Here is a 55,667-nt window from a genome sequence, read left to right as displayed (position 1 = left end):
GGCCTGAAACTGGGTAAATTTTTCTATAGCGAGCTGGTGGCCTCCGGCATCTCCGTTGAATACGTAATATACGATTCCGGAAAAGATCATGGCGAGTGATATCCATACAAATGTCCAGATGGTGGCTTCTTTGGAGGTGACTATGTGGCTTTTTTTGTTAAATACGCCGAGGTCTAAGAGTAACATGATGATTACTGTGAGGGCAAATCCCCATACGAGACCGGGGTGGAGGTCTAAAATACTTGTTTCCATTTTTTTAGTTAATTAAGGTATGTTTTTATTGATTGGCGATGGATATGACGGCTACCCGACCTCCTTCTTCTGTGGAGAGGACGAGTTGTTTGCCATGGGTAATTTCTACCATTTCGCCTATTTTGATTTGTTTATTATCGGTTTTATCGGTCAGGTTTTTGAGTTTTTGGTTGACAAATACCCATTTTGCATTGTAGTAGGCAAAGTATCCTACGGGCTTTTTATCTGCGGTCGTGAGTTTTTCATTCCGGATGATATTGCGGTTACTGTGCCATTGGTGCAGGGTTGAATTGTCGTATATCACCAGCCGCTGATTTTCGGGTTTCCATACATTGGGTTTGAACTGGTAATAGAAATCCAGAACGGGTATGGTGTTTTTGTAACGCGTACCGCAAAACGGACAGCAGGTATTATTGCTGTTGTTGTAGATAAACCATTTTTGTTCGCAGGTGGTATTGCTGCATTCCAGTTTGAGGTCATTGGTTTTGATGAGTGCCTGTTCCCATGCTTCTGCGGGTGGACGTTCCATCGGATGATGCAGCCCTTTGATAAAGGCTTGCTCAAACAGTTCTTTGAGATAGGGTCCGGTGATGGTATAGGGTGTTTTTTGCAAATCGGTCCACGGGGCAAATTTTTGCATATTATGTCCGTATTCGCGTTTAAAATTGCGATTGCTGTTATCGGATGGGTGCTCTACAAAGAGGGCTTTCTCTCCCATGAGCAGGTCTTCTTCTTTTTCAGTATCTACAGGGCCAAAATAATTGCCGCCTCTAAGCGGGTGTCTGTACAGGAGGTACATGTATATGAGTACTGAGAGTGCATGCAGGTCTGTAAGACGGTTGGGCAGCTTTCTGTTCGGATCATTTTTGTCGAGATGTTTGGTGGCTAACACTTCGGGGGCAATAAAGTCTGCGGTACCGATGACATCGGGCGGAAACAGTCCCGGCACGACTAATCCGTCAATGTCTATAATGGCGGCGGTCTTGCTGACCGGATCAATGAGGACATTTTTGTAGGAAAGGTCTGAATGCGCGAGTCCTGCTGCATGGAGCCGCTTTACGCCTCTGGCGATGTTGACACAGACCTGAAAGTAGCTGAGCCAGTTACCGAGTTCGGACGGGTCTAATTTGGTACCGGACTGTGCGGCACGAAATTTGGCACTGGCAAACCATTTTCCTTCTTTTTCGCCTCCTTTCAGCAGGTTGTTATGGAGGTAGCCTTTTTTGAAAAAGAAATTTTTGCTGTAAAAGGGTACAATGATTCCGGTTCTGTTTCCTTCCTGCACCACGTCTGTGGGCCAGGAATAGAGTTCTTTGTAGAAAGCGCCACTGAGGGGTTCTCTGGTAAAGAAGCTGTCAAAATACTGGGTAGCGATGCGCTTGAGTCGTTCTCTGGCATTATAGTCTTGCGGAGTTCTGTAAAAGGCCACCACGTATTTTTTATCGGGACTGAAATACACGTCTTTCATTCCTCCCTGTTTGGGTTCGCCATTGTCTATATACTGATAGGTTTTGCCCTGTGTGATGATGGATTGTACGGTCTTGGTGATCATGGTTCAGGTATTAAAAGATGATGGCAAGTGTTCGGTCATCGTGATTGCCTGTACTCCAGAATTCCATCCAGCGGGACAGCTGTTGGGTTATTTCGCGATTCCGGGCAGAGAGTTCTACTGGTGTATTTTCTTCGTTTTGACCTTTGAGGTCTTCTAAAAATGTGATCCAGTTTTCATGTTTCTCCAGATTGGCTTCTACGACAAATTTGGGATCATAGATACCGTCTGTCATCATAAACAGGTAACTGAAATCGGGATATATCTTGAAATTGAACCGGCTGGCCATCGGGTGTTCTTTGGAATGAAAGATATCTGCCTGTGTAATAAAGCGTGTTCCGCCGCCAAATTCGCCTACATCCAGCCAGTTGAGTAAAGTGGTTTCGGTCTGTTCGGTATTCATAATGGCGATGGGGCAGTCTCCTACTCCAAAGCTGAGGACGACGTATCCGAATTCATATTTTTTAAACAGTGTAAAGATGAGGGTGGCATGGAAATAGTCGATGGGGTTTTTGATTCTCGGATTCTGGAATTGTGCAGGATCGGATTGCCGGGTTTGTTCGGCAGTCTCCTTTATTTTGTTGTGCACATATAGGACGGCTTTGTATAGGTTTTGTTTGGAAAGTACATCGATCTCTTTGAGGAGGTTGACATCGCGTGTACTGTTGTACTGGTTTATTTTGTTTTCAAATGCCTGAAAGGTTTCCTGATCGAGCTGGTTTTCAAAATAGTCTATGACGGAGGTGCAGGCTATTTGTGCTCCTTTGCGGGACATGGAGTAGCTGCCGGCTCCGTCAGAAACGGCTGCCACGGACCATCCGATGCTTTCGATGTGTTTGAATGCCATATCGTCATCCCGGAAAGATCCTGCGTTCTGATGAGACCGTCCTCTGTCTGATGAGGCGACTACGTGTTTTTCGCCCAGTTTTCCAAAATACTGTACATGGTCTTCTTTCCAGAAAATTCCTTCCCGGTCACTTGGCAGATTTTTCCACAGGGTTTTGGGATCGGGATTTACGACCAGTGAAATTATTTTTTCATGGGGTGCGGTATCTTTATCTTCTGCTGCTGTCTTGAAAAGCAGGGTAAACTTCAGTTCTCCGCTCTGCTCGGGTGTGCCTTCTATAGTGCGGTGTTCGGCATTAAAATGGAGTCCGATCTCCTGTAGTCCTTTCCATTCGGCAAAAATCATTTCGTCAAGATCCAGTTGTTCTGGCTTGATCTGTGCCTGATAAGATTTGCCACAGGTGGCGTTGGGGATGATCAGGGGTTTAGCGATGATATCCGCGATGTGATTTTTTAATTGCCATTTGTCCATAAGAGCGCTTTGTTGCTCAATGATCGTTTGTACTGCCTCCGTATTGAGGGCTTCCTGTACAAATTCATCGAATAATTTTTTCTTTGCTTCGGCTATTTTTACGCCCTTGATCGTAAAAAGCTGCTCGATATAGGTTTGTATTTCTATAGTCTTTTCCATGATTATCCTTGTGTTCGGTTTACATCAAATCCGCCTTCACCAAATCCGTACTGTGCCTGTGTGTGACACCAGGGGCAGGTACTGAGTGCTTCTTCTCCGACACAGTGTAGCTGTCCGCAGCTGCAGGCGGCAAAGGCATATTGATTGCCGCAGCACGGACAGGTGGGTGCTCCGATGAGTTCCTGTGTATGTATTTTATGTTGTTGCGCTGTACTTTCGGCCAGCTCCAGATAGCTGTTTTCTACGGGATAGGCTCCTACGAGCCGGTAATACCGGGTATGGAGTTCCATTCCTCCGAGCTGCTCTGACTGTATCATTTTTCTGTATTTCATAAGATAGAGTCGCTTTGTATGCTGGCATTTTGCCTGTATGACAACGTAATTATGGTCTGTCCAATCTGATGCTGTGCTTTTTGACAGGTCTATTTTTTCGATTATCGCCGGATCTGTGTGGCTGAGTTCAAAGCCTGCGGTATTCTTTTCTACGCTCTCGCTGCTGGTCTTGATGGATGCGGTGATCCATTTAAAAAATTCTTTGTAGGAAGCGGCTGTGGTATTTTTGAACAGAAGTACCTGATCGGTGAGTTGCCCCAGCACATGGCTGTCGGCTTCTTCTCCAAAGGATACGGCAACCATATTGGTGGCTGTTTGCCAGTTTTGTTTCCACTCGTCAATCGCTGTTTGTACAGGATCTGTGGGTACTCCGTCTGTAAATAAAAATACAATGGGCTTCCAGTCACCCTTTTGTTCGGCGGTGGTTTTGATCGTGTTTTTTCGCAACTCGTACATGAGGTGTCCCAGTCCTTTGCTGAGGGAGGTACCGCTTCCGATAGGGAATTTTGGCGGATAGAACTGAATTATTTCCTGTAAGGGTACAAGTGTTTTTGCTTGTCCGGCAAAGATGATAATGGAAATATATACGGTTTCCATAGCTACCGGATCGGTTTTCAATGCCTGAATAATGGTTGACAGTCCTTCTTCTACCTGCTGAATGGGTTCGCCCACCATGGATTCGGAGACGTCGATCAAAAAATAAACGGGTAATCTTCTGCTCATGATATTAAATGACTATGTGTACTTCTGATGGCGGTGGTGGCAGGGCAACTGTATCGGTGGTTCCTCTGCTTTTGTTGCCTTGTTCTATGGTATCAGATACCCATTTGAAAAACTGTTTCAGGGTACTGCTGTCGGCTGTATTGAGGTGTACAACATCGCTGGTCAGTTCCAGTAGTTTTTTATCGTCTGCCATATGCCCTGCAGCACAGCCTACGATGGTTCCGAAGTTCAGGGATCTGATCTTCGGAATCATCTGACTGTAGAGTTGCAGATCAGAGGGTTTGCCGTCGGTAAAAATGAAAAGTAAGGGCCGCCAGTCGCCTTTTTGTTCCGGCGATCCTTTGATCACTTCCCGGGTTGCGGTATCATACAATATTTCCAGTGCCTTGCCTGTAAAGGTGGGTCCGCTTTCGGGACAACTGATTTCGGGCAGCTGAAAAGATTCTAACGCGGTCAGCGGTACTATTTCTTTCACTTCCCGGTCAAATGTGATCATACTGATCCACAGGGTCTCGGCTGCCTGGGCATCTGTCCGCAGATTATTGATCATACCGCTCAGTGCATTATTCAGTGCCTGAATGGGTTCGCCGTGCATGGAGCCGGAAGTGTCTAATAAAAAATAAACGGGTAATCTTCTCATGGTTATTTTTTTCCGAATAGGGTTTTGAGCAACAGCTTGCCGATTTTTTGTTCTACACTTCTTTTTGTGGTCGGTATTCCTGTTTTCCTTGTAAAACTTTGTTTTGCCGCGGTCAGACCTGAGGCTCTTTTCCACGAAAAGGAAAATCCGTATTTATTAGGTGCCATAGTACGCTTGGATTAGGTTTTACACAACGATATTCAGTTCGGTAGGTGGCGGTGGCAGTTCATTCAGTCCTGTCGCTTCTTTTCCTGAATCTTCTACTTTGGTGGACGATACACCTATAGAGGCGGTCACCCATGCAAAGAATTTGGAGATGCTCTGGCTGTCTGCGGTATCCAGACTCACTACATTTTCTGTGATCTGTTTCAGCACACTGGTATCTGCTCCGCTACCTGCTGCACAGGCTATGGTATAGGCGGTTTTGCGTTTTTGAAATTCGCGCAGACCGCTTTGCCAGTCGTCTGTCGGGATTCCGTCGGTCATGATAAATACCAGCGGTTTCCAGTCTCCTTTTGATTCGGAAGTGGTTTTGGCGACTTCATTGTCTATGCAGTTGCTCACTACTTTGAGAGCTTCGCCAAGTGAAGTGGTGCCGGTGGCTCTGATATCTACCATCTGGAAGGCGCCCAGATCTGTAAGCGGTATCAGCTGTCTGGCACTGCTGTCAAAGGTGATCACACTCAGAAAAGCGGTTTCTATGGCCTGCGGATTTTGTCGCAGGGAACTGATCATGACCTGAACGCCGTTTTTCACAGCTTCTATGGGTTCTCCGCTCATGGAGCCGGAGGTATCGAGGACAAGGTATACGGGTAATCTTCTCATATTATAAATAATTTTGTGCTACTGTTTTGATGGTTTCTTCCAGTTTTCTGTCTTTGGTAGGTTCGCCTACTGCGTTGAATTTCCATTCGCCGTTGCGTTTGTAAAAGATGCCTAATACCATGGATACATGTCCTGCAAAGCCGGTTCCTTTGACAATGTCGTAGGTGGCAAATACTTCATTGACACGCGTAGGTGTACCTTCGTAAATACGGATGGAGGCAAACGGTATGGTTCCGAAATCGTGTCCTCTGAAACTGTTCAGGACAAATGCGACGTGATTGACGGCTGGATTGAGTCTGGTAAAATCCAACGTTATGATCTCATTGTCCAGGCCATCATCGCCATCCATATCGCCTGTGAGATCATCTCCGCTATGCAGGATGGCGCCGTCTTTGGATCTGAGGCTGCCAAAATACACGACATCGATAAGGTTTCTGGAGGTGTCGTAGAGGACACAGCTGGCATCGAGATCTACGGCTTCGCGTGTGACATTGCCCAGCCATCCTTTTTTCTCTATTGCGCCCCAGTTGACTCCTACACAGATATTTTGCAGGGTACTGCCGTTGTTTTTCTGCAGGTTTATTTTCTGCCCTTTCTGTAGATTAATGGCCATATCTATGCGGTGTACTTGTTAACATAATCCTGTAATCCGCCTTTCATGCCCATGCCTACGGCTTCAAACTTCCATTCGCCGTTTCTTTTATAAATACGGCCAAACTCTACTGCGGTCTCTATCGAGAAATCTTCGTCCAGTTCAAATTTGAGAATCTCTTCATTACTGGCGGCATCTACAATACGGATGAATGAATTTCTGACCTGTCCGAAATTCTGCCCTCTGTTTTCCGCATCATGAATGGTCACTACAATGCAGATTTCGGAAGCATTGTTTTCCATCTTTGATAAATCTACTTTGATTTGCTCATCATCTCCATCGCCGTCTCCTGTGAGGTTATCTCCGGTATGTTCGAGGGCTCCGTCGGGGCTTTTGAGATTATTGTAGAAAATGAAATGCTGGTCTGACAGTACTTTTTTGTCTTCGCCGAGAATAAAGGCAGACGCATCGAGATCGAAGTCTACGCCTGTGCTGGTGCTATTGGTATCCCAGCCTAAACCGATAATGAATTTTGGAGCGTGGATGCTCTCTCGTTGTCCTTTTTGCAGGTTGATTGCCATGGTGTTCTGTAATTTAATTTGTAAATATTGTGTTGGTACTCTTTGATCTGATGGTAATTATTGCTGATGGCCAGCTGGGACAATTCTTGTCTCAGGGCTTCCGGAATATTGCGGATAAGCATATCTAAATCCTCTTGCTGCATGGTCATGATGTATTTGACGATACGGGTATTGAACCGGAAGCTGTCTCTGTTCATGACGCTGATGATGTCTTGTACGGAGCGTACGGCGAAATAGTTGTAATGGTTTTCGATATTGGGGTGTATTTCTTTATTGATGAGCTCGGCATAGTAAATAAAGATAAAATCGCCCTTTACCTGATATTGGTCCAGTATTTTACTGACGGTACGTTCGTGGCTGCCTGTGATCTTGATATCATCGAGAAAGAGGCAGCATTTTCCGTTGAGAAATTGACGGTCTATGTAATAGGTGTCATTGGAGATAAGGCTGAGCCGCTGTTGGTAATCCAGATTGCCGTAGTCCTGGGTATAGGTTTGCTGCCGGTGTATCTTGGTTTCGATGCAGGCATTTTTGCCGTTTTCGAATAAGAACCGGTTGAGGTTTTTCTTGAAACCGGCACACAGGTAGTTGGATGCGGTCGGTATGGAATGATACGGACTCGGCAATAGCCGGATGTCTGTCTGGGATAAGATGATGCTGGCGTATTGGCTGATGAATCCGCTAAATAGTTCTTCTGCAAATTTTTCTGCATACTGTGTATCTCCGAATTTGAACCGGCTGTAGGCGGCTTCATCAAACGGGCAGTGTTCCTGATGCCTGATTTTATGCTGACTGTAGTGCTTTTTCATCGGATTTGTGTTGTATTAAAAGGGCTTGCATTCCGGCGCTGATCGCTCCGTCATAATCTGCTGTTTTGTTGTCTCCGATGTGTACAATCTGACCGGGACTGATGTGTGACTGATGTACTGCCTCTGCTTGTATAAGTACTTGCTCAAAGGCGGCTGGGTGTGGCTTGGCATGGCCTAACTCGTCTGAATAGAGCTGAAAGCTGAAGTATTGTCCCAGTTCATAATGTTCGAGCAGGCTGCGCAGGGTACTTCCTTTGATAAAGGCGGTATTGCTCAATATGCTGGCTGTCTTGCCTTCGGATTGAATGCGGTGTAACAGTTGGCTGATTTGGGGATCAATGAGAAGGGGCTTATACTGCATAAAGAGTTGCTCGGTCTCCTGATAAAAATTGTCCAGCTGTTGTGTATCGATCGCATCGATATTTACGCCTAACCGGCACAGGATCTGATAGTAGATTTGCTGTACGGTGATATGCATGCCGAGCTTTTCGCTGAGGCGGTTGCACAGCAGGTCGTAGTATCGGATGACTTGACTGACTTTTCCCGGATCGGTATCTATGGAAAAGTAGGCCTGCAGGAGCTGGTCTCTTTTTTTCTTGTACTGTGGATTTGATCTGATGAGCGTGAGCCACAGGTCAAATGAAAAGTGCCGGTAGGGTGTGGTATCGATTATCATTTCTCTTGTCTTTATTTTGATCCTGAGGTCCATTTCATTCCCCAGCGGTAGGCTTTGTCACAATCGCCATGGGAGTCGTGAAATGTGATTAGTTTTTTGACTTGCATGCTGTTGGGGTGAAAGTTTATTTCTGCAATAGCACAAAACTTGTGATAACTGTGCTGCTGCCCCATCTGTACTTCGATATCGGGATTGCCGGGTACTTTGATGGTGACTACGGCATTGGTTTCCTGCCATCTGGCTACGCCGTCATAGATGAAACAGTAGATGACTATTCTTTTGATATCTGCGACGCCTTTGGGGTTGATGAGGATGTTTTCACCTGATCCGGCACTTTGTCCTCTGTCGTCTCCGGCATGCCAGATCCATGGAGTGTCGGTGTATCTTCCCTGCAGGGTGTATCGGTCTCTGGCTCCGCCACGTCCCTGTGAAAACTGCAATCCGTCGATGACGGCTTTCTCTCCGTTATTTAATTCGTAGAAACAGCCCAGATCGAGATCGATGTCTTTGTTGAAGAGTCCTGAAAAGAATCCTTTTTTGCTTCCTTTGGACCAGTTGAGGTTGACCGTTATTTCTTTTGAAAGGGTATCTCCTCTTTTGCTGAGATCAATGGCGTGTGTGTCGCCTTTCTTTTCGAGCGTTATTTTTTGTAGGTTAATGGACATGGTTGTTTATTTTATGATTTGACCTTGATAGTATCTGGACAGGAAATAGGCGAGATCTTCTTTGTACCCGATGCCGGATGCTTCAAATTTCCATTGCCCGTTTCTTTTGTATAGTCTGCCGAATTCTACTGCGGTCTCGATAGAAAAATCTTCTCCCAGTTCGTATTTGGCGACTTCGGTGCCGTTGCTGTCGTCTACGATACGGATGTAGGAATTGCGTACCTGCCCGAAGTTTTGTCTGCGCTGTACAGCTTCATGGATAGTAACGACAAGGAGTATTTCCTGTATGCGACTGTCTACTGCTGTGAGGTTGACTTGTATGCTTTCATCGTCTCCGTCTGCACTGTTTCCTCCGGTCGGATCATCGCCGGTGTGGTGCAAGGCACCGTCGGGTGAATCGGTATTGCCGTAGAAAATGAAAAAGGGTTCGGCCGGTATTTTTCGGGTGGTGTCGATCATAAAGGCGGATGCGTCCAGATCAAAGTCTGATCCGGTGCCTTCATTGGGATCCCAACCTAATCCGATGGTGATTTTGTGAAGTCCGATGTCTATTTTCTGACCTTTTTGTAAGTTGATGGGCATTGTTATCTGATCTTTCTTGAATACTTAGTCCTCACATTTTTCATAATGTAACTATTGAGTCCGCTGCCAGATAAAGCAAGGGATTTCATGTTTTCAATATGATTCATACCAGCGCTCGCATAAGTATATTCATATACACTGCCTGTTGTAAATTGAATTAAGATGAAATTACTTCCGATCTCGTATCCGAAGATTCCAGAATCTCCATTTCTATTTGCATATCTTTCCATAATGTTTTGTTTTTAATGATTTAACTCCTCAAAAGTAGAAAGGGGGAAGGGGCTTTATTTACGGGAACCCGTAAAGCATAGAAGTATTTTTAAAATTTATGGCGGAGAATTTTGTAAACTATAAAAGCAGGCTATCCTTAAAAAGGGAAGGGAATAGAAACTATTCCCTTATATCCCCAAAACATCACAAAAAAAACAGTAGACAACTGATAATAAAAACTTTACAACACAGCAAAAAAGTTTAGTTAAAGCAATAGAAATTCCACTATTCCTTTTATGAAGAACAGATCTGTAGTTGAAAAATATAGTTATGATTTAGATCAGGAACTTATATAATCCCGATGTCTTTACAGAAAGCAATGAGTTGCTCATTCTTTGTAAAGTCGAGAGATTCTTTCATATGATTGAGACGTTTCTCCACACTGCTTAGTCCGGAAGGTTTAATATTCCGCTGCTGCAGATGGAAAGGTATATCTTTTTGCAGAACTCCCTGAGAGAGCAGGGAAATAATTGTGATATCAAAATCAGCAAATTCGTAAGAATTTCGTTCTTTAACAATTGGCTTCAGATTAGGAGAACGGTATTTCCGGTTCTGACAGATGGTATTAATTGCTTCTTTCAGATACTGGGCATCATTACGCGCTTTCCTGACATAGGCATCGATACTCAAGTCTTCAAAGAGCGTATCAATTACCTGTGACTTATCTTCTGCGGAAAATACAACGATTTTTATTGTTGGTTGTTCCTGTTTGACAGCTCTGATAAGATCATCGCCATTAGGGAGTCGCTGCCGATATTGATCTTCCTCAAAAGAAAGATCAGTTATGAGCAAATCATAAGGCTGATCTGCTTTCAAAGCTTTTTCTATACGGGTCAGGGCGTCATCACAGTAATACACATAGTCTGTGTGTTGTATTCCGAGATCAGCCAGTGTTTTCCGTACTGAAATATTGGCACTCTCCTGGTCCTCTGCAATTAATACTTTTCTAAACATCCTTTGTCAATTTAAGATACAGGAAAGGAAAACTGTATTTTCAATCCTCTTTCCGTTTGAGTTTCAAAGGTAATTGCTCCCTGAATATTCTCAATACGGGTTCCCGTATTTTTCAAACCATTGTTAAATTGAAGACTATCTTTGATGCCTATTCCATTATCCGAATATGAGATTTGGATCCGGTTATCATTCCTTTCGAATTTCACAGCAACATTACTGGCGCCACTGTGTTTTTTCATATTCACCATAAATTCCTGGAGAATATGTTCTACCTCATACTTAACTTTCGCATCCACTTTCTTCCACAGTTCCCCGGTATTTCCGATCAATACAACCTTGACCTGATCTGTCGCAAAAGATCTTAACAGAGCAGCCATTTTTTCATGGAAATTCTGGTGTTCGTATTCAATTTTTTCATAAGAGATATCTCTGGATTTTTCATACATATCTTCCAGTTTGTCCAGCACATTATCCCGGTTTAAATCCTCCTGATTCTCAATTTCGGTCATCACCCGATACAACCCATTTGCTACTACATCATGTACCTTTTTTGAAGTTCGCAACTGATTCTCCCGTATAGCAGTTTCCGCTTTCAATTCCAGACGTTGCTTTCGTTTTCTATACAAGATTATGACTATAACTGAGCCCGATAAAACCAGAAACAGCAAACTGACAAGCATGAATCCTTTCTTTGTATTATCCTGTTGAAGTTTAAGGTTCTCTGCTTTATGTCTTTCTGTCTCATACCGTATCAACGCAAACTGATTTTTTGCTGCATTGCGGGCTGTCTGTACACTATCATCAAGTGCCTGATAAATTTCAAAATAATGCTTTGATAAAGCCGCAGGACTTAGCTTAATCAGTTTTTGTAAGCCCTCCAATTGGTCATCCGCACTTTTTATCTCTTTAGCTACAGCATACATACGGTTTGCAAAGTATAATGCAGAATCAGGAATACTTTTATGATAATAATCTGAAAGATGCGCATAGCTCGAATTCTGTCCCCAGAGGTCTTTTTCTTGTGTTCGGATTGTTAATGCTTTAAAAAGCTCTGGACGAGCATCGTAATTGGGATTCTGAAGCCATTTTGTATAAGCGATATTAGTTAATGCACGTGCGTATTCAACTTTATTCTTACTTGTTCCAGCCAGAATATGCTGAAACAATTTTAATGACTCCGTGTAGTTTCCAATTTCCTGATAGATTTTTGCCATGTTATTTAGATAAACACGGGTATTCAAAGAGTCTTCTGAAAATTTAACCGCCAATTCATAAAACCTTAAAGAGTTATCATAGTCTTTTAGATTATATGTGGCAACTCCAAGGTTATTATAATTGGAGCCTAGATAATAGTGATGCTTTTTTATATTTTCATTTAAATATTTGATCGCCTCTAAGGATGTTTCCTGCCCTCCAAAAAAGTCACCTTTTTCTGTTAGCGTAATTGCATTATTTATTAGACATTTACCAGCTCCTAAACTATCATTTACGGACAGGAATAGTTCTTTTGCCTTATCAAAATAAATAAAAGCGCTGTCCAATTTATTTGTTTCAACAAATTCAAATGCTTTATCAAAGTAAGGGTTAACAACCACTTTTTCCTGATGACCAGCTTCTTTGCTACAGGATAAAAAAGATATAAACAACAAGTATAAAAAAAGAGGTCTCAAGACAAGTATAATTTCCTCTAAATTACAAAAAAATAAACCAAAGAGTATATCCCTTTGGTTTATTTGTGTTGCATAAAGTATTCTTTTATAGCACTCTCTTGTAGTCAAAGTAATATCAGGAATTCTGATATTCTAAATCTAATTAAGAAAATTTTCTAACAGAAGTAGGGCAGTCAACTCTGCCCTACTTTTCTATTCTTATTTTGGACGAACCTGCCCTGTGTCTCCACCTGTATCTCCGTCATCCGGATCATCTACACTGTTATAAGTTGTCGCTGTACCGTTATTGTTATGAGTTGTCGGTGTGCCTGAAGGAGATATAAGTCCTAATAATAAAGCAATAAAAAATGATAACATAAGTCAAAAATTTTAAAAGTGAAATACTCTGTAGTTCACCGCAAAACTGATCGCGGCGATTGCTACACGTTGTAAATCAGAAGGCCTTCTGAAATTTTTGGGAAGTGGGTGAGATTCAAACACGGAAGCGGGTAACTGCTTCCCAAACCGGATACTAACCTCCGTGTTATCTTCTCTTTTTTGTAATCAGTTTTGTATCTTTATTCAGCTATTGAATCAAAACTTGACCTGATTGCTGAAACAAAATTATTGACGTAAACACCTAAAAACTAAATAATTCCGGTAATTCGGACGGGATTCTGATAATTTCGGCGGAATTCCGGAAAACCGTAAAAATTCCGGAAATTCCGGTGTATTTTTATTCCTAAATTTTTGAAAGATGTCTGCTAATTATACATTCGCTAATTACCAAAAGGTTGTTATTTCACTTTATGCAGAGAAAAAGACTAACGGCAGATTACCTTTTGGTCCGTCGGAAATGACTCCTGCCAAATTACGTGATGAGTGCATTAGGGTATGTCAGGAAAGACCTGATGATAACGATATATCTACTTTACGTTTGTTCTTTGGACCAGGAGAGAACATTTGGTCATATCAGAATATTATTGAAGATGGAGATATCGAGAAGTTCAAACCACTTATAAACTATTTAAGAGGATCAACCAAGTCTACAAACACTATTAACATTGAACTCCTCGCCTGGCTAATTGATTTCACCCCCAGACCGTACAGTAAGTGGGAAATTGTAAGCAAAACAAATAAAACTGAAATCACTACAGATAGAGCTGAAACTCCAATCGCTTCAAAACCTCAGGATTCAGATAATAATGAAATAGAAGGTTCCGCAGAAAAAACAAATTATCAATCTGAAACCGCTTATACGAGAGAAGAAAAGGAAGATGTCCTTGACGCTGTAAAGACATCTAATGAATTAAATATTCCGAAAACAGCCTTCTTTACTCCTCCCCCTAAAAAACCATGGTTCAAAAGAAATATTAAACAAACAGCTTTGAGTCTGATGGCAGCCACAACATTATGCGGAGGGACATATATGGTCGCATACAATGGAAGTCAGGGCTGCATGTACTGGACGGGTGACCGCTACAAATCTGTCCCCTGTCAGGAAAAGGTAGAAGGTGCAACTGTATTGGCATTAGACTCTGCAAAACTGCTCAACTTCAGAAAAATAAATGTTCCAGATACCTTGACAATAAGTTCTATAAATAACCTCTGGTATACTAAAATAACCGTGGATAGTGCAGAGTTCTATACTGGCAGCGGATTCCATCCGCTTTTCCCGGAGAAAAGACTGAAACCAGTAACTCCATATATTCTAAATAAATATGTGCTGAATAAGTAAACAGATACGGTAAGAACGAAAAGAGAGCTATTAAAACTTATTTTAATAGCTCTCTTTTTATCTCATTATAGCAAAAGTTGCTTATTCTATACCAGCTGCAGTTTCATCATAATATCAGTTTGTTCTTCGTCACCTAATCTGAAGATATGTTTATCAAATTCCACAAAACCATTTTTCTTATAGAACCGGATGGCCCGTGGATTTTCTTCCCATACTCCTAGCCATACATAAGAGGCGTTTTTCTCCTGTGCTACCTGTATTGCTTTATCATATAGCAACTGGCCGACTTGCTGACCATGGAATTCTTTCAATACATAGATACGCTCAATTTCGAGTGCTTTATCATCTTTAAGTTCTGTTTGAGATTGTCCCTGGTTCAGTTTCAGATAACCGATCACTTCACTGTTGAGCACAGCAAAATAGAATTCAGAATCCGGATGCTGAAGTTCGGCGGTCAGCTTATCTAATGCGAATCCTTCATCCAGATATTTAAGCATATTTTCTACCGAATTCTCAGTGGAAAAAGTTTCCGAGAAGGTCCGCTTACCAATCTGTTGCAATTGATCTACATCACTAAGTGTAACTTTATTTATGATGATATTTCCCATACTGTTTTGAGCTTTTACCGTACAAAGATACCGTATTATACATTCTTCAGACGATATCTGAATATCAATTAGTATTTTAGTAATAAATCGACCATCGTACCGATAATCAGGATGGCTAGAGAAAAAGAAACTGTACCCAACACATAGCCAAAGAAAGCCTTCAGATAATTAGCCACTTTTTTACCAAAGAAATTACCAATTCCCCATGTTGTATATATTAATACTATCACTGAAGCAACCGGTGCCAAAGGCAGATGGGTCACTCCTTCCAATAGTGCAAATAGCGCGCAAAACAACATTTCGATACCCATTACAAAACATAAAAGGATGATTATTTCATAAAAATTGACATCATACTTTCTGAAGAATAATCTTATCCAGGCTGCTATGAAGATTCCCATTATTAAATTCGCATACCCATAGTGACCTTGTACCCATTGATTAAGATAGTTAACGGTAGATGCTTTCTTTGCATACGCAATATTTATATACCCTTCTTCAATATGAAAAAAATGTGCCGTCAACGAATAAATGAGTGAAGTGATAACAATAAAGATGATCGGCTTGACAAGTCTGTTTCTGTTTTCGGAAATAAATTCGCGAACACTTGCTCCCGGATGACGCAGTAATGCCTTTATCGTATAAAGAATTCCCTTTTCAAAATGTAAGACATGTTCAATTTCATGTTTAATATAATGACCGTTTATTCTATCCAATTTCACTTTTTGCCCACAATCTGAACAATAATTACCGGTAATAAGTGCATTGCAGCTACGACAATTTTCAGCCATTTAGTTTTAGATTTAGCATTAATAATGATTTCAGTTCTTTTCAGCGCAAAGTTAATTATTGTGCTAATAAAAATATGAGATTCAAAAAGAAAATTGTCTAATGCTTCTAAAACCTTTAATGCTTTGGACCACTATGGTATTCTGCGTCAGTTACCGGCTTTAGCCATACCGTCTCCCCTTTTTCACGGCCGGTTATGACTACCTGTACAAATGCTGTATCAGCACTGGCTCCATGCCAATGCGGAACGTCCACCGGACATTTTACCACTTTACCTTTTCTTATGACCACTTTTTCCTTTCCCTCTTCCTGATAATAACCTACACCATCGAGTGCCAGAATAATCTGTACAGCCGGATGGGAATGCCATTTTCTTCTTGCTCCGGGCTCAAAGGTTACACTTCCTACAGCATTCTGATTGCTAAAACTGGTATATGCTAAAATTCCAAAACTTTGTAAATGAAGAAAAGTACGGAGAATAACCCTGTCTCCATATACTCCCCCTCATAAAACCGGACACTGCTAGTGACTTTCCCAAAAGTAACAGGATGCGAAATATTGCGGAAACGAATATTTCTCAGAAATCTGCAAAAATATACCAGTACCAGTCGAATATGTATCGCCTCAAAAGACCTTTCACTTAATGACTAATTTTAAAATGTGCAAACGTTGTGCACATTATTTACTAATCTCAAAATTTTTCAAAAAATGAAAAAATTAAATGGAATGAAGAGCTTCTCTTCTTTAGAAAACAAAAAACTGGAAAGTGAAAACCTGGAAGGTGTTTCCGGAGGTCGTGCTCAGGAACGTTTCTCTGAAGTCACTTCTAATTTCTTAAATGCTGACGGTGCGCGCGATTATGACATGTACGTTGGTGGCCGATTTGTGGGCCGTGGATGGGATACATCAAATTGTGAAATTTCTCATTACTAATTAATCTTAACATGTACACACGGGCTGTACATTATTTACTAATCTCTAATTTTTTAAAAAAATGAAAAATTTAAATGGAATGAAGAGTTTCTCTTCATTAGAAAACAAAAAACTGGACTTGAACAGTTCTACAGCAGTATTAGGTAGTTTGGAAGCTGGTCCTAAGTACATCGCATCTAATTTTTTGAATGAAAACGGATGTAGAGATGTTGACTACTACCACGGTGGTAAATGGCGCGCGAGATTTTACGATTGTTCAGGTTGTTAATCTTTCAATTTTAAAGAAATGAAAAAGTTAACAGGAATGAAAGACTTTTCTGCTTTAGAAGAGAAAAAAGTCGACTTGAACGTCATCGGTGGATTAGCGATGTCAATGAGCCAGGGGTTCTATGAAATCCAATCAAACTTTGTTGATGCACATGGTTGCCGCGACGTAGATGTGTATGATGGAAATGGCGGTGCATACTTGTCAAGATTATGGATCAAAGACGGAAGATTCCCTCACTTTGATTAAACCGGATCCCATTTTTCACACATTTTTAAAGCGTAGGCTGCTTGCAAAAGCAGCTTACGTTAAAAAAAGTATAATCCTTAATATACCAAACTATTTAAAAGTATGATTTTAATCATCTCCAAAAACAATGAAATCACAACTACGGCGGTCATAAAATGGCTTCGTGCATTGCATAAGCCCTTTATCCGCATTCATGAAGATGAAGTTTTTGAAATACATACTTCTAAAAAAAGAATCGTTTTAAAAAGTCAGCGGAATCAGTTTTTTCTGGATGAGATAAGCGCTGTATGGTATAGACGGGGAGGGATAGCATTTAATGAACTTAGATATCATAATCAAGCTATAGATCGCTACATGTTTGAGGTACAACATTGGTTAACGGATTATGTAATCCAGACTCTGGAAGAAAAAAAACATCTGAACAAGCAAAGTAACAGCCATGTAAACAAACTGTTGGTTCTGGAAAAGGCAAAAGAAGCAGGATTGGATGTACCGGAGTACTTTTTGGCTGAGGATATGGAAGATGTTATCGCTCATCAGACTATCGTAAAACCCATCTCAGGAACACCAATAATAGATGATATTCAGGAAAACCAGAGTGGAATAATGTATACATCGCTGATTGAGCAAAAAAAAGAATCGGGTTTCTTTATTTCTTTCTTTCAGGAAAAGATCGAAAAAGATTTTGAAGTAAGAAGCTTCTTTTTGAACGGGAAAATTTACTCTACAGCTATTATCTCTCAAAACGATGAAAAGACCCGAATAGATCACAGAAGATACAATACGCAGACCCCCAATAGAAATGTACGATATAAACTTCCGGCAGAAGTAGAGCAAAAAATTAATGTATTGATGCAATCCTTAGACTTAAACAGCGGCTCTCTGGATTTTATCAAGTCTGGTGATACATTTTACTTTCTGGAAATCAACGCCATTGGCCAGTTCTTAGGCATGTCAAACACCTGCAACTATGGTCTGGAAAAAGAAATAGCAGCATACTTATAATATGGAAGACAAAGTAAAAGACCTGATACTACAGGAAAAGAACAAATTGCCACTGACTTTTGAATACATGGAGTTTTTTGGCAATAAACGTTCGGATAATCCGGATTCAACTTCATCGGATTACCTGAAATGTTCAACGTATCAAACAGATTATTTATTACGCAAAAAACCATTCAAACCATTGACGAGACTGCTATGAGATTCTTTAATTTGTACAGTGACATTTATATAACTAAAGGATATAACCGTATACTGATTTCGGATTTAGGAAGAAGTATTTCCAAATTATATCCATTAGAATTACACGAACTTATAGAAGAATTAAAATCGGCTTCTATCGAATCTGTGCTTGAAAATTATGACTCCGGATCCAAAGCTATTGCAGAGGAATACATCGGTTATTTATTGGAAAAGGAATATGGTTTTGTAACAGAAGGCGACTGGGATAAAAACTTCCTCCCTCTTTCTTATGAATACCACGATCATCAACAGATCTCTAATCTGTATATAGAAGTTGAAAAATTAGAAATACCGGCAACGTTAATACAGTCTATAGCCAATCTAAGGATCACTCACCTGGTTGTCTTTTGCAGAAGTGCAGCGTCTGCGCAGGAACTGATCGATTTTGAGAAGGCTTTTGACAATACAGCACTGGAAGGTCTGGAGCTGTATTCAGCTTATTCAACGGAGTTAAACGCAGATTTTTTTCAGAATATTCACGATCACACTCAGCGCATTTATCACCTTGTATTTTATCAATGTGAGGAGATTCCTGTACTGACAAATACCAGTTACAGATTTACACTGGATTTCAAAAGAGATTCGCTATCGCTCCATTCCTGTGGAAAAGTGAATGTTGACTATTTCAATACAAATATGCCGAAGGTTTTGGAAGCCATAAACCACAATTCCTGCCTTCACAAAAAGCTGGGAATTGATAGAAATGGCAATATTAAGAATTGCCCGGTAATGCCTCAATCTTTTGGCAACATACACGATATGACTTTAGAAGAAGTATTGCAGCAAGGTGCTGTTCAGCAATACTGGAACATGACAAAAGACGAAATTACAGTTTGTAAAGATTGCGAATTTAGAAATGTATGTACCGATTGCAGAGCTTTTACAGAACGCTCAGATTACAATGAATCAGGCCTGGATGTCTCTAAACCCTTGAAATGCGGATATGACCCCTACAGTAATGAATGGTCAGAATGGTCATTAAATCCATTAAAGGAACTGGCGATGACATATTATGGTTTTGAAAAATTAGCTCAAGAAAAATAGACATGGCCAAATTTCCGTTTTATAAACAACCCGACTCCAAAGATTGCGGACCTACCTGCCTCCGTATTATCAGTAAATATTACGGGAAAATCTTATCGCTTCAGATGCTCCGCGATTTGTCCGAGACGACCCGTGAAGGCTCCAGTCTTTTGGGGCTGAGTAAAGCTGCTGAATCCATAGGATTTAAGACCCTTTCTGTAAAAATAGATTTTAAGACTCTTGTCGAAGAAGCACCTCTGCCCTGTGTCGTATTCTGGATGAAACAACATTTTGTTGTACTGTATAAGATTGAAAAAAATCGTCAGGGCTATCGTATACATGTTTCGGATCCAAGCTACGGGTTGATCAGTTATTCAGAAGAAGAATTTTTGCAGCACTGGATCGGCAGAGGTGCGACCAATACAACCGAAGAAGGAATTGTACTATTGCTGGAAACTACAGCACGTTTTGATCAACAACAGGATGCTACAGATAAATCTTTCTCTATTACAAACTACCTCAAGCACTATTTTTTCAAATATAAATCCTTTATCATTCAATTGGCTCTGGGACTGATCGGAGGAAGTCTGCTATCTCTGGTATTTCCATTTCTGACACAGAGCATAGTTGATATCGGGATTCAGAATCAGGACCTGAATTTTATATATCTGGTGCTGTTTGCACAGATTATGCTGTATATAGGGCAAATGGGAATAGAAGTGATCAGAGGATGGATTCTGCTGCATCTTTCTTCCCGGATCAATATTTCTATTGTATCTGATTTCTTCATTAAACTGATGCGCCTGCCTGTTAGTTTTTTCGATTCACGGGTGACAGCAGATATTATGCAACGCATAGCTGATCACGGTCGGGTCGAACAGTTACTGACCAATAATTCTTTACAGACGATATTTTCATTGATCAATTTTTTGATTTTTGGTGTTGTCCTTCTTTTATACAGCTATAAACTTTTTCTGATTTATCTGGCCGGCGCCATTCTTTACTTCTTCTGGATTGCATTCTTTTTGAAAAAGCGAAGAGAGTTGGATTATAAACAATTCTCTCAGTTAGCCGAAGAGCAAGGTCAGGTCATGGAACTGATCAACGGCATGCAGGAAATCAAAATGAATAATGCCGAAACCAATAAACGCTGGCAGTGGGAAGGCATTCAGATAAAGGTTTTCCGTATTAAAATCAAAGCACTTAAACTTGAACAGGTACAGACAATCGGCGGAAATATTATCAATCAACTCAAAGATGTGTTCATCAGTTTTGTTGCAGCAAGCTTAGTCGTAGATGGCTCGTTGACTTTGGGTATGATGCTTTCTGTCCAATACATCATCGGACAGCTGAATAGTCCGTTAACCCAATTTATGAACTTTATCAGACAGTCTCAGGATGCCAAAATTGCATTGGAACGACTAAATGAAATCCACGGAAAGGAAGATGAGGAACGGATGGATAACAGTTATGTATCTGAGATTCCGGAGCAGGATATTTCTGTATCCAATCTTACATTTCGGTATAAAGGATCAACTACTGCTGTATTCGAACAGTTAAATCTGGTGATTCCGTATGAAAAAACTACCGCTATTGTGGGAGCAAGCGGATCCGGAAAAACGACGCTGATGAAACTTCTAACGAAGTTTTACGATGCGGACGAAGGCGACATCCGGATAGGTCATACCGATATACGTCATATAGCGCCAAGCATGTGGCGTGCCACCTGTGGCGTAGTGATGCAGGATGGTTATATTTTCAATGAAAGTATAGCGAATAATATTGCCGTAGGTAACCCTACCGTAGATAAACAAAAACTAAAGAATGCTGTCGAAATCGCACATATCAAAGATTTTATTGAGTCCCTGCCTTTGAGTTATAATACAAAAATAGGATACGAAGGATTAGGTGTCAGCGGAGGACAGCGTCAGCGAATGTTAATAGCGCGGGCAGTGTATAAATCACCTCAATATGTATTTTTTGACGAAGCAACTTCTGCACTGGATGCAAATACTGAAAAAGTGATAACTGACAATCTCAATCAATTCCTTAAGGGACGTACAGCTGTCATTATAGCGCATCGGCTATCCACTGTAAAAAATGCAGATAAAATAATTGTACTCGACAAAGGTAAAGTAGTAGAGGAAGGCAATCATGAAGAGCTTGTATCCTTAAAGGGAGAATATTATCGGTTAGTAAAAAATCAATTGGAACTTGGAAACTAAAGGCAACATATTAGAAAATATCAATCTGCGCTCAGAGCAGGTGCAGGAAGTATTGGAAACACCCCCAAACTGGCTTATCCGTTGGGGAAGTCTGGTTATTCTGGGCATAATTCTCTTATTTTTTTCACTGGCCTGTATCATTAAATATCCGGAATTTATCACATCACCTATTATTATCTCCTCTCAGAATCCGCCGGAAAAAATCGAGATCAGGATAGATTCGCGGATTGAAAAGCTGATTGCAAAAGATCAGCAAACAGTAAAGAAGGGAGACTTGCTCATGGTATTAGAGTCATCAGCAGATGATAAAGACATACATCAATTGAAAGGAATTCTTGATTCCATTTCTACAAAGCACCTTTCCAGATTCCCGTTACATCTTGTATCAGGTTTCAGATTAGGAGAAGTCCAGGAAGATTACAATGCTTTTGCGAAGGCACTGGAAGAAGAAATATTGTTCAACAGCCTGCAGCCTTATGCTGCAGAAGAAATCACCGCAGCAAAAGGGATTACAGATTACAAAGAACGTATCGCCAATCTGAAACAACAGCATATACTGGAATCAAGTAAATACCAGTTGACCGAAAAAAATTATAAGCGCTCTGAATCATTACATCGCGAAGGCGTGATATCTGCTCTGGAACTTGAAAATGAAAAATTAAAATTATTAGAAGCCCAGAAGAATTTCAAGAATACGGAAATCGCCATCGCTCAGCTGGAAGAAACCATTTTAAATTTCAGAAAATTGAAATCCGGTGCAGATGTGAATATTGTTAAAGAGAAAACATCCTACTCCTCTGCGTCTGTCCTGTTGCTTGAAAAACTAAAGAAATCCCTGCGGCAATGGGAAAGAAATTACCTGGTCTATGCTTCTATAGACGGAACATTAAGCTATCTGCAATTTTTAGGAGAGAAACAGTTTGTAAAAGCCGGAACGACATTGCTAAGTGTACTCCCGAACAACAGACAGATAACAATAGGACAAATGCATATCGGTGCGCAGAATCAGGGAAAGATAAAAACAGATCAGAAAGTATTGATCAAACTTGACAACTATAAATATCAGGAATACGGAATAGTAAAAGGGAAAATCAAGTCTATCGCTATGGTCCAGGATAAAGACAGCAAATACTACGTCGAGGTAAGTTTACCTGAAGGATTACAAACCTCTTATCATAAAACTCTCGCATTTGACAAAGAGCTGAGTGGAACAGCTGATATCGTCACAGAAGAGTTGACCCTGGCAGAAAGGATATTGAGTCAATTGAGGAGTTTACTTAGATACCAGGATAACTAATGTTTACATTTTTTCGATATATACTACTAACGCTTACAGTCACAGTCGTTTCTCAAAGGATTTTGCCGGCACAGCAGACTTTTGACTTAAATCAATGTATTGCTATTGCTCTTGAAAAAAACATCGCTGTAGATAAAGCGATGTTGGCTCTGGACAACAAAACTCTGGACATAAAAAATTACAAAAATGAAAGGTTGCCCAATTTAAACGGATTTACAAATATGTTCAGCAATTTTGGACAATCACAGGATATTTTCGGGAATAATGCAAGAAATGATAATTTTAACAGCACACTTGGTCTCTCTTCATCCTATTCGATCCTGAATAACGGTAAACTGAAAAATTCCATTAAAAAATCAGAGAAAGAAATGGAAGCCAGCGGACAGGATCTGGCTTTATTGAAAAGAGAAATAACGCTGAAAACTATCGAGGGTTACCTGAATGTATTGCTGCAAAAAGAAATCTGTAAAGCTGTCGATACAGCTTTGACATTTGCTGAGCAACAGTTTCAGAAAGTACAGAAGTCCACAGACCTTGGCGCGACTTCACTGACGATATTATATGAAGCAAAGGCCAATTATGAACGTGAAAACGAAAAGAAAAGACGGGCACACTATGCTGTAGATAAAGCAATATTGGAACTCAAACAGATCATGGCTGTGGAACAGAATCAAAATTTTGAGATTAATACAGAATTTCAGGCTTTATCATCCCTAGAGGAATCAAGTTATGACAATGCAGCTTTGTATGCATCCTTTTTGCAGCAACATCCGGCTTTGAAAAAATATGCTTTGTTAAATGAAGCACTGAAATTTGATCAAAAAGCTATAAAAGCGCAACTGTATCCCACCATAGATGCAAGTCTGACACTGGGAAGTTTTTATTTCAGCAATCTGTCCACAGGTTTTGGTAAACTACCCTTATTCAATCAGCTCCGGAATAATTTTTCTCAGCAGATAGGTTTAACAATCAACATACCTGTATTCAATAAGAATGCAGTAAAAATAGCGGTTCAGAAAAATAAGATACAACAGGCTGAAAATGCTAAGCAACTGGAATTAGAGCAACTTACAATCAAACAGGACCTGGAAAAACAGTTACTGGATCTGGATAATTACCAAAGACAATATAAATTGGCAGCAAATGTTCTGGAAGTAACCCGAAAAGCCTTTGAGTTAAGCCTGAAAAGTTATGAAGCAGGAAGAATCAGTATATACGACCTAAGCACCTCACGGTCAAATCTGCTCACATTGGAAAGTGAGCTTATCCAGACAAAATACAATGCTTTATTTACACAAATCATGGTTCGGTATCTGAGTACAGGCGAAATAAAACCTTAAACAAAAAGTAGTGCCACATAGCTGTGGCACTACTGAAACTGTACACAGAATTTTTTACCATTTTTCCAGCCCTAACAATTTTTTTCCAAGTTCTGTCAGTTCTGCCACAGGTTGTGCTTTCTCCCGCTCTAACGGATCACCCGGAAACGCATACCCTCGTGGAACAATTTTTTCTTTCCATGACCGTATTCTCCATTCTCTCATCTCCTCATTGCTTTCTTCTGCGGGCATCATCGAGATATACTGTGCCATACGCACTTTATGATCACTATTATTCGGACGTATACCATGCGGTTGTCTGCTGTGAAATATCAACAGATCTCCGGCTTCCATTTTTACTTTTGTCGTTGTAAAACCTGTAGTATCCGGTCTGAAATAATCCCTGTCTTTTGGCTGCGTCAGTTTCCATGTATCATATTCCCGGAATAGTTCCGGAATACATTGAAAGCCACCCATATTTTCATCCGTCTGATCCGCAAGAGCAAGTACGCCCTGTACATTCTGAGGATCTGTTTCAGGATCATAATCCCAGTGGATAAAACCTTTGTACTCATGCCCCGGACGAATAGGAAAATTCAAATTGGCTCTGTCAATGGTTGTCCATAACTTTTCTGTCCCCCATACATCCGCAAATGCCTGATGAATTTTCGGAAACTGACGATTATCCCACAGGTACTGATGGTTGTAAATCTCTACCATACCTGTATTGTTGAGCTCCGACATTTCTATCTGTGCACTCGATCTGTACCATGTCTCCGGATCATCAGGATTTTTGTTTTCATATTGCCATAAATAATCTGCCAGTCTTTTTGCCTGACTTTTTGGAACAGCATTTTTAATAACAATGTACCCGTTGTGAGACCAGAAATTCCAGTCTTCTTCTGACAATACGCGAAGTGGTTCTCCATTTTTGCGGGCATTTAACCTGATTGTACTTGTTTTTCCAACCGATGGGTTGGACAGAACTTTCTTTTCCATCATTTTTAAATTTTATAAGTGATTAAACATATACCAAAGATGAAGAGATATACTCTGCGTTAGTTTATCGCTATTTGCTATTTATTGCTCTATATTGACCATTATTCATTATTTTTAGAAAACATATGATAAATAAGGCATCATGAAGATTCAGAAAGAAGAAGTAAAGTTTGAGGCCGGACGTTCGTTCAAATTGTTTACACCCAGTTTCAGGGGTTATTTTATGTGGCATTACCATGCTGAAATAGAACTTGTATATGTGGAAGCAATAAACGGAATCCGACATGTAGGAAAGCATATTTCAGACTTTATGGACAGTGATCTGGTTTTGATAGGTTCAAATGTGCCTCACCTGAATTTTGATTATGCGATTAAGACCGAGTACGAACAGACGGTAGTTCAATTCAGAGATGACTTTCCTGATGTGCTCATTAAGTCCATTCCTGAATTTGAAAAAATCACACATATGCTGGAACGCTCTTACCTTGGACTTGCCTTTCACGGAAATACCAAGGCTGAGGTTGCCAAAAGACTTAAAAGTATAGATAATACGGACTCCTTTAAATCTCTTTTGGGTATAATCGAGATTCTCCAAATGCTGGCCAATTCGGAGGAAGTGGAAATCTTGAATAAGGAGAATACCCGGGTAAAATGGTTTCTGAATGATAAAGTGCGTATGGGAACAATCTATGATTATGTCAGCACCAACTACCATAAGAAACCTGATGTAAACGAAATCGCAGAGCTTGTACACTTGAACCCATCATCGTTTTGCAGATATTTCAGAAGACAAACAGACATGACGTTTACAGATTTTGTCAATCACTATCGTATCAATCTGGCCAAAACCTTGTTATTGCAGGAAGAAACTATAGCTGAAGTTTGCTACAGAGTAGGATATGAAAGCATATCCTATTTCAATAAAACATTCAAAAAACTTATTGGCGAAACTCCTTCTTCCTTTAAAAAAAAGTATCTGTCAAAATAAAAGGCTAGGCTATAAAGAGAATCCTAATAAAAACCGTCTAAAACAACAAAAGGAGACACTTTCGTATCTGCTTTTTAGTAGGGTCCGCACGCCAAAGGTCTAACATCTCCCAAGACTTACAAGATTTAAAACACGCTAAATATCTATTACAGGAACTGCATTAATATTTTACCTTTTAACGGGGAAATGGCTGCCGCTTTACCGATTCCGGCATAAGCTCCCGTGATTAAAACTACTTTTTTCCATTTTCTATTTTTATGGAGCAAAGATGGTACAACGTGCCTTGATCAACCTAACCGGACCACCAATCGTTACCCGTAGTTGCAGTTTAACAATTAGGCCACTTACCTGAGTACCGGTCTGTACACTGTATCTCCGTATGCTACACTGGATAGCGTTACCATCCATGGCGGAAATTACCAATACCTGATTTTGATCGGCAAAACACATTACCTGGTTCTGCGAACGGGTTAAAGACAGAAAAAAGCAGAAGGTAAGGTTTCCACTTTTTAGAAAATCTGAAGTAATGCTTTATTATCCATAAGATAAGCCAAAGCTTCTTTCAATGCTGATTCTGGATTTTTAGGATTAAACCCTAACTCATTTCTTGATTTAGAGATATCGAAATCCTGCTGTAGCCCTGAAAACATAGCGATTTCCTTAGTAGTAATTATGGGCGCCTCCCCCTTTAATCTTGCAGATAACTCCATAAGACCTGCTATAATAAACAACACAAATTTCGGAACTGAGCCAGGCACTTTTAATTTCAATTCCGGGTGGAGCTCTCTGGCCAGTTTAGTGGTATCCGTAAGGGTCATACATTTTTCATTCGCAAGAATATAACGCTCCCCAGCGCGGCCTTTGAGTGCAGCCAGGTAGCAACCTTCAGCTACATCCTTCACATCCACCCAGTTCAAGGTTATTTTTGTATCCACTGGAATTTTCTTCGTCAAAACAAGCTTCAATATATTAAAAGATACACTCAGTGGTTGAAAGGCCTTGCTTCCTATCATTGCCGATGGCATTACAGACACCAACTCTATCCCGTATTCCCCAGCCAATTGAAAGGCCAATCTTTCACCATCATTTTTGGAGTTGTAATACATGTCCCTTCTATCTGGATTATATCCGTTGCTTTCTTTTGTAGGGAGATTTGTATAATCTAACGCAGCGATTGAGCTTACGTAAACGATTCTTTTTACACCGGCTTCCGCAGCAGCCTCTATAGTATTGCGTGTCCCGAACATGTTCACATCATATATTTCCTTTTGCGGATCTTTCGCCCATAATTTAAAAACTGCACCTACTGCATAAAAAGTATGGACACCTTGAAGAGCTTTTACAAAAGAGGATTTATTTGATATGTCCGCCTGAACAACCTCACAGTTCAGATCTTTAAAGGATTCCTTATTTCTAATGTTTCGAACGGAAGCTCTAACCTGAAATCCTTTTTTAACCAGTAATCTAACCAGATTATTACCCAAATGTCCATTTGCTCCGGACACTAATACTAAATTGCTATTTGTCATATCTCGCGATTTTAAATGATAAAGCAAATGTCAGCCTTACCCTTTCAAAATCAGTTCGCAAATGTTACTTAATAATTTTTCTGCGGATACGACTCAAACTTTTAGCGTTCATACCAAGAAAAGAAGCTATATACTGCATGGGTATATTATGTAACAACTCAGGTTGTTCATCTAATAATTTAAGATAACGCTGCTCTGCACTCAGTACTGCCATGTCTTTAGCTCGTCTTTCATTGTAGGCAAGTGATTGCTGTAACACGATAATACTGAAATCTCTAAAGGCCGGACTTTGTTGAACAAGGTCGTCCAGCGCGCTCTTTTTTATGCGTAAAAGTTCGCATTCAGTAACACATTCCAGGTTTTCATCAGAGGGAGTCTGATTGGCAAAATTAGCATACGCAGTAATGAATCCGGGAGGACAATTAATATGTGTGGTCACTTCGTCGCCCTTCTCATTATAGTAGAATAGGCGTACAAAGCCAGAAACAACAAAATAAAGATATCGGGGAATTTTACCTTCCGCTTCCAAAATCTTGTTTTTAGGATAATGCACAGGTTCCAAATATTGAAAACATAGTTCTATCTCCTGTTCAGAAAGTCTAACAGTTTGCGATATAAGTTTGAGAAACTGATCGTGCATTCAACAAAGAAAGAAACAAAATGAATCAAATCCAAAGGGAAGTTACTTTCTTTGTTGCACTAGATTTTTATGTTTTGCTCCCCATTGGCTCAATTGGCTCCATATAGGAACTAACTCCTTTGCAATAGCAGTCAATTCATAATCTACTCGCGGAGGAACTTCTGCATAAACAGTCCTTTTTACTAAACCTTCTTTTTCCAATTCCCGAAGCTGTAGGGTGAGCATGCGCTCCGTTATCCCATTAATCTGATTACGTAATTCACTGAAACGCAGTTTACCATTCTCAAGTTTGCAAAGAATAAGCAACTTCCATCGACCTCCTATTTTACAGACGGCATAAGTAAGATCGCAATTCTCAACGATATAACTTTCATTCAAACTATTAGTTGAATTTTCTTTTCTTTTTCCCATTACTTACAAATTTGTTAGTACCATACAATCAGCTGCGTACGCTACAAATGTATTACTTCTATCTAATTTTGTACAAAGAATTAAGCAGAACATGAGATATTCATTAGGAGCAATCATAATATCGGGAATAATTTCCTGCAAAACAATTAACAACACAAAAATGAAGACAGTTCAATTCAATCCGGAAATAAACAAAATAATGGAAAATATACAAATGATTCATGTGTTTGACGGCAAAACTCCTTTAGATATAGGCCGAAAAGGATATGAAACGATGGCAGTACAGTTGAGCGGTAAAAAAGAACCAGTCACCATTATCGAGGAGTTTAATATCCCTGGCAATAACCATGAAATACCGGTAAGAATTTACCGACCTAAAGGTGTGGAGCGTGAAAAATCTGCAGCCATCATTTACCTACACGGCGGCTGGTTTGTTTCGGGGAGTTTTGAAACACATGATGCGGTCGTTCGTCAACTAGCCAATGCTACAGGGGAAGCCATAGTCTTTGTCGATTACCGTTTGGCACCTGAACACCCTTTTCCTGCAGGTTTAAATGATGCCCTATCTGCCACCCAATGGATTATTAGCAATGCAGATCATTTACACATTAATAAAAATAAGATCGGCATTATTGGCGACAGTGCGGGAGGCGCATTGGCAGTAAGTGCTGCTACCCAGCTTGGCCGAAAGTTAAAATTTCAGGTTCTGATTTATCCTGCGGCAGATAATAAATTAAACACAGTATCTTGGCAAAAATATGAAACCGGCCCGATAATTAATAAAGAAGAAGGGATAAGGGCATGGAACTGGTACTTGTCCACTCCAGAAGATCAACATAACCAGTTAGCGGTTCCCTTGTTGATCAAAGATTTTAAAGACACACCACCGGCCTTAGTTCTACTGGCTGAACACGATCCTTTGCGCGATGAAGGCAGGCAACTGGCAGAAAATATGAAAACTTCCGGAGTGCATGTCAAAACTGTTGTTTATAAAGATATGGTACATGGCTTTATGCACATGGGAGCTGTTCTAAAAGAAACCAAAGAGGCTATTCTGGAGATAGCAGCATTTACAAAGGAAAACCTAAATTAAATTATCAGGTAAGTTCACATGAAAAAATACGCATACATCGGGTGTTTGGGATTTATTGCTGTCATTACTACCGAATTCGGAGTCATTGGTATTTTACCGCAAATTGCAACGCATTATAACATCTCTATTGATAAAGCAGGAATGCTACTCAGTGCATTTGCCTTGGTCATAGCACTGACCGGTCCATTTATGACATTATTGATGTCGCGCTTTGACCGTAAAAAAGTAATGTTCGGTGCAATCTCTATTTTTCTCTTTACAGGAATTATCTCCTCCATTTCCCCACCATTCTGGCTACTAATGCTTGTGCGTATACTGCCGGCCTTTTTACAACCTGTTTACATTGCAACCGCCTTATCAGTAGCTGTTGCTCAAGGCGAAAAGAAAAATGAAAATGAATTGATGAGCATCGTTTTCAGCGGCATTGCCATAGCCATGGTTTCTACCGTCCCATTTGCCACATGGCTAGCCAGCAGAGTGTCGTGGGAGTATTCCTTTATGATACAGGCTGTGGTGAGCACTATCGCATTATCAGCGATATATTTCCTTCTGCCAGATATGCCAGTTGTCGCAAAAAGATCCTACGGAAGCCAGTTAAAAATACTAAGACAACCAATATTTATAGTCAGTACAGGGATGAACTTTTTCATGATAGCCGGTTGGTTTGCTACATACAGCTATTTTGCAGAATACCTGAACAAAACCAAAGGTATGGATAACACAATGGTCAGCTATATGCTGTTTTTATTTGGCATGGTTGGGGTTATAGCGAATCGAGTGGCGGGCAAAATGCTGAACAAAAACGTAACCAATACCACCGCAATATTTTTGTCGGGGACAATCTTGATCCCGCTATTATTACACTTTTCAGGCACTAACACTTTCGCCGTAATTGTTGTGATCGCTCTTTGGGGATTTTTGTATTCCCCAAGTTTTTTAAATGCGTCAACCTACATGATTTCATCTGCGCCACAATCGTTGGAATTTGCCAATAGCCTTGCGACTTCTTTTGGCAATATGGGTATTACATTAGGCACCACGGTTGGTGGATGGATCATTGCCACCAGAGGTGTTCAATATACTCCCTGGCTTACACTGTCATTCGGTATACTGTCGTTTACGATGATCGTACTTCGAAAATGGCTGGAAAAAAGTAATTCAGAAATGGGAATTGAATGTTCTAAAATTTAGGTTTACAATCCTTTTTTACCTTCCAGCCAATAACCCTGGGAAGAAATAGTGCCCAGGGGTTTATTTTTTAATACCTTTCTGAATGTCTGAATAGATTTTACATTGCCGACTAATGCGAGATTTGCGGCATGCCAAGTATCCGTTTGAAATAATGGTAAACTACTTATCCATTTTTCATCTCTGAATGATTTGTCCTTCGGGAAGACCGTGTAATTTTCTAATGCAAAAAGCCCGGGGACATTCTTATTTTCTTCGTCCAGCTCAAAATAAAATTGAAATTGATGCCTGTTCTCTTTCAGCAATGGCATAAGGGCATAGGCAACCCCAAGTGAAGTTTCATCTCCAAAGAAAAATTGCTGTTTCCGTTTGGGTTCATATAGTTTTTTTCCCCGCGGCGGACTGATAAACAAATCATCGCCTACGTTTAGACTGTCAATGAATTTACTGCCAATTCCATTACCGTGAATATGAAAAATAATATCAAAAACGCCGTTTTCTTTGTCATGATACGCAACCGTGTAATTTCTGAATTCGATTTCACTGACACGAATTACAGAAGCATATCCAATGGAAAAATTCCAGTCTGATATATCACCTTTAAAACAAATCTTCTTTACTTGAGGACTTAAGGAAGTAATTTGAACAACCGTTACATTGGGGCTTAATTTGTTACCAAATAAGCCGATCAACCATTTTGGCATGCTTGAAATCATTGCTTATCAAATTTAAATATAATGCAAAGCAACAATAAATTCCGGTTTCAGGCAATGTGAGAAAACAGTAAGCATTGGACTAAATGCGGTTTTTGTTTCTGAATACCAAAGCGGACATTCCGGCCACTTTGGTAAACATCCGCGAAAAGTAAGGATAGTCGTCATATCCCAATCCGCTAGCAATCTCCTTCACCGATTTATCCGTATAATAAAGTAAACGCTTGGCTTCCAAAATTACCCGTTGTTGTATGTGCTGCGAGACAGAATACCCTGTAGATCTTTTTACACACTCATTCAAATATGGGGAAGAAATATTTAATTGTTGAGCATAGGCTGTCGGACTTTTAACTGTGATGTAGTTGAGTTCCAATATTTCTTTAAATGCTTTGGTTACTATTTCGAATCTTGAAAGCTTATCTATCGACTTTAATTGACCTAAATATTGTGCAATGATTAATCCGGTTAAAGTAGAACAACTGTCGGCAAACAAGGAATGGTATAGCTTTTCGTCTTTTTTATCCGATAGTTTTAAGCAAAGGGATACGGCTTCGGAAATCAAAGAAAATGCTTCTGCTTTTAATATCAACGGTTGCGCAGGAGTAATGTCTTCCAGCAGTTTTAAATACTCGGGATTAAGATTTTCATTACTGATCGCCCACATGCTTACTGCTGCGTTATTAAATGCTAAAATTCGGTGCACTTGGTTTTGACGAATGAAAACAACGGATGAAGGATTTACGACATATCGCTTAAAGTCAATTTCAATGGTTGTTGTACCTTGCTCCTGCAAGCAACACAAATGATATTCATCTCGATGAGCTTCTTTTAAATCATCGAACTGTTCTAAGCCTTCGTATAAATGAAAATCCTCGCTTGTCATTTTCCTTATAAAGACACCAATGCCGAATTCGGCTGTCATAGCATTTATGGGTATGGAAGATTTTGCAGGCATTGATTTTTCTATTGTTCCGTAAAATTATAAATTAACTATTTCCAATCAGCATTTAGTCATTTCGAGTATTGCATGTTTTTTGTCTCGTCTACTAAACGCATATACAGATTGGATACAAGCAACCTAAGCAATTATCATCTAAACAGATTTCAAATTATCACCATCTCTAAAATTAAGTCTTCGAAAAACCAAACCAGAAAGAATAGTGAGCACACCAACAATAAGAAATGTGTATCGAAAGGCGTTGTGAATCTGATTATGAATGAACTTAGTATCGCCTTCAAAGATTTTCAGAATAATCAGCCCAAATGCGATCCCGAATCCTACAGCAAACTGTTGGTTGACAGATACCAACGAATTACCACTGCTCGTCTGAAAGGTACGGAGGTCGGCGATTGTAATCGTGTTCATTGATGTGAACTGAATAGAGTTGAAAAAACCAAGCAACAATAGAATTGGAACATACCAATAAATGGAGTTGTGAATACCCGGTATGGCCAGGCTACAAATCAGTATACCAATAATAAATGTATTTACCATCAATGTTGAGCGGTAACCAAACTTATCCAGGATCTTTATAACAACTGATTTCCCAAAAATCGAGGTGAGCGCCATTGGTGCAACAATCCAGCCGGAAGTAAATGCCGACCGGTCGTATGCTATCTGGATCATAAGCGGAACCAAAAGCGGAATTGAACTGATTCCCAATCTTGTCGCGAGATTCCCCAAAATGCCGACCCGAAACGTACGGACCTGAAAAAGATTAAGCGGGAATATAGGATTGTTATCTTTTCTGGCATGTTTGTAATAGAAGAACAACATGAGAAATCCCAATAAAAATCCCAATAGCACAGGAGTGATATTATTTGCATTGCCAAATAGTTCCAACGAAATTGAAAGTAACAAAGAGGCCATTGCAAAAATGAGAAAGCCTTTCAAATCAAAGTCCGTGATTGGGGATTTGTAATTAGGCATATATTTTAAACCTAAAATAATCCCTAAAACACCGATTGGAATATTAATCAGAAAAATCCAGTGCCAGGACAGGTAATCGACAAGATACCCACCAACCAGAGGTCCCAGGACAGGTCCGATCAATGCCGGAACAATTGCATAATTGATTGCTTTGAGCAGTTCTTTTTTATCGAATGTTTTGATGAGCGCTAATTTTCCAACTGGAGTCATCAGACTACCTCCAACACCCTGAAAAACCCGGGCAATAACCAATTCGTTCAGGTTTTGTGATAACGAACAGAAAAGAGAACCAAGGGAAAATAAAAATAATGACGCAATAAAAACATGCTTAGTACCGAATTTATCTGCCAAAAATCCGCTGACAGGCATAAATAAGGCCAATGTCAAGACATAGCTTACAATCGCATTCTGCATGTCAAGTGGAGATTCATTGAGATCTCTGGCGATAGCCGGTAGAGATGTATTGAGAATCGTAGAATCCAGCATCTGCATGAAAATCGCAGTGGCTAATATCAATGGAAGAAATTTTTTAACGGAATCTGTATTCATGTCTCTGCTTAAGATTGCTAAGTAAGAAAAGCCACAATGTTGTATAACAATTTATACCAAAAGTATCATCTACAATAACAATAGTAGATATTAATCCCAAATCATGTATGCAAAATTCATTGAACTAATATCGTATCACAAAATACACATTTGGATACCTTCCAAAGGTAATGAATGTTTTAACATCTACATAGGAAAAGATAACCTGACTAAAGATCAATCTGACTTTGTGAATTGGTTTTGTATTATTCTTCTTAACCACACCGTTTAATGGACGACCCGTCCTTATTTTGAAGACCATCCCGATGTGGCCATCAGCTTCATCAGCCAACATAGGGAAAGCGAAAATAAATATATGAGGAAGTCTGTAGGAAATTCATTGAGAGATATCAGCAAAAAGCATGGAGTACTATTAAAAAGGAAACGGAAACATGGAACTTAAAAGATGAAAAACTTGCAATGATGTGTCTTCAAAGTTCACGACTGGAAGCTAGGCAAAGTGCTACACGAGAGACCATTTTGTTTGAAGATCAGGACAGGACACTTTGAGATCAGTCGCTCATAAACCGCAGCAATTATTTCCTTATAAAGTCTATAGAAGATAAGGTCATATCCAGGTATCATTTAGAAGCAGGTATCGTCTATTGGCATAAAACGGAGAGCCAACAAAAATGGAAATATATACTTGATCTGTACGATGAGCTCCTGCTTATTGAGTACGCTCCGATCACTGCTTTAAATAGGACGTTCGCTTTTGCAAAGGTTTATGGAAGCGAAAATGCAATCGCTGTATTGGAAAAGCGGGATCTGGTCCGTAATGAATATTACTATATGTTACTGGGCAATTTATACGCAACAAGTGATATTCCCAGAGCGGTACGGCATTACCAACTTGCACTGGAGTTATCGAAATCAGCAAACGAAAAAGAAATGATTGAAAAGCAAATTAAAAATCTTTCCAAACCATAATATATATGAGGTCAACTTTCAGTTAAGACATAATTTTCATATACGAAGTATCGCCAAGCTTCCTGATAATACGCTTACCTTCAATATTTTGCTGCAAGAAGGAAATGCTTCCACTTACGCCATATAGTTCTATAGCATTCAGCGCTTCCAACTCCAGACCGAGCCACATTACATTAAAAATACTTAATGTGTCACCATGTGATATCAAGATAATGTTTTCGGCAGCATCACTTAAAACATCATCGTAGAAGGGATACAGACGCTCCCATACATCACTCCGGGATTCTGCATCATCAAAACACCGGTCAAATACAGTCAATTCTTCCCTTTCAATATTTTCTTTCAACCAGGCAACTGACTGACCGACTGCCTTTCCCAGACTGCGCTCTTTTAAGGCATCTGAAAACTGAGGTGTGATCAGTAATGTGGCACCTATTATCTCAGCAGTTTCTTTGGTACGCAATAGTGGCGAAGAATATAATAAATACGATTTACCTTCCACTTCCTTTCCAAGGTTAAAAGCAATATTTGACGCCTGCTCCCGACCGCTTTCAGTAAGCGGCCAGTCTGTCCACGAGCCGATCATCCCATTGATATGATGCACAGATTCAGGATGCTGTATAGTGATTATGTTTTTGACTTTACCCATGATATTTAATAGTCGTAAGTTTGTCTAATTTAATGTTCAAATTAGTAAAAAATAGGGGTATCTAAAATTAAAAGAATGAAAAATGTTGAAGCTATAATTTTTGAGCGGGGAGCAGGATCGAACTCCAGTCCGCCAGCTGGCGGATATGAATCCTGATAAATAACTCTTTCAAAACCACTAAAAACAACAAAAGCAGACACTTTCGTATCTGCTTTCTTGTAGCGGGGAGCAGGATCGAACTGCAGTCCGCCAGCTGGCGGATATGAATCCTGATAAATACCCCTTTCAAACCACTAAAAACAACAAAAGCAGATACTTGCGTATCTGCTTTCTTGTAGCGGGGAGCAGGATCGAACTGTAGTCCGCCAGCTGGCGGATATGAATCCTGATAAATAACTCTTTCAAAACCACTAAAAACAACAAAAGCAGATACTTGCGTATCTGCTTTCTTGTAGCGGGGAGCAGGATCGAACTGCAGTCCGCCAGCTGGCGGATATGAATCCTGATAAATACCCCTTTCAAACCACTAAAAACAACAAAAGCAGATACTTGCGTATCTGCTTTCTTGTAGCGGGGAGCAGGATCGAACTGCCGACCTCAGGGTTATGAATCCTGCGCTCTAACCAACCTAAAGTGCTTATTTATAATAATTTAAAATCCACAAAAAGTAAAACTGTAAATCATTTGTAAAGTTTTCAACTTGCATAATAACAAAAGTTTCTGTAAAAACATGTTAAGAAACATCTATCTACACACCTTGACAAAACAAATATACACCCCTTTGTAACTTATTAATAATAAAAAAAAGTAAAATTTAAATGTTTCTTATTTGCAACTTTAAGAAACATTATATAATTTTGTTTTCAATATATCGATTCAATTATTGTATTCATAAAGTTGCTTATATGAAATATTCAGAAACATTTAAAGATCCATTAGCTAAAGCTTTAAAGATCTTACAGCAAAAAATTCCAGAAGGTCAATCTGCTTCACTTTCTGAATTAGTAACAAAAAAAGGAGGAGAAAATAGTCTGAAGATAGCCGTGATGAAACTTATAGATGCTGGTTGGACTGAATATGAATTCACAGAGGATTTTAAATATGTTAAACGATTAAAATTACCGGATTATGCAAAAGATTACTTACAAAAAATTTGGCCAAAAGAAGCTTTTGGTTCAGCAAGTTATTGATGTTGTAAAACTCGCATCACTACTATTATTAGCTATAGGTCTTTATTTAACACTTCAAATTTTAGAATCATGGATTTAAATATGAAATATTCTGTTCCATTCCCTGTAGATCTTTTGAAAAGTATTGGGTTTGAAGATGGGGGAAATTGTTGGGGTGATGGTTGTGAGAATTATAGAACCATTTGGTTAGGAAACGGAATAACTATAGATGTTGTTTCCATGCGTAAAGTCTTTCTTCAATGTGACAACTCTTACAAAGAGCTCCCTGAGGTTAATGATATATCAAAGCTGATAATCATCTTGAAGCTTTTAGGAAGTAAGAGTCCTATTGATTTCGAGGTCCTTCAAATCTATCCTGGAATATATGACATTGCTCCAGAAAGGGAGGAAATATGAAGCATAAATATCCTCTAAAGACCAGAGCATTTGCAATGGAACTGTTGCACAAAAGCAACACTATTGTTGAGGTTTCACATAAGATAGGGTGCGGAATTCGTACTGTTTCTCGCTGGTACATGGATTACTTAGGATATAGAGGAAAGGAAGGAATCATTGAAGTTAAACAAAGCAAACTTAATTCCCCCAGGCCCGTATAGAATGGGCTCAGCGGACAGAAGCGAAAATGAAATTTTAAAATCCTAAAATTATGTTTAATAAAGATTTTTTCCCTACACCAAAAGAGGTGATACATCAAATGCTTGCCCCATATGAATTGACAGGTAAAACAGTGCTTGAGCCGAGTTCAGGAAAAGGAGATATTATAGATGAAATGGTGGAATTAGGCGCAAATGTTATATGCTGCGAGCTTAATGATGATTTAGCTCTGCCGGAATCAATTAAAAGATAGACTGCATGATGAACTTAACCGATAAACTAACAATAACTAACGAAGACAACATGGTTATGATGTCTCGCTATCCTGAGAAGTACTTCGATTTGGCAATTGTGGATCCTCCTTATGGGATTGGACCTGATTGGAAAAAACGTAAGAACACTGCCGATAAGTATAAGGGCTCATATCAGAACGAGTCTATTCCTGATGAAAAATATTTCAATGAGTTAATTAGAGTAAGTAAGAATTGGATAGTATGGGGGTGGAATTATTATACCCAATTCTTTCCTCCTACCAACTATCTAATTGTTTGGGATAAAAAAATGTCTGATAAAACTTCGTTTTCATCACAAGTTGAGATTGCAGCAACAAGCATAAAAATTCCGGCAGCTATATATCGTCACTCATGGGATGGAGCTCGAAAAGAATCTGAAACTGGAATTGATAAAATACATCCCCATCAAAAACCCGTTGCTCTTTACAAGTGGTTGTTAGATAAATATGCTAAACCAGGCTATAAGATCATTGACACTCACTTCGGCTCAGGCAGTATAGCAATCGCATGTCACGATTACGGATATGAATTAACAGCTTGTGAACTGGATCAGGAGTACTATCAAAGTGCTATTGATCGCATCCGTAGGCACACTAACCAACTACAACTATTTTGACCCTTATAAAATCTCTCTTACTTGCTTATATAGATGGAGGATAACACACGGATTATTATTTTATTGATTATCTGATTTATTTGTTCGCAATAACCAAATAATTCCAGTCATAGGAAAGCATGTATAAAGAGAAATCATAAATATTGTTTTAAAATTTTCAACATACTCTTCTTGTATATCATCATATTCACTAAACCAATTCGTAAAATTGTTCAAAATTGACAATAAAGTTAAAATCCAAATAAAATTAACGGATATTCTGCCAATAGTAGCAAAATTCCTAATTTTTTTATCATAATATCCTTCCATCTTATTAATCAAATATCAAAAATAAAAATACTAAAACAATCAAAATTAACTTACGGAAACCCGTAACCACACACCAACAATTTAAATTATACTATCGAAATGAGAATATCAGAAGAAAAGATCGTCCAAATAATCGACGAAGCAATAACTACTAATATATATGCTCAGGGTATAGCTATGCGCTGCGATGTTGTCAAGGGCACTAATAAAGACAGGGAATACATTGAGTTCACACCAAAGCCGGGAGAAACGATCAAGCCGGAAGACTGGTTTTGGTTTGGGTACTATCTGAGGGAGTATGTGTCATAAAAATCCGACAGCAATTTGAGTAATATTTTAAAAAAATATATATTTATATCTATAAGTCTAATCAATTATTATAACCCTTAAGTCGAATGAAATTTTTAATTACATTTTTTCTGATAGCATTTCTAACATTTAGCTCGTTTGCGCAAACTAGTTCTCCAAAATGGAATAAATTTCTTTCAGACTTTAAAAAGTTAGAGCAAGAGTATAACACCCATTATCCAGCAAAAGATTATCATACAGCAGCAGCAATTTTAGATAAAATAGCTGCTACATTAGATACTTTACAGTTATCTGAGAAAGAAAAGCAAGATTTTAAACCCACTATCACAGAAATATATGCAAATGTGTACTATAACCTTGCATGTTTACAATCATTACTTAATCAAAAAAAACAAGCTATCACAAGTTTCGAAAAATCAATTAAATGGGGATATACTGATTATCAAAATGCTTTGAACGATGCTGATTTAAATAATATCCGTAAGGAAACCAAGTTTATTAAAGCGTTCAGCCAATTGAAGCAATATGATAAACTATTCTTATTACAACAGTCAGGAAATTATCTTTCGGAAAATTATGAATCTATGCCGGTATTTAAATATGAAGACTCAAATAATCGGAATTTAGTTGAGGTCAAAAATTTCTTCAATTTGGATTCTATAGCTGGAAGTGGAGATGAAATTTCTAAAATCCGAAATATTATGCTATTTGTTGCTAATAACATTAAGTATGACGGAAGCAATTGGGCTTTGTGTGAATTTGATGCCATTGATTTCTATAACTACCACAAGTCGACAGGAAAAGGAATTAATTGTAGACATAAAGCCATGACACTAAATGAACTTTACCTTGCGATGGGATTTAAATCCAGATATGTCACATGTATGCCAAAAGATGACCAAGATACAGATTGTCATGTAATCAATAGTGTATATTCTGAAACATTAAAAAAATGGCTATGGATGGATCCTTCGCATGGTGCTTTTGTAATGGATGACAATAATAATTTACTAAGCATTGAAGAAGTCAGGGAGGGATTAAAAAACAATCAATCAATGAAGCTAAATGCTGAGACTAAAGTAACTAAACTTTGGTATTTGGATTACTATATGGCAAAGAATTTATATTGGATTCAATGCACAAACAAAAGCCAATTTAATACAGAGAGTAGATACCGGCCAGCAGATAAAGATTTGCAATTCATCTCTTTAATCCCAAGTGGATTTGAGAAAGACAGTAATAAATATTTAAAAAATAATGTTATTACTCATAACCCGGCTTACTTCTGGAAATCTCCTGAATAAAAACACTGCAATAGAAAAACTTGTTGATGAAATGCTTTACATGCATGAATGTAATTACCAAGTTAAGGAGTAAGCTAAGTCTTACTCCTTATTTTTTAAAAATTTTTTAAATTTTTCAGGTTGTAATTCCTCCATTTCAATTCTACTTTTAATCCTCCATTCTGCAGATTCTCCATCACCAGATAATGGTACTTCAAGTTGATTATCGTATAAATATGAATTGTAAATCTCATCAGAAGATAACCCTTTCATTTTAGGATTTAACTTAATGAAATCCTCCTTCAATTCTTCTATTTTGCTTTTAATCTGATCCCGAGTAATTTCTTTCATATTCAATGTTTATTTAAATTGTATATTTATACAGACATTTCAGCTATTAAAGCCACACCTCAAATTCTTCAATATCTGTAATATTTTCAGTATTTACACATAAATTCTAAACAATCAGAATCAATAGAAGTTTTATACGAACTTCTATATAATACCCAAACTCGGAAACTTTACGCTTCATAGATTGTTTATAAATGGTCTACTATCATAAAGGCTAATTATAATAACTATGAAAAACCAAAGAGAGAACAAAAAAGTACAGCAAATTGATGATCATGTCATTGATAATAATGGGCGCCTTCTCACCACAAATGATGGTGTTCCAATAGAGGACAACAACAATATGCTAAAAGCAGGCGAGCGTGGGCCTGCTTTGATAGAAGATTTCATCTATCAGGACAAAATGGCTCATTTCGACAGAGAAAGAATCCCTGAAAGAGTAGTTCATGCAAGGGGATCTGGAGCTCATGGAATATTCGAAGCTACAGCAGATATTTCTAAATATACTAAAGCTTCATTTCTTAAGAAAGGTACTGTAACACCACTATTTGTTAGGTTTTCAACAGTTGCAGGATTTAAAGGGTCTACTGATTTAGCTCGAGATGTTAGAGGTTTTTCTGTTAAGTTCTATACTGAAGACGGTAATTATGATTTGGTAGGAAATAATATTCCTGTATTTTTTATACAGGATGCTATGAATTTTCCAGATCTTGTTCATGCAGTTAAGCCGGAACCGAATAATGAAATGCCTCAAGCTGCTTCTGCTCATGATACTTTTTGGGATTTTATATCCTTGATGCCGGAAGCGGCTCACATGGTTATGTGGACCATGTCTGATAGAGCTATTCCAAGATCGTTTCGTATGATGGAAGGTTTTGGAGTTCACACATTTAAATTTGTGAATGCAGAAGGTAAAGGAACATTTGTAAAGTTTCATTGGAAACCAAAATTAGGAGTTCATTCAGTGGCATGGAATGAAGCACAAAAAATATCGGGATTTGACGCCGATTTCCATCGTCGTGACTTATGGGAGAATATTGAAAAAGGAAATTTTCCACAATGGGATTTGGGTGTACAGCTTGTCCCTGAAGAGGATGAACATAAATTTTCTTTTGATTTATTAGATGCTACGAAAATTGTCCCCGAAGAATTAGTTCCGGTGGAAATAATCGGAACTATGACTTTAAACAGAAATCCGGAAAACTTCTTTGCAGAAACAGAACAGATTGCTTTCGATCCAGGTCGCATCGTTCCCGGAATAGATCTTACAAATGATCCACTTTTACAAGGAAGAGTATTTTCATATGCTGATACTCAAAACTACCGTCTTGGTGGACCTAATTTTCATGAGATTCCTATTAATCGTTCAGTGAATGGTAAATTTAACAATCAAAAGGATGGTTTTGGAAGACAGGATATTCTTAAAGGAAATGTTAGCTATTTTCCTAATAGTCTTGGTGGAGGTTGTCCTTATCACGCCATGTTAAAAGGGGAAGATGGATTTAAAAGTCATGAAGAAAAGGTTGATGGCAAAAAAGTAAGACGTAGATCTACTTCTTTTGCAGATCATTTTACCCAAGCTAGATTATTCTTTAATTCTCAATCGAAACCAGAGCAGGAACACATGATTAATGCTTATAGTTTTGAATTGTCTAAAGTTAATTCCGTTGATGTTCGCAAAAGAGAATTAGCAATACTTAATCAAATTGATAAAGAATTAGCTGCACGTGTAGGTGCTAATTTGGGAATTGAACCTGCTTCTGAATTGGATGAACTGACTCTACAATTTGCAAGACAAAATCATCCGGAATATCCTATTAAAACTCCTAAACCGGAAGTTGAAAAATCTGCTGCATTAAGCATGAAAACCAAACCAGGAGAGGGAACCATTGAAACTAGAAAAGTAGCATTTCTAATTGCGGATGGGGTATCAAAAAAATCTATCGATAAGATGAAAACTGCACTTGAAGAAGAAGGAGCTGAAGCTGTATTAATTTCCACAAATGTAGGAAAGGTCAAGTTTAAAGAAGGTGGAACTGCAGATATAGAATTTTCATATTTAACAGAGGCCTCTGTGTGTTATGATGCATTTTATACACCTGAAGGAGATTCTGTAAGTGTATTACAAGACGAACCAGATTATTTGCATTTTATTAACGAGGGCTTCCGCCACTGTAAAGCAATAGCTTTTGCCACTGGTGCTGAAAAACTTATTGATGGAACTTATCTTAGTAAAAATAAAGATTCAGGAGTTATTTTTGAATCCGACGGAAACCTTATTGAAGATTTTATTAAAACAATGAAAGGCCATCGTGTATGGGAAAGGGAAAATACTAGAAAAGTACCTTCATAACCATTGTTTCTCTCTTATCTAGTTTGAAGGTCGTTAAAAAACGACCTTCTTTATTTTATAACCTTCCAGTTTGGATTTACTGGTATTTTTAGAATAGTATAAAAATCATTTGGATTAGAGCACTCGTCCTTAAATTTTTCCGCCTCCATTCTGTCCGAAAAAGTAAATAAAGGGAGGTCATCTCCATCCAAAACTAAGTATTGAAATTCAGTAAAAGTTAAATCAATCTTTTTCATAGTTTATACAAAAAAAATAAATATCAAAAAGTAAGATTTATAGGATAAATTTTAACTAACAACATCTATACCAATTCCATTAATATCTTGATCTATTTCATCCAGCATTTGCGTTATGGCATAAAATAGATCTGTTTCAAAAGGCTGTCCGTAATGCTGTAACCATTCGTCATCATCCTTACGAAAAACATACATTGAAGTCTTTTCCTTATTAAATAAAGTATAGGTATTCGGGGCCATATTCCCTGGCCTTATTTCAACTAATACAGTGCGCCGAGTCCTGTTATAATTGAGCATGGCGTTAATGCGATAAGGAGTCAAGTCTTTCATCACTTTTTCTTTTTCAATTGCACTTGGAAATATTCATCAATTTTCTTTTTGAAGGTCTGAAGCTCAGTATTCATTTGATCCACCCACCTCACCCGGTCATTTAATCCAGAATATGGATCTCGAACTGCAAAATCGCTTGAATTATTACGTTTTCCATCCCTCTCACGTGAATACAATTCCCTTGCAACCTCTTGAAACTCCTCAGGCGTATACCACTTGCCAGCTGACTTATGATATATCCAATATCCACTAACCCTTGCCTCCTTAATTAGAATCTCAAAATTAGCAGGCATCGCAGCATCTTCCCTCTGCTTGTTCAACATAAAATTATTCATAGCACGTCAAAATTACTAAGTTTTTTAGTATTTATACAAGAGGCAGAATAAAATGTTACAATAAAAGGCAGCTAAAAAATTAACTGCCTTTACTTAGGTTAATGAATGGTGAGAGTAATATTTTTTAATAATCCTGATTCTTATAAGCTTGAATCAGTAGGACTAATATCGATATCAAACATATAACGATGATAATCCCAAACAAAAGTAATACGACTACCATATGATTAAAAATTTTAACGAAGTTATATATAAGTTATGATTAGTAAACAATACTGTTAATAAACAGGTATTAATATCTGTAATTTACAGTATTTATACACTTAAAAATGATGAATTCAATTATTACTTTTACAATATCATATTGCAATATTGGTTAACACTTAAGCGAGGTAGAAATATCTCGCTTTAATTTAGCAACTTCATTAAGTTTATTATAGAACTCCGTCCTAGTAGGCTTATAGTTAGTGTTTAAGCGAGGATCTAACCCTCCTCGCTTCCCTTAAGTTATTACAAATTTTACTTGTTTATTCCTCTTGATTACAAGCAGCCATCTAATTTCATAATTCAATTTTTTATTCTTAACATATATTATGATTGTAATTTTTTAGTTTTGAAAAAATTAGCTTTGATTAACAATTATTGATTGTTTTTATGCCCCTAATTCCTTTGAAAAATTATTACTGTATGTTATGAATGCCATTCTAAAATATTGGAAAAAGTTCACATACTTGGGAGTATATTCTGATATGTCCTATATTGAAATGAAGCGTGTAATGATGATTAATCTTATCGCAACATTTTGCTTAGTTCCGACAATTGGTTTTTCTATTATAAACCTTTTCGATCAGAGATATTTGTTGTCAGCTATAAATATTTCAAATACCATATGTTCGGTAATTGTTATTATTCTACAACATCATATGAAGCACAACTCCGCTAAAGCAACACTTTTAATCAGTAATTTTTTTTTCTTTTTTATCGGAGCATTATTATACAAAAATGGAGGTGAATATTTTCTACTTTGTATTATGATTGCCTCTATGTTACTCTATAATGACCGCCGGCTACATTTAATCTTCTGTATAGCAGTAGCTTCCTCAATTGCAATTCTTAATCTATTACCTGTAGATATACCTGCAGAACAATTAGTCCCAAAATCACGTGCAATCTTCAACATTACAAATGCGCTCATATTCATAGTTATTATCGTAAATTTCTTCCTGCAGATTATATATAATAATACTGACATGATTGAAAAACAACGTCAACGTCTACAAGAATTGAATTTAGACAAGGAAAAAATATTTTCTATAATTGCTCACGATATCAAAAGCCCTTTTGCAAGTTTAGAATCTTTAGTACTAATGCTACGTGAAGAAACTATTAATAATAATACGTCAATAGAATATATAGACCAAATCTATCAACAGATTGTACATCAAAATCAATCATTAGATGACTTTCTTAAATGGGGAAGTATTAATTTAAATGGGATTAAAATTTATTCTACTCAAATTTCACTATATCCCTTAATAATGGATATAGTGAAATCCTTCTTGGATAAAATGCAGACAAAGAAACTGAAAGTCAATGTTAAGATTCCTGACCAACAGTATATCTTTGCTGATAAAGATCATACTATTATAATATTTCGTAATTTAATTAGTAATGCTATAAAATTTAGTTACGTATCAGGTACTATTAACATTTATTCCTCTGTTGATGAAAAGTACATTAGAATCCATATTCAGGATGAGGGAATTGGTATAAATTCTCTTAAATCAAAGCTACTGTTTAGTGTTTCTCAACAAAAATCTATAGGGACTGAAGATGAACCCGGAGCAGGACTTGGACTTGTATTATGTAAAGATCTTATCGAACGAAATAAAGGCATAGTAGAAATAGAAAGTGTTTTAGAAAAAGGTTCAGTTTTTACTGTTGGACTCCCCAAGTTTACCGAAATTTAACAAAAATCATAGAATTTTTTTTAGTATATTACGTTGTTTTTAGTTCAAATTACCCTTTAAAAGGTTGATTTATGACGAGGATTTAATGATTCTCGTCATTTTTTTTAGCAAAAAGTAATTATAACATTTTTATTACATACCTTAGCGGCACTTTAGATAATATCACCTATTTAAATGGTTAAATAAACAGCGAGGATTTTCCCCACCTCGCTTTTTTATAAGTGGGAATAAATTTAAATCAACTTAATCCTGTGGTAGGTAGAGACACCACTTTCAGGAATATATAGCGAGGCCTCAACCTCGCTTTTCTTTTATATGTGTTAAAACATTATTATATTAGTGATGTTATAATTTTAAATCATCTATCTTTAAAATATTGGGGATAATGGCGAGGTTTTTATCTCGCCATTATTATTTTCAATAAATAATTTTTAACTCGACAAACGGAACAATATTTGTTTTCGTCTATTTTGATGGAAACATTTAAACTTGATTATAATGAAAATAGCAAGCTCTGGATATGTATTCATCCTGATACCGGAGTTTATTGCCAGTTTAAACAATACTACTTCAGAAGAACTTATGAATTCAATATATTTGAATACAGCACAAACCCTATAGATGAATTATGTGATATAATAGATTCAATGATAACTTGGCTTTATGAACACCATTCTAATAAGTTATGACATCCTTAGAAGAACTGAAACAACTCTTTGAATCCCAAGATCTACCCACAGAGATAAGGATTGCACCACACATGTATGTTACTAATGTAAGAGAATTCCTAAGAGTGAGTTTTAATGCTTGTGAAAGTTGGAAGAAGGAGCTTAATAAATGTCCTTCTTATTTGATGCTCATAAAATTAAAAGAGGCTTTGGAAAATAAGTGAATTATTATTAGTTTAGAATTGTTTATACTCTTTATCACACATCTACCTAATTTAGCGATTATTTATTGATTACTGTAGTAGCGAGGATATTTCCTCGCTAGTATTTTAAAATTTATATCAGGTTTGTTATAATTGTGTTATATTGCATACATATTCTAAATGTCCGATAATGGGACTATATAAACTTTTATGTCTAATATAGTTTTGATAAGAGCTTTTAGCCTAAAAAAGCTCTTATATGCAACATTTTATAATTGAATACAATACGACAGATAGATTGTGGATTTGCATTCATCCAGATTCAGGAGTTTATTGTCAATTCAAAGAACTGAATTTCAATAGAACAAATCATTTTATGTTGTTTGAGTACAGTACTTTCCCGCTTGATGGACTTAATGAAATAGTAGATCAAATGATAACTTGGCTTTATGAACACCATTCTGATAAGTTATAAATTATGCTAATTAAATATAAACTTTTTTATTCCCCAAATAACAACTACAACCCCTAAACCTATCCCAATCCACCAAAATATAAAACTCCAGTTATCCGGTTCACTTTCTTTACTAATCTGTGATAACGACACCTTTTTTCTACCCTGGCTATTCACAGTAGCTTCCTTGTTAATTTCATTATTAGTTCTGCTCTCCTGTTGATCTGTTTTATTTTTATTTTCAGTGTGGTGAATCTTTTCAGATATTGTTGTTTTTTCTCCTGGCTGATCAACTCGGACGTTCAATTGATTTGATATTGAATCTAACATTAATGATATTTTTGTGCCAGCTGAATCTTTCAGTAATATTTCTAAGCCCTTTGGAATTCTCTCTAAAGGAATTGATCCTTTGATAGTGCCGCCTTTCTTTTCGGTAATAGTCGTTCTCTCAATTTCAGTAACTATCGTCCCTTTATCGATAGATAAGTTCTTGCCTATTGAATCAGTCTTAATACTTTCTCTAGAAATGCTATCCTTTTTTTGAGATACTTCAAATGATACCTTTTCAGATTTCTTTGATGACTTACGGAATAGGCCACACCCTGAAAGTGTGAGCATGGCCAATAATATCAATAACTTACTACTCATGGTTCAATATTCTAGTTAATGAATCAACAGAGTTTTTAAGCTCATTCATACTTTTTATCATCTCTACATTAGGACTTCTTTCCAATTCACCAGCAGTTCCAGATGATATCATTACCGTAGTGGCTGCCATTACGATTATAAACAATGCTATTCTCTTCATTTTGTCACCCTTTCTATTAATTTATCTATGTTAGACTTGGTGTTATCCACACTATCTTTAATCGGCTGCAATTGCTCCCTCACAGATATAGGCACCTGTCTTCTGACTTCATCGGTTATCTGCTTGCTCATCTGCTGTGTTATGCGGATATTCTCATTCTTAGCGTCTACGAATAGCCAAATGAATAAGAAAGCAATTACCGTCATAACTGAACACAAAAAAGCCATAGGATTATCCTTAATCCATTTATAAATCTTACCTAAGTCGTTTACCCTATTCCCGATGTAGTCTTCGTTTTCTTTCATTATAAAATCACATAATAATTACCATTACTATCTTTTGCACTTTTTTTCACAATCAAAGATTGCCATGTATTACCAAATGTCTTTTCAAAGTGTGGGTAGTCTTTAAAGCTTTTCCAATCTCCGCCCCATGTCCAACCTTTTGATTTAAAAAAATTAACAACCTTCATGAAATTTATGTCTAAAGCCCAACTTGCCGTTTCGAAAGATCCATTACTATCCTTATCATAAAGAATAACTATATCAAAGGCTAATCCGTAATTATGAATGCTCTGCCCTCCTTTTGCATTAGTGACTTTAGGACGTTTGTTGAATAATTCATCCTGTTCTTTGAATGTCCTGAGAGTCTGAGACAATCTTAATCTAACCCCTTTTGGTAGGGCTGTATTAATCTGGAGATATATTTCTCTTACCTCCTCTCTAATTTTTGGATGCATAAGCTCAATTCTTGCTAAGGTTATCTCATCCGCATATTGCAATCTTCTATCTGCCATTTCCCCTCCTTATATTTTAATCTTCAAAATCAATACTTCTACATCTTTCCCATTGTCTGCGAATGTAGTTTCATATTGCGCTACAACATTACCCGTTGTTCCTGCCTGAATAGCAAGTTTTGAAAGCGATAAAAATTCAGGAGTTGTGCCGTTATATAAAGATGCTCCCTGAACCATATATCGGTATCCGGATTCCACTGCACCGCCATCCAAGACGGCCACACCTCCGCTTATTGTTGCACGCAATGTTATCAGTTGAACTTTATCATCAACGTATGCTTTAGTTATTAAGTCATTAGCCTCAAAAGAGCCTGTGTAACTTGCGTTATAATAAGCTCTTCCGGCGATCATAACTGATCTGGCCGTTGCTCCACTTGGAGTTAAAAAAGTCATACGAGGTTGAGCAGTTGCAGAACCATCAGCTGTACGTATAGTTATCCCTCCACTGGTATTAGCATCGATTGTGGCATATGTATTGGCGGCGGTTGCAAAGGTTATTCCTGTTGGTCTATACACGGCATTAACATTGGCAGTGGTGTAGGCTGTGAAACCTAAACTGGATTGAACATATCCAGCCGTATTTACAGCACCATTTACATCCAATTTAGCTGATGGATTGTTTGTCCCAACACCGACATTCCCATTTGGCAAAATTGTCATCTTCGAAGATGAATTTGTCCAGATATCCAATGGGTGATTCGATTCCGTTCCTACAACACCACTTGTACCTGTGTAGCTTAATAATGCACTTCTGGTTTTATCAGACGTTTTAATAGCCCCGGCGACCTCTAATTTTGCGGTTGGGTCTACAGTACCGAGTCCAATATTACCAAGAGGTGAGATATAAAAATCAAATCTGTTGCCAGATCCATCGTTATTTTGTGAGTAGATTGAAAAGTCACCATTGGTATTTGCATTAGCTTGTAACCAATGTCTGCGAGTGTTGGTATTTCCTGAAGGATTAAAAAATCTTAAAGCACCTTCAGTGTACATATTGCCTACCCCAAAGTCACCGTTTACATGTAATTTATACGCCGGAACAACTGTTCCTATTCCTACATAATTGTTGACGTCCCTTAAAAACAGAACCCCATCCTGAAGGCCGTACCTAACGAAATTCATTCCTTTATAGGTTGGGTCATACTTTAAGCCCCATTTATTATCGGGTCCATCACTACGATTCCACGCAAATGCGCTAGGATCTCCTGGATCAATGACATTACCACGGGAAATAACACTTTGAAGCGTTTCGCTATTCGCTGGAGCTTTCCCAGCCAATGCCGTATTCATCTGATCTAGCCGAACAAGACCTTCCGGATTGATAGCGGGACCTGCTTTTATTTCCCCAGGGGAACTTGATGATGCAGCAGATCGAATGGCAACAGTGCTGGGAGTAGCATTATCTGATGCAAAAAGTTCGCTCCAGACTGAAGGACTAAGGGCGTATAATACACCTCCTGATGTTAAACCCATGTCGCTAGGTAATATCTTCCTGGTTCCGCCTTTACCGGAAGAATTACCCACAATGAATAGTCCATTGGAAACATCAAGATCACCAGGTGCAATAATAACAGATCCAGTCTTACCATTAACAGATGTAACCTCATTGCTGTTAACGGACTTATACCACTTGCCATCAGCACCGTATACCGCCCAATCCCCAACTTTGAAAGTAATATTTCCATCTCCTAGGTTAACAGTACCCGCAGTTGTAACTTCATACACCATTCCTGCATTACCCGTACCATTGCTTAGCGTTGGTGTATTAGTCGATGCATTCCACTGTCCCTCGACTGTCATTACTGAATTAGGAAGTTGATTAGCCGGGACTTTTCCGCCGCCATCCAAAGTAGCAACACCGTTTGAAGCTCCTTTTTCGCTGGTGGAAATCTTTCCATCCAAAGCAGCTTCAAGCCCCTCAATAGTATTGATAGCCTGAGTCCCCGTATGATTAGCCCGGTTCTTAGCTGCAGTGATCATTGCATCGATCTCAGCATCTGTATATCCTGTCCCTACTGTCCAAGTACCACCACCTTGATAGATTGCAAGATTAGTCTTAGTGCCATCTTTGAATGTAGCTATTGCTCCTACTTTGGCCGGATCGTTGTCGCCAATATCCAACAATTGCAGGCTTTCAAAATAAGGTGGGAAAAACGCTTCTGTTATTTCTAAATTGGCATCTCTTGCAATCCTGTCTTGATCTGAAAATCTATTATATTCTTCTAAGGCCATATTATCCTCCTACATATTTAATCCACATTCCACCTTTACTCTTAGGTCTAATATCTATTGGCGTGGATGCATCCGATAGATTAACTGTAATGGGTCCTATATCAACATTAGCTCCTGAGCCACCTGTTAACATTCTCCAGGTGCCATTTGAAAGAAATGATAAGTTCCAAATTGTGTTATTTCGTGAACTCCCTGCAGAGCGATCACTTACAGCTTTAACCCCAAAACTGCCTTGCTGATTAGACTTTAAAGTCACAGAGTTTGATCCATATACTTTTCCTGACTCGGATGGAGCTACAGCTAGTGGAAGGTAATCTCTCCATTCGGCGTCCTCTTCCCATCCGGCCGGAAGCGGTAAACCACCAACCCACCATACCCGTGCATTATTAGTCCCACTAACCGTAGGTTTAAAAACTGACACTATAGATTCTATTTCTGTAAGCCTATCCATGATTGGCTGAAGATTTCCACCGCCACCGCCAGATCCTTGCATACCATCAGGGTATAAAACAACTTCCTCTCCTGCATTTAATCTGAAATCAAGGATAGTAACCGTTCCATCAATCTCATTATATGCTACCTCACCTTTTCTGAAGGTCGCATTCTGAAGCTGTGTGGTGCTAATTGGATAATCCTTTTTACCCAGCAAACGAACATCTGATATGATGGTGTTTGACCCTTCAATAGTTACCTGGTCATCTCCCAGAGATACTTTAAAAGGACTGCCGACTAAAGTTGTGACGCCACCACCACCTCCGCCTGATCCGAAAGGCATTTGATTGATATTTGCCTTCTGTAGCTTTGCAGAGTCTGTATTCCAGACATAGATCAAGTCTGATGACTTGATTTTTTGATCTGATGGATATGGTTCCAGCTCAATGAGCTTCTTTTTTACATGTTCATCTGCCATTTTATAGTTGTTGTAAAAGTTTTACCATTACATTTTTCTTAGGTCTGTTAGCCAGTTCACATGTATATATGAAAGGCTGTCTGACATTTCTCGATAACTTTACTATTCTCTTTTGTGTCAATATTCCCATATCAGGTTCTTCAATAGTGACGCTGTCTGCAATTCTTAAAGTTTTCCCTGTTCTTTTGAAATAAAGAGGGTTACAGACTACAGAGTATGTATCATTTTCTGATGGATCATTTCGCTGATCCATATATTCAATAGCTTTCTGTCTCAACGTCTGTTCCGCAGCGGTAACCCATGCATTTGACATTCTGATATCGAATACAAAAAAAGTATCTCCTACCTCCGGCTTTATATCAGCATTTGGAACTTCCCAAGCTTTATCCTGTGTATTTTTATTTATCGTAAAAGTCTTGGTGGTATGATTATAGCTGCTGATTTCGAACTCATATCCTGCCAACTGCCCTATTTGAAATGAAAGCTTAGCTTTAACATCCGGGATCAACTGAGAGTTAATATCAAAAGGAAAATTAGCATCTGTAAACCTTAGTATGTTCCCCGAATCTACGGATGTGATTGTTCCTAAGTTCATTGGAAATATATCATCAAAAGTCATACTGTCTTCCCAGATGCCGTATTCCTCTATCTGTCTTTCTATATAAGGAAGGTCTCCAACGGTTAACCTTGTCAGACCTCTTCTGTATGGATTAGGTAAGTTTTTATCTGAGCCATATACATAAAGCCTAGTTACAATATTGCTGTTGTCCTGAGGCTTCTTTTCAAGAGAATAGAGAGCTTCTCCTTCTCCCTGTTTCATCACTAAGCCAGTTGCACTTTGTTTTCTGTATAGATGGATCGTCCGCCCTTCAATTAACCATTCTGTATCGAATGCTTCCGCCAGGGTAGATAAGGCTTCAAGGCAGTTTTGATTTTCAAAGGAAATATTCTTTATTTCGCTATCTACAACATACCCAAGCTTCCAACCTTCACCAGGGAAAACTCTTTCTATATTTCGCAATAGCAAAGTCATGAATGTCTCTGCCTTATCATTAATGAAAAATGGGTTTTTGAAGTACTGACCAATCAGATTGCTTTGGAGAAATTCAACCCGGCCGAGCTTACACTGTTCCCCTTCCATAGACAGCGTATATTGGTAATCCCTTTTCCCTTCTTTGCTAACTGTTGGAATCTGAGTTAAGTAATATGTTTCTCCAAGGATCTCTGCATAGTCCATCCTTTTGAACTCTCTATAATATGGCAGCTCAAAAGAAAGATTAATGAAATTTCCTCCTGATACTTCTTTCTCTTGAGTAACCGTATCCATAGGCTCTACAACAGCAATAATTGATATCCCTCTTTTGATCGTTATCATGTCTTACTGAATTAGGTAGTTGCCATCGTGATCAATCAGGTAAACTGATTCAATGTTGTCTGTCCAGTTAGCCTCTCCAAAAACTAAATCAAACTTTATCCATACTTCTGGCTTTCCGGATAATGGAGTAAGCTTGCGAATGTTACGCTGCTCTTTGTAATACACCCTATAATCTTTACCTAGATCTGTGATTGATAGTTTATGAGTTCCACTATTGGAAAGCTCAGTGAACAAAGCATTATACTTCGTCCAGAAGTCCTCAACCGAACTTGCGGTTAATGCACAATTAAGCGTGAACTCACGGGAATTAAACCGCGGATCTTGCAAATCAATATCCAACCCATTCTTATCAGTGAAATCATGAGTCATCGAATCTTTACGGGAAGGGTATGCAAGGAAGGAATTACTTCCTCCTTCCACCACAACTCCGAAGATTGTATACAGGTCGTTATTATTTAGTTTGTATTGTGAGGTCATGATTTCTGAAATACGTTAATTGAAGACTCATCAAGCTGCTGCACAAATACATTTGCATCACCGTGAACTTCCACCATTGCTATAGAACTATCATTTCCAAATACATTTATCTGAGCATCGTTTGTGCCATATACCTGGCATACGGTGTAACCATCTAAATGAATACCGATTGTTCCTCCAAAGGCAATTACTAAGTTTGGATTCTCAAGGCTGTATTTACCTTGCAGGTATACTCCGGACGCAAGTAGTTCTGATTCATATACCTTCAGGATATCTAATGATGGAAAGCTATTTTCCATGCAGAACTCTATCCCTTGCGAAGATTTGAGTAATGAAATTAAATCCTTAACGCTATTTGCGGTCTTCACCCCATTTACTCCAAAATCGCAACTCAATGATGCCAATATGTATTTTTTAAGCTCTTCCATTAAAATCCAAATTTCCCTGCAGCCCTTAACTGCATATCTAAGTTTCCTTTTGTATTGGCTTCAATACCTTTGAGATAGGGTAAATAGTTACTTGCATTATCTGCTGTAACACGTGTGTTTCGTTCAATGAGAATCAGCTGTGTCAAATGAGATTGAGCTGCATCTACACATTGTTTTAAGGTCATGTCCGTGTTTTTTTGAAGCTGAATTAATTCTGATAAATGTGATCTCATTGCACCCGTTTGCCCGGCAAGCAGATCAATACTTTCTTGGCTTGCTCTGGCATAAGCTCCGCTTAGGGATGTTGAATAAGTTGAACTACTATCTTTTGATAACCCTAATCCCTTATATGCTTCTTCCATTGCATTTGTGAATCCTTTCGACGCTTCCCCAAGTTTATCTCTCCAGGAATCGAAATTGAAACCAATAAGACTGTTATCATTAGCCAGCATATATTGTGAAACCTGATTAACCATATCATTTACAATTGGCTCAATCATCTTTAGCTTAAGACTATTTGCTAAAGCATTTTTTATAAACTTGTCAAAAGTATCATCCATAGCATCAATAGCACTTTCTCCTGCTTCAAATGCAGAAACTAATGCATCCGCGAGTTCATTTGAAAGTTCCTTGAATGAAGTTTGAACTAAAGACTCTGTGATGCTTTTGCGGATATCCTCAATCTCCTGATCGATCTTATCCATCTCATCCCTGAAAGATTTTGCTTTATCTTTATCGGTCTTCTTTTTATCTTCTTCAGCCTTTGCCATATCCTGAAGTTTCTGCTGTTGTTCTTTCAGGTTATTTATAGCTTTTTCGCTGTCTGAGTAAAACGATTCACCTACGGAATTGGAGATACTTCGCTGAAGTCTATCGTATGACTTAGTTAAGCTATATAGCTGTTCTTGATATTTATCAATCTGTTTTTGTAGCTTTTTGTCTTTTGTATTGAAAATATCAATTACTGAAGTTAATGCCTTAATTGAGGCTGTTACTATAGCCACCGGATTACCTGTTGCTATAGCTCCTGCAAGATTACTCAAGTCACCAAGCGCGCCTCCAACCTTACCTAAAGTTTCCTGTAAATCTTCACTACCGACTCCTAGAGTCGCAAAGGAATCAGTAAGGGTGCTCACTAGTTGTGACGCATTACCAATGTCGCTTGATAGAGCTCCAAAGACCTCATTTTTCAATACAGGTATATTCGCCTCCAACTTACTTT

The 55,667-nt window shown here is 38.4% G+C and carries 64 protein-coding genes (2 of these 64 cut by a window edge); 23 read left to right on the top strand and 41 right to left on the bottom strand.

Annotated features, from left to right (window positions below; translation table 11 throughout):
• From HMPREF0766_RS01450 to HMPREF0766_RS22325, 16 genes are all read right to left on the bottom strand, one after another.
• Positions 1-252, bottom strand: partial view of a TerC family protein gene (locus HMPREF0766_RS01450; protein WP_002993066.1) — the 5' end (the start) only. Its footprint begins 768 nt before the window's first position; 252 of the gene's 1,020 nt are visible here — the first part of the coding sequence; the start codon lies at positions 250-252; its stop codon lies off the left edge, out of view.
• A gap of 25 nt (positions 253-277) precedes the next feature.
• On the bottom strand, positions 278-1,804 hold the full coding sequence (locus HMPREF0766_RS01445) for a helix-hairpin-helix domain-containing protein (RefSeq protein WP_002993064.1): 1,527 nt from the start codon (positions 1,802-1,804) through the stop codon (positions 278-280).
• Between the two features lie 10 nt (positions 1,805-1,814).
• On the bottom strand, positions 1,815-3,278 hold the full coding sequence (locus HMPREF0766_RS01440; RefSeq protein ID WP_002993063.1) for a protein phosphatase 2C domain-containing protein: 1,464 nt from the start codon (positions 3,276-3,278) through the stop codon (positions 1,815-1,817).
• A gap of 2 nt (positions 3,279-3,280) precedes the next feature.
• Positions 3,281-4,333, bottom strand: a complete 1,053-nt coding sequence (locus HMPREF0766_RS01435; RefSeq protein ID WP_002993061.1) for a TerY-C metal binding domain-containing protein — start codon at positions 4,331-4,333, stop codon at positions 3,281-3,283.
• A gap of 4 nt (positions 4,334-4,337) precedes the next feature.
• Positions 4,338-4,973: a vWA domain-containing protein gene (locus tag HMPREF0766_RS01430; protein WP_037459472.1), complete on the bottom strand. Its 636-nt coding sequence runs from the start codon at positions 4,971-4,973 to the stop codon at positions 4,338-4,340.
• Positions 4,974-4,975: 2 nt separating this feature from the next.
• A complete protein-coding gene (locus tag HMPREF0766_RS22330; RefSeq protein ID WP_169311195.1) occupies positions 4,976-5,140 on the bottom strand; it encodes a hypothetical protein in 165 nt (54 codons plus the stop codon).
• A gap of 19 nt (positions 5,141-5,159) precedes the next feature.
• Positions 5,160-5,798: a vWA domain-containing protein gene (locus tag HMPREF0766_RS01425; protein WP_002993057.1), complete on the bottom strand. Its 639-nt coding sequence runs from the start codon at positions 5,796-5,798 to the stop codon at positions 5,160-5,162.
• A 1-nt stretch (position 5,799) separates the two neighbouring features.
• Positions 5,800-6,411, bottom strand: coding sequence for a TerD family protein (locus HMPREF0766_RS01420; protein ID WP_002993055.1), 612 nt, complete (start codon positions 6,409-6,411; stop codon positions 5,800-5,802).
• Between the two features lie 2 nt (positions 6,412-6,413).
• On the bottom strand, positions 6,414-6,971 hold the full coding sequence (locus HMPREF0766_RS01415; protein ID WP_002993054.1) for a TerD family protein: 558 nt from the start codon (positions 6,969-6,971) through the stop codon (positions 6,414-6,416).
• Positions 6,905-7,780 (bottom strand): phosphoribosyltransferase family protein, encoded by an 876-nt coding sequence (locus HMPREF0766_RS01410; RefSeq protein ID WP_002993053.1) that lies wholly within the window; start codon positions 7,778-7,780, stop codon positions 6,905-6,907. Before HMPREF0766_RS01410 ends, HMPREF0766_RS01415 begins: the two co-directional genes overlap by 67 nt.
• Complete coding sequence (locus HMPREF0766_RS01405) at positions 7,755-8,456, bottom strand: HAD family hydrolase (RefSeq protein ID WP_037459836.1); 702 nt, start codon at positions 8,454-8,456, stop codon at positions 7,755-7,757. The genes HMPREF0766_RS01410 and HMPREF0766_RS01405 overlap by 26 nt, the downstream gene beginning before the upstream one ends.
• 11 nt (positions 8,457-8,467) lie before the next feature.
• The gene (locus HMPREF0766_RS01400) at positions 8,468-9,121 is read right to left on the bottom strand and encodes a hypothetical protein (protein WP_002993051.1); all 654 of its coding nucleotides are present in this window, start codon (positions 9,119-9,121) and stop codon (positions 8,468-8,470) included.
• Between the two features lie 6 nt (positions 9,122-9,127).
• Positions 9,128-9,703: a TerD family protein gene (locus HMPREF0766_RS01395; protein ID WP_002993050.1), complete on the bottom strand. Its 576-nt coding sequence runs from the start codon at positions 9,701-9,703 to the stop codon at positions 9,128-9,130.
• A 558-nt stretch (positions 9,704-10,261) separates the two neighbouring features.
• Positions 10,262-10,927 (bottom strand): response regulator, encoded by a 666-nt coding sequence (locus tag HMPREF0766_RS01385; RefSeq protein WP_002993047.1) that lies wholly within the window; start codon positions 10,925-10,927, stop codon positions 10,262-10,264.
• A gap of 11 nt (positions 10,928-10,938) precedes the next feature.
• A complete protein-coding gene (locus tag HMPREF0766_RS01380; RefSeq protein WP_236590567.1) occupies positions 10,939-12,576 on the bottom strand; it encodes a tetratricopeptide repeat-containing sensor histidine kinase in 1,638 nt (545 codons plus the stop codon).
• 219 nt (positions 12,577-12,795) lie between these two features.
• Positions 12,796-12,954, bottom strand: coding sequence for a hypothetical protein (locus HMPREF0766_RS22325; protein ID WP_002993045.1), 159 nt, complete (start codon positions 12,952-12,954; stop codon positions 12,796-12,798).
• A 379-nt stretch (positions 12,955-13,333) separates the two neighbouring features.
• On the opposite strand from HMPREF0766_RS22325, the gene HMPREF0766_RS22435 reads away from it, so the two are divergent.
• Entirely contained in the window at positions 13,334-14,314 is a 981-nt protein-coding gene (locus tag HMPREF0766_RS22435) for a hypothetical protein (protein WP_002993044.1), read from the top strand.
• 86 nt (positions 14,315-14,400) lie between these two features.
• Here HMPREF0766_RS22435 and HMPREF0766_RS01370 read toward each other — a convergent pair whose 3' ends face one another.
• The 3 genes from HMPREF0766_RS01370 to HMPREF0766_RS22025 all read right to left on the bottom strand — a co-directional run bounded on the left by HMPREF0766_RS01370 (position 14,401) and on the right by HMPREF0766_RS22025 (position 16,155).
• Entirely contained in the window at positions 14,401-14,922 is a 522-nt protein-coding gene (locus HMPREF0766_RS01370) for a GNAT family N-acetyltransferase (protein WP_002993043.1), read from the bottom strand.
• A 68-nt stretch (positions 14,923-14,990) separates the two neighbouring features.
• A complete protein-coding gene (locus HMPREF0766_RS01365; RefSeq protein WP_248676692.1) occupies positions 14,991-15,644 on the bottom strand; it encodes a DUF3667 domain-containing protein in 654 nt (217 codons plus the stop codon).
• 184 nt (positions 15,645-15,828) lie between these two features.
• The gene (locus HMPREF0766_RS22025; protein WP_256621141.1) at positions 15,829-16,155 is read right to left on the bottom strand and encodes a cupin domain-containing protein; all 327 of its coding nucleotides are present in this window, start codon (positions 16,153-16,155) and stop codon (positions 15,829-15,831) included.
• A 264-nt stretch (positions 16,156-16,419) separates the two neighbouring features.
• On the opposite strand from HMPREF0766_RS22025, the gene HMPREF0766_RS01360 reads away from it, so the two are divergent.
• The 9 genes from HMPREF0766_RS01360 (at position 16,420) to HMPREF0766_RS01325 (ending at position 24,288) form a co-directional block, all read left to right on the top strand.
• Complete coding sequence (locus HMPREF0766_RS01360; RefSeq protein ID WP_002993039.1) at positions 16,420-16,644, top strand: TIGR04139 family peptide modification target; 225 nt, start codon at positions 16,420-16,422, stop codon at positions 16,642-16,644.
• Positions 16,645-16,705: 61 nt separating this feature from the next.
• Complete coding sequence (locus HMPREF0766_RS01355) at positions 16,706-16,912, top strand: TIGR04139 family peptide modification target (RefSeq protein ID WP_037459463.1); 207 nt, start codon at positions 16,706-16,708, stop codon at positions 16,910-16,912.
• Between the two features lie 18 nt (positions 16,913-16,930).
• Complete coding sequence (locus tag HMPREF0766_RS01350; protein ID WP_002993037.1) at positions 16,931-17,158, top strand: TIGR04139 family peptide modification target; 228 nt, start codon at positions 16,931-16,933, stop codon at positions 17,156-17,158.
• Positions 17,159-17,260: 102 nt separating this feature from the next.
• Positions 17,261-18,163: a grasp-with-spasm system ATP-grasp peptide maturase gene (gene gwsG / locus HMPREF0766_RS01345; protein ID WP_002993036.1), complete on the top strand. Its 903-nt coding sequence runs from the start codon at positions 17,261-17,263 to the stop codon at positions 18,161-18,163.
• A gap of 1 nt (position 18,164) precedes the next feature.
• The gene (locus tag HMPREF0766_RS22320) at positions 18,165-18,362 is read left to right on the top strand and encodes a hypothetical protein (RefSeq protein ID WP_147284297.1); all 198 of its coding nucleotides are present in this window, start codon (positions 18,165-18,167) and stop codon (positions 18,360-18,362) included.
• Positions 18,359-19,447 (top strand): grasp-with-spasm system SPASM domain peptide maturase, encoded by a 1,089-nt coding sequence (gene gwsS, locus HMPREF0766_RS01340; RefSeq protein WP_236590569.1) that lies wholly within the window; start codon positions 18,359-18,361, stop codon positions 19,445-19,447. Before HMPREF0766_RS22320 ends, gwsS begins: the two co-directional genes overlap by 4 nt.
• 2 nt (positions 19,448-19,449) lie before the next feature.
• A complete protein-coding gene (locus tag HMPREF0766_RS01335) occupies positions 19,450-21,651 on the top strand; it encodes a peptidase domain-containing ABC transporter (protein WP_002993033.1) in 2,202 nt (733 codons plus the stop codon).
• Positions 21,641-22,948 (top strand): HlyD family secretion protein, encoded by a 1,308-nt coding sequence (locus HMPREF0766_RS01330; RefSeq protein ID WP_002993031.1) that lies wholly within the window; start codon positions 21,641-21,643, stop codon positions 22,946-22,948. The genes HMPREF0766_RS01335 and HMPREF0766_RS01330 overlap by 11 nt, the downstream gene beginning before the upstream one ends.
• Entirely contained in the window at positions 22,948-24,288 is a 1,341-nt protein-coding gene (locus tag HMPREF0766_RS01325) for a TolC family protein (protein ID WP_002993029.1), read from the top strand. The genes HMPREF0766_RS01330 and HMPREF0766_RS01325 overlap by 1 nt, the downstream gene beginning before the upstream one ends.
• Before the next feature lie 54 nt (positions 24,289-24,342).
• On the opposite strand, the gene HMPREF0766_RS01320 is transcribed toward HMPREF0766_RS01325, so the two are convergent.
• The gene (locus tag HMPREF0766_RS01320) at positions 24,343-25,266 is read right to left on the bottom strand and encodes a phytanoyl-CoA dioxygenase family protein (protein ID WP_201680395.1); all 924 of its coding nucleotides are present in this window, start codon (positions 25,264-25,266) and stop codon (positions 24,343-24,345) included.
• Positions 25,267-25,408: 142 nt separating this feature from the next.
• Here HMPREF0766_RS01320 and HMPREF0766_RS01315 point away from each other — a divergent pair, with 142 nt between their 5' ends.
• Positions 25,409-26,254 carry an AraC family transcriptional regulator gene (locus tag HMPREF0766_RS01315; protein WP_002993025.1) on the top strand — a complete coding sequence of 282 codons (846 nt, stop codon included), beginning with the start codon at positions 25,409-25,411 and terminating at the stop codon, positions 26,252-26,254.
• A gap of 509 nt (positions 26,255-26,763) precedes the next feature.
• On the opposite strand, the gene HMPREF0766_RS01310 is transcribed toward HMPREF0766_RS01315, so the two are convergent.
• The 3 genes from HMPREF0766_RS01310 to HMPREF0766_RS01300 form a co-directional block, all read right to left on the bottom strand.
• Positions 26,764-27,783 (bottom strand): NAD-dependent epimerase/dehydratase family protein, encoded by a 1,020-nt coding sequence (locus tag HMPREF0766_RS01310; protein WP_002993023.1) that lies wholly within the window; start codon positions 27,781-27,783, stop codon positions 26,764-26,766.
• 64 nt (positions 27,784-27,847) lie between these two features.
• Positions 27,848-28,423, bottom strand: coding sequence for a Crp/Fnr family transcriptional regulator (locus HMPREF0766_RS01305; RefSeq protein ID WP_002993022.1), 576 nt, complete (start codon positions 28,421-28,423; stop codon positions 27,848-27,850).
• 42 nt (positions 28,424-28,465) lie between these two features.
• A complete protein-coding gene (locus HMPREF0766_RS01300) occupies positions 28,466-28,834 on the bottom strand; it encodes a winged helix-turn-helix transcriptional regulator (RefSeq protein ID WP_002993021.1) in 369 nt (122 codons plus the stop codon).
• Positions 28,835-28,994: 160 nt separating this feature from the next.
• Here HMPREF0766_RS01300 and HMPREF0766_RS01295 point away from each other — a divergent pair, with 160 nt between their 5' ends.
• Both HMPREF0766_RS01295 and HMPREF0766_RS01290 read left to right on the top strand, forming a co-directional pair.
• Positions 28,995-29,927: an alpha/beta hydrolase gene (locus HMPREF0766_RS01295; protein WP_002993020.1), complete on the top strand. Its 933-nt coding sequence runs from the start codon at positions 28,995-28,997 to the stop codon at positions 29,925-29,927.
• A gap of 18 nt (positions 29,928-29,945) precedes the next feature.
• Complete coding sequence (locus tag HMPREF0766_RS01290; RefSeq protein ID WP_002993019.1) at positions 29,946-31,118, top strand: MFS transporter; 1,173 nt, start codon at positions 29,946-29,948, stop codon at positions 31,116-31,118.
• Between the two features lie 2 nt (positions 31,119-31,120).
• Here HMPREF0766_RS01290 and HMPREF0766_RS01285 read toward each other — a convergent pair whose 3' ends face one another.
• The 3 genes from HMPREF0766_RS01285 to HMPREF0766_RS01275 all read right to left on the bottom strand — a co-directional run bounded on the left by HMPREF0766_RS01285 (position 31,121) and on the right by HMPREF0766_RS01275 (position 34,307).
• Positions 31,121-31,831: an FAD-binding oxidoreductase gene (locus tag HMPREF0766_RS01285; RefSeq protein ID WP_081454821.1), complete on the bottom strand. Its 711-nt coding sequence runs from the start codon at positions 31,829-31,831 to the stop codon at positions 31,121-31,123.
• 79 nt (positions 31,832-31,910) lie between these two features.
• Positions 31,911-32,750, bottom strand: a complete 840-nt coding sequence (locus tag HMPREF0766_RS01280) for an AraC family transcriptional regulator (RefSeq protein ID WP_236590570.1) — start codon at positions 32,748-32,750, stop codon at positions 31,911-31,913.
• 171 nt (positions 32,751-32,921) lie between these two features.
• Positions 32,922-34,307, bottom strand: a complete 1,386-nt coding sequence (locus HMPREF0766_RS01275) for an MFS transporter (RefSeq protein ID WP_002993014.1) — start codon at positions 34,305-34,307, stop codon at positions 32,922-32,924.
• Between the two features lie 459 nt (positions 34,308-34,766).
• Here HMPREF0766_RS01275 and HMPREF0766_RS22695 point away from each other — a divergent pair, with 459 nt between their 5' ends.
• Complete coding sequence (locus HMPREF0766_RS22695) at positions 34,767-34,856, top strand: hypothetical protein (RefSeq protein WP_428834888.1); 90 nt, start codon at positions 34,767-34,769, stop codon at positions 34,854-34,856.
• 442 nt (positions 34,857-35,298) lie between these two features.
• On the opposite strand, the gene HMPREF0766_RS01260 is transcribed toward HMPREF0766_RS22695, so the two are convergent.
• Positions 35,299-35,925 (bottom strand): histidine phosphatase family protein, encoded by a 627-nt coding sequence (locus HMPREF0766_RS01260; protein ID WP_002993009.1) that lies wholly within the window; start codon positions 35,923-35,925, stop codon positions 35,299-35,301.
• Positions 35,926-36,830: 905 nt separating this feature from the next.
• Here HMPREF0766_RS01260 and HMPREF0766_RS01250 point away from each other — a divergent pair.
• The 6 genes from HMPREF0766_RS01250 to HMPREF0766_RS01215 all read left to right on the top strand — a co-directional run bounded on the left by HMPREF0766_RS01250 (position 36,831) and on the right by HMPREF0766_RS01215 (position 40,540).
• Positions 36,831-37,115, top strand: a complete 285-nt coding sequence (locus HMPREF0766_RS01250; RefSeq protein ID WP_002993006.1) for a hypothetical protein — start codon at positions 36,831-36,833, stop codon at positions 37,113-37,115.
• Between the two features lie 69 nt (positions 37,116-37,184).
• Positions 37,185-37,511, top strand: a complete 327-nt coding sequence (locus HMPREF0766_RS01245) for a hypothetical protein (protein ID WP_002993004.1) — start codon at positions 37,185-37,187, stop codon at positions 37,509-37,511.
• 250 nt (positions 37,512-37,761) lie between these two features.
• Positions 37,762-37,962 carry a class I SAM-dependent methyltransferase gene (locus HMPREF0766_RS01235; protein WP_002993001.1) on the top strand — a complete coding sequence of 67 codons (201 nt, stop codon included), beginning with the start codon at positions 37,762-37,764 and terminating at the stop codon, positions 37,960-37,962.
• A 5-nt stretch (positions 37,963-37,967) separates the two neighbouring features.
• On the top strand, positions 37,968-38,618 hold the full coding sequence (locus tag HMPREF0766_RS01230) for a DNA methyltransferase (RefSeq protein ID WP_002993000.1): 651 nt from the start codon (positions 37,968-37,970) through the stop codon (positions 38,616-38,618).
• Positions 38,619-39,026: 408 nt separating this feature from the next.
• Positions 39,027-39,236, top strand: a complete 210-nt coding sequence (locus tag HMPREF0766_RS01220) for a hypothetical protein (protein ID WP_002992998.1) — start codon at positions 39,027-39,029, stop codon at positions 39,234-39,236.
• An 86-nt stretch (positions 39,237-39,322) separates the two neighbouring features.
• Positions 39,323-40,540: a transglutaminase-like domain-containing protein gene (locus tag HMPREF0766_RS01215; RefSeq protein ID WP_002992997.1), complete on the top strand. Its 1,218-nt coding sequence runs from the start codon at positions 39,323-39,325 to the stop codon at positions 40,538-40,540.
• An 81-nt stretch (positions 40,541-40,621) separates the two neighbouring features.
• On the opposite strand, the gene HMPREF0766_RS01210 is transcribed toward HMPREF0766_RS01215, so the two are convergent.
• Entirely contained in the window at positions 40,622-40,870 is a 249-nt protein-coding gene (locus tag HMPREF0766_RS01210) for a hypothetical protein (protein WP_002992996.1), read from the bottom strand.
• 229 nt (positions 40,871-41,099) lie between these two features.
• Here HMPREF0766_RS01210 and HMPREF0766_RS01205 point away from each other — a divergent pair, with 229 nt between their 5' ends.
• Positions 41,100-43,223, top strand: a complete 2,124-nt coding sequence (locus tag HMPREF0766_RS01205; RefSeq protein WP_002992995.1) for a catalase — start codon at positions 41,100-41,102, stop codon at positions 43,221-43,223.
• Positions 43,224-43,273: 50 nt separating this feature from the next.
• On the opposite strand, the gene HMPREF0766_RS01200 is transcribed toward HMPREF0766_RS01205, so the two are convergent.
• The 3 genes from HMPREF0766_RS01200 to HMPREF0766_RS01190 are packed head-to-tail and all read right to left on the bottom strand — an operon-like array spanning position 43,274 to position 44,124.
• A complete protein-coding gene (locus HMPREF0766_RS01200) occupies positions 43,274-43,459 on the bottom strand; it encodes a hypothetical protein (RefSeq protein ID WP_002992994.1) in 186 nt (61 codons plus the stop codon).
• A gap of 51 nt (positions 43,460-43,510) precedes the next feature.
• Positions 43,511-43,789, bottom strand: coding sequence for a hypothetical protein (locus HMPREF0766_RS01195; protein ID WP_002992993.1), 279 nt, complete (start codon positions 43,787-43,789; stop codon positions 43,511-43,513).
• Complete coding sequence (locus HMPREF0766_RS01190) at positions 43,789-44,124, bottom strand: hypothetical protein (protein WP_002992992.1); 336 nt, start codon at positions 44,122-44,124, stop codon at positions 43,789-43,791. The genes HMPREF0766_RS01195 and HMPREF0766_RS01190 overlap by 1 nt, the downstream gene beginning before the upstream one ends.
• A gap of 692 nt (positions 44,125-44,816) precedes the next feature.
• On the opposite strand from HMPREF0766_RS01190, the gene HMPREF0766_RS01185 reads away from it, so the two are divergent.
• Positions 44,817-46,094, top strand: coding sequence for a sensor histidine kinase (locus tag HMPREF0766_RS01185; RefSeq protein WP_002992991.1), 1,278 nt, complete (start codon positions 44,817-44,819; stop codon positions 46,092-46,094).
• 685 nt (positions 46,095-46,779) lie between these two features.
• Positions 46,780-46,986, top strand: a complete 207-nt coding sequence (locus HMPREF0766_RS22690) for a DUF6965 family protein (protein ID WP_002992989.1) — start codon at positions 46,780-46,782, stop codon at positions 46,984-46,986.
• A gap of 460 nt (positions 46,987-47,446) precedes the next feature.
• Here HMPREF0766_RS22690 and HMPREF0766_RS01165 read toward each other — a convergent pair whose 3' ends face one another.
• The 10 genes in view from HMPREF0766_RS01165 to HMPREF0766_RS21770 are tightly spaced (at most 9 nt apart) and all read right to left on the bottom strand, a layout consistent with a single transcriptional unit that may run on beyond the window.
• Complete coding sequence (locus HMPREF0766_RS01165; protein WP_002992987.1) at positions 47,447-48,067, bottom strand: hypothetical protein; 621 nt, start codon at positions 48,065-48,067, stop codon at positions 47,447-47,449.
• The gene (locus HMPREF0766_RS22315; protein WP_002992986.1) at positions 48,060-48,227 is read right to left on the bottom strand and encodes a hypothetical protein; all 168 of its coding nucleotides are present in this window, start codon (positions 48,225-48,227) and stop codon (positions 48,060-48,062) included. Before HMPREF0766_RS22315 ends, HMPREF0766_RS01165 begins: the two co-directional genes overlap by 8 nt.
• On the bottom strand, positions 48,224-48,532 hold the full coding sequence (locus tag HMPREF0766_RS01160) for a hypothetical protein (RefSeq protein WP_002992985.1): 309 nt from the start codon (positions 48,530-48,532) through the stop codon (positions 48,224-48,226). The genes HMPREF0766_RS22315 and HMPREF0766_RS01160 overlap by 4 nt, the downstream gene beginning before the upstream one ends.
• Entirely contained in the window at positions 48,532-49,023 is a 492-nt protein-coding gene (locus tag HMPREF0766_RS01155) for a M15 family metallopeptidase (RefSeq protein ID WP_002992983.1), read from the bottom strand. Before HMPREF0766_RS01155 ends, HMPREF0766_RS01160 begins: the two co-directional genes overlap by 1 nt.
• Positions 49,024-49,032: 9 nt before the next feature.
• Positions 49,033-51,255, bottom strand: coding sequence for a hypothetical protein (locus tag HMPREF0766_RS01150; protein WP_002992982.1), 2,223 nt, complete (start codon positions 51,253-51,255; stop codon positions 49,033-49,035).
• A 1-nt stretch (position 51,256) separates the two neighbouring features.
• Positions 51,257-52,165: a hypothetical protein gene (locus tag HMPREF0766_RS01145; RefSeq protein WP_002992981.1), complete on the bottom strand. Its 909-nt coding sequence runs from the start codon at positions 52,163-52,165 to the stop codon at positions 51,257-51,259.
• A 1-nt stretch (position 52,166) separates the two neighbouring features.
• The gene (locus tag HMPREF0766_RS01140) at positions 52,167-53,540 is read right to left on the bottom strand and encodes a phage tail protein (RefSeq protein ID WP_002992980.1); all 1,374 of its coding nucleotides are present in this window, start codon (positions 53,538-53,540) and stop codon (positions 52,167-52,169) included.
• Between the two features lie 3 nt (positions 53,541-53,543).
• Positions 53,544-54,017, bottom strand: a complete 474-nt coding sequence (locus tag HMPREF0766_RS01135) for a hypothetical protein (RefSeq protein ID WP_002992979.1) — start codon at positions 54,015-54,017, stop codon at positions 53,544-53,546.
• Complete coding sequence (locus tag HMPREF0766_RS01130; protein WP_002992978.1) at positions 54,014-54,445, bottom strand: hypothetical protein; 432 nt, start codon at positions 54,443-54,445, stop codon at positions 54,014-54,016. Before HMPREF0766_RS01130 ends, HMPREF0766_RS01135 begins: the two co-directional genes overlap by 4 nt.
• Positions 54,445-55,667 carry the end of a phage tail tape measure protein gene (locus HMPREF0766_RS21770; protein WP_002992977.1) on the bottom strand. The gene runs 3,250 nt beyond the window's last position, so only the last 1,223 of its 4,473 coding nucleotides appear in the window; the start codon falls outside the window, past its right edge — the gene reads right to left on this strand; its stop codon occupies positions 54,445-54,447. The genes HMPREF0766_RS01130 and HMPREF0766_RS21770 overlap by 1 nt, the downstream gene beginning before the upstream one ends.

It is taken from the genome of Sphingobacterium spiritivorum ATCC 33861 (assembly GCF_000143765.1).
Classification (GTDB): domain Bacteria; phylum Bacteroidota; class Bacteroidia; order Sphingobacteriales; family Sphingobacteriaceae; genus Sphingobacterium; species Sphingobacterium spiritivorum.
The sequence above is the reverse complement of the archived record's forward strand: the minus strand, read 5'-3'. Positions and strand labels throughout refer to the sequence as shown.

What these genes read in the sequence shown, in the direction of transcription:
- HMPREF0766_RS01315 (WP_002993025.1), top strand. Translation starts at nt 25,409, where the DNA reads ATGAAGATTCAGAAAGAAGAAGTAAAGTTTGAGGCCGGACGTTCGTTC.
- HMPREF0766_RS01160 (WP_002992985.1), bottom strand. Translation starts at nt 48,532, where the DNA reads ATGAAAGAAAACGAAGACTACATCGGGAATAGGGTAAACGACTTAGGT.
- HMPREF0766_RS01245 (WP_002993004.1), top strand. Translation starts at nt 37,185, where the DNA reads ATGGATTTAAATATGAAATATTCTGTTCCATTCCCTGTAGATCTTTTG.
- HMPREF0766_RS01440 (WP_002993063.1), bottom strand. Translation starts at nt 3,278, where the DNA reads ATGGAAAAGACTATAGAAATACAAACCTATATCGAGCAGCTTTTTACG.
- HMPREF0766_RS01335 (WP_002993033.1), top strand. Translation starts at nt 19,450, where the DNA reads ATGGCCAAATTTCCGTTTTATAAACAACCCGACTCCAAAGATTGCGGA.
- HMPREF0766_RS01425 (WP_002993057.1), bottom strand. Translation starts at nt 5,798, where the DNA reads ATGAGAAGATTACCCGTATACCTTGTCCTCGATACCTCCGGCTCCATG.
- HMPREF0766_RS01400 (WP_002993051.1), bottom strand. Translation starts at nt 9,121, where the DNA reads ATGTCCATTAACCTACAAAAAATAACGCTCGAAAAGAAAGGCGACACA.
- HMPREF0766_RS01185 (WP_002992991.1), top strand. Translation starts at nt 44,817, where the DNA reads ATGAATGCCATTCTAAAATATTGGAAAAAGTTCACATACTTGGGAGTA.
- HMPREF0766_RS01395 (WP_002993050.1), bottom strand. Translation starts at nt 9,703, where the DNA reads ATGCCCATCAACTTACAAAAAGGTCAGAAAATAGACATCGGACTTCAC.
- HMPREF0766_RS01260 (WP_002993009.1), bottom strand. Translation starts at nt 35,925, where the DNA reads ATGGGTAAAGTCAAAAACATAATCACTATACAGCATCCTGAATCTGTG.
- HMPREF0766_RS01360 (WP_002993039.1), top strand. Translation starts at nt 16,420, where the DNA reads ATGAAAAAATTAAATGGAATGAAGAGCTTCTCTTCTTTAGAAAACAAA.
- HMPREF0766_RS01285 (WP_081454821.1), bottom strand. Translation starts at nt 31,831, where the DNA reads ATGATTTCAAGCATGCCAAAATGGTTGATCGGCTTATTTGGTAACAAA.
- HMPREF0766_RS01195 (WP_002992993.1), bottom strand. Translation starts at nt 43,789, where the DNA reads ATGAAAGACTTGACTCCTTATCGCATTAACGCCATGCTCAATTATAAC.
- HMPREF0766_RS22435 (WP_002993044.1), top strand. Translation starts at nt 13,334, where the DNA reads ATGTCTGCTAATTATACATTCGCTAATTACCAAAAGGTTGTTATTTCA.
- HMPREF0766_RS01420 (WP_002993055.1), bottom strand. Translation starts at nt 6,411, where the DNA reads ATGGCCATTAATCTACAGAAAGGGCAGAAAATAAACCTGCAGAAAAAC.
- gwsG (WP_002993036.1), top strand. Translation starts at nt 17,261, where the DNA reads ATGATTTTAATCATCTCCAAAAACAATGAAATCACAACTACGGCGGTC.
- HMPREF0766_RS22320 (WP_147284297.1), top strand. Translation starts at nt 18,165, where the DNA reads ATGGAAGACAAAGTAAAAGACCTGATACTACAGGAAAAGAACAAATTG.
- HMPREF0766_RS01325 (WP_002993029.1), top strand. Translation starts at nt 22,948, where the DNA reads ATGTTTACATTTTTTCGATATATACTACTAACGCTTACAGTCACAGTC.
- HMPREF0766_RS01230 (WP_002993000.1), top strand. Translation starts at nt 37,968, where the DNA reads ATGATGAACTTAACCGATAAACTAACAATAACTAACGAAGACAACATG.
- HMPREF0766_RS01235 (WP_002993001.1), top strand. Translation starts at nt 37,762, where the DNA reads ATGTTTAATAAAGATTTTTTCCCTACACCAAAAGAGGTGATACATCAA.
- HMPREF0766_RS22695 (WP_428834888.1), top strand. Translation starts at nt 34,767, where the DNA reads ATGATGTGTCTTCAAAGTTCACGACTGGAAGCTAGGCAAAGTGCTACA.
- HMPREF0766_RS01200 (WP_002992994.1), bottom strand. Translation starts at nt 43,459, where the DNA reads ATGAAAAAGATTGATTTAACTTTTACTGAATTTCAATACTTAGTTTTG.
- HMPREF0766_RS01165 (WP_002992987.1), bottom strand. Translation starts at nt 48,067, where the DNA reads ATGAGTAGTAAGTTATTGATATTATTGGCCATGCTCACACTTTCAGGG.
- HMPREF0766_RS01275 (WP_002993014.1), bottom strand. Translation starts at nt 34,307, where the DNA reads ATGAATACAGATTCCGTTAAAAAATTTCTTCCATTGATATTAGCCACT.
- HMPREF0766_RS01205 (WP_002992995.1), top strand. Translation starts at nt 41,100, where the DNA reads ATGAAAAACCAAAGAGAGAACAAAAAAGTACAGCAAATTGATGATCAT.
- HMPREF0766_RS01405 (WP_037459836.1), bottom strand. Translation starts at nt 8,456, where the DNA reads ATGATAATCGATACCACACCCTACCGGCACTTTTCATTTGACCTGTGG.
- HMPREF0766_RS22325 (WP_002993045.1), bottom strand. Translation starts at nt 12,954, where the DNA reads ATGTTATCATTTTTTATTGCTTTATTATTAGGACTTATATCTCCTTCA.
- HMPREF0766_RS01410 (WP_002993053.1), bottom strand. Translation starts at nt 7,780, where the DNA reads ATGAAAAAGCACTACAGTCAGCATAAAATCAGGCATCAGGAACACTGC.
- HMPREF0766_RS01290 (WP_002993019.1), top strand. Translation starts at nt 29,946, where the DNA reads ATGAAAAAATACGCATACATCGGGTGTTTGGGATTTATTGCTGTCATT.
- HMPREF0766_RS01155 (WP_002992983.1), bottom strand. Translation starts at nt 49,023, where the DNA reads ATGGCAGATAGAAGATTGCAATATGCGGATGAGATAACCTTAGCAAGA.
- gwsS (WP_236590569.1), top strand. Translation starts at nt 18,359, where the DNA reads ATGAGATTCTTTAATTTGTACAGTGACATTTATATAACTAAAGGATAT.
- HMPREF0766_RS01300 (WP_002993021.1), bottom strand. Translation starts at nt 28,834, where the DNA reads ATGGGAAAAAGAAAAGAAAATTCAACTAATAGTTTGAATGAAAGTTAT.
- HMPREF0766_RS01355 (WP_037459463.1), top strand. Translation starts at nt 16,706, where the DNA reads ATGAAAAATTTAAATGGAATGAAGAGTTTCTCTTCATTAGAAAACAAA.
- HMPREF0766_RS01305 (WP_002993022.1), bottom strand. Translation starts at nt 28,423, where the DNA reads ATGCACGATCAGTTTCTCAAACTTATATCGCAAACTGTTAGACTTTCT.
- HMPREF0766_RS01140 (WP_002992980.1), bottom strand. Translation starts at nt 53,540, where the DNA reads ATGATAACGATCAAAAGAGGGATATCAATTATTGCTGTTGTAGAGCCT.
- HMPREF0766_RS01370 (WP_002993043.1), bottom strand. Translation starts at nt 14,922, where the DNA reads ATGGGAAATATCATCATAAATAAAGTTACACTTAGTGATGTAGATCAA.
- HMPREF0766_RS01445 (WP_002993064.1), bottom strand. Translation starts at nt 1,804, where the DNA reads ATGATCACCAAGACCGTACAATCCATCATCACACAGGGCAAAACCTAT.
- HMPREF0766_RS01210 (WP_002992996.1), bottom strand. Translation starts at nt 40,870, where the DNA reads ATGAAAGAAATTACTCGGGATCAGATTAAAAGCAAAATAGAAGAATTG.
- HMPREF0766_RS22330 (WP_169311195.1), bottom strand. Translation starts at nt 5,140, where the DNA reads ATGGCACCTAATAAATACGGATTTTCCTTTTCGTGGAAAAGAGCCTCA.
- HMPREF0766_RS01295 (WP_002993020.1), top strand. Translation starts at nt 28,995, where the DNA reads ATGAAGACAGTTCAATTCAATCCGGAAATAAACAAAATAATGGAAAAT.
- HMPREF0766_RS22315 (WP_002992986.1), bottom strand. Translation starts at nt 48,227, where the DNA reads ATGAAGAGAATAGCATTGTTTATAATCGTAATGGCAGCCACTACGGTA.
- HMPREF0766_RS01415 (WP_002993054.1), bottom strand. Translation starts at nt 6,971, where the DNA reads ATGGCAATCAACCTGCAAAAAGGACAACGAGAGAGCATCCACGCTCCA.
- HMPREF0766_RS01190 (WP_002992992.1), bottom strand. Translation starts at nt 44,124, where the DNA reads ATGAATAATTTTATGTTGAACAAGCAGAGGGAAGATGCTGCGATGCCT.
- HMPREF0766_RS01150 (WP_002992982.1), bottom strand. Translation starts at nt 51,255, where the DNA reads ATGGCCTTAGAAGAATATAATAGATTTTCAGATCAAGACAGGATTGCA.
- HMPREF0766_RS01135 (WP_002992979.1), bottom strand. Translation starts at nt 54,017, where the DNA reads ATGACCTCACAATACAAACTAAATAATAACGACCTGTATACAATCTTC.
- HMPREF0766_RS01320 (WP_201680395.1), bottom strand. Translation starts at nt 25,266, where the DNA reads ATGGAAAAGAAAGTTCTGTCCAACCCATCGGTTGGAAAAACAAGTACA.
- HMPREF0766_RS01130 (WP_002992978.1), bottom strand. Translation starts at nt 54,445, where the DNA reads ATGGAAGAGCTTAAAAAATACATATTGGCATCATTGAGTTGCGATTTT.
- HMPREF0766_RS01310 (WP_002993023.1), bottom strand. Translation starts at nt 27,783, where the DNA reads ATGACAAATAGCAATTTAGTATTAGTGTCCGGAGCAAATGGACATTTG.
- HMPREF0766_RS01435 (WP_002993061.1), bottom strand. Translation starts at nt 4,333, where the DNA reads ATGAGCAGAAGATTACCCGTTTATTTTTTGATCGACGTCTCCGAATCC.
- HMPREF0766_RS01250 (WP_002993006.1), top strand. Translation starts at nt 36,831, where the DNA reads ATGAAATATTCAGAAACATTTAAAGATCCATTAGCTAAAGCTTTAAAG.
- HMPREF0766_RS22690 (WP_002992989.1), top strand. Translation starts at nt 46,780, where the DNA reads ATGACATCCTTAGAAGAACTGAAACAACTCTTTGAATCCCAAGATCTA.
- HMPREF0766_RS01385 (WP_002993047.1), bottom strand. Translation starts at nt 10,927, where the DNA reads ATGTTTAGAAAAGTATTAATTGCAGAGGACCAGGAGAGTGCCAATATT.
- HMPREF0766_RS01280 (WP_236590570.1), bottom strand. Translation starts at nt 32,750, where the DNA reads ATGACAGCCGAATTCGGCATTGGTGTCTTTATAAGGAAAATGACAAGC.
- HMPREF0766_RS01350 (WP_002993037.1), top strand. Translation starts at nt 16,931, where the DNA reads ATGAAAAAGTTAACAGGAATGAAAGACTTTTCTGCTTTAGAAGAGAAA.
- HMPREF0766_RS01145 (WP_002992981.1), bottom strand. Translation starts at nt 52,165, where the DNA reads ATGGCAGATGAACATGTAAAAAAGAAGCTCATTGAGCTGGAACCATAT.
- HMPREF0766_RS01220 (WP_002992998.1), top strand. Translation starts at nt 39,027, where the DNA reads ATGAGAATATCAGAAGAAAAGATCGTCCAAATAATCGACGAAGCAATA.
- HMPREF0766_RS01215 (WP_002992997.1), top strand. Translation starts at nt 39,323, where the DNA reads ATGAAATTTTTAATTACATTTTTTCTGATAGCATTTCTAACATTTAGC.
- HMPREF0766_RS01430 (WP_037459472.1), bottom strand. Translation starts at nt 4,973, where the DNA reads ATGAGAAGATTACCCGTTTATTTTTTATTAGACACTTCCGGCTCCATG.